This window comes from Granulicella aggregans, from assembly GCF_025685565.1.
In the GTDB taxonomy this organism is placed as follows: Bacteria; Acidobacteriota; Terriglobia; order Terriglobales; family Acidobacteriaceae; genus Edaphobacter; species Edaphobacter aggregans_B.
Genome location: NZ_JAGSYE010000001.1, coordinates 1,265,574 through 1,323,244 on the forward strand (window position 1 = coordinate 1,265,574; position 57,671 = coordinate 1,323,244).

Here is a 57,671-nt window from a genome sequence, read left to right on the forward strand (position 1 = left end):
CGGCGAGCAGCAGAGAAAGGAGGGAGAGATTGCGGGCAGTCCGGGTGAGCTTCGTCATGGGGTCCCTTGGCGTTGGAGTTTGCCAGACCACTATAGAGACTTCAGTGCCGCTTTGTGAAGGAGAGGTCAGACCAATATGGCTTTCTCCAGCCTTGCCGGCAGACTCCGTCACCACGTACAGTTCCTACAAAGTAACAATGACGGTCAGGAGAGCTGCGTAATGATGTCGAGTGAAGGGGTGTTTCGGAGCCTCGGTGGGCTTGTTTCGGTTGCCGCCGCGCTGGTTTTGATTTCAACGGGCAGGCCGCTCCTGGCAGAGGTCAGGCTTCCGCACATCCTCTCCGACCACGGTGTTCTCCAGCGCGAAGCTCCCATTCACATCTGGGGTTGGTCGTCCCCAAATGAGAAGATCCAGGCCGAGTTCCACACCCAGAAGCGCAGCGCTTCCGCGAACAAGTTCGGCGAGTGGGAGCTCTGGCTCGCTCCGGAGTCCGCAGGTGGTCCGTTCACTCTCAGCGTCAAGGGCGAGAGCGGTGCTCCTATCGTCCACTCCGACATGCTCGTCGGAGATGTATGGTTCGCCTCCGGCCAGTCCAACATGGAGATGCCGCTGCGGGGCTTCGGTGCCGATACACCGGTGAAAGACGGCGACAAAGAGATCGCAGCCGCAACCAAGCCGCAGATTCGCCTCCTGCTCGTCGAGCACAAGACCGCCAGCTTCCCGCAGCAGGATTGGACCGGCACCTGGACGCTCTGCACTCCGGAGACCGCGAAGGACTTCTCCGCCGTTGCCTACTTCTTTGGCCGTGAGATTCAGCAGAAGGAACATGTCCCCATCGGCCTGATCGACTCCACCTGGGGTGGAACGCCGGTCGAGGCCTGGGCCAGCTTCGATGCGCTCGCCTCCGACGCCGCGCTGATGCCCGCCTTCGCCTCCTGGGCGAAGTTCGCCAACGGCCAGACCCGTCTGACTGCGATTGAGGCCGAAGAGAAGCGTGAAGATGACGCAGCCGAAGCCGCCCACCAGCCGAAGCCGAAGCACCCCTGGCACCCGTTCCCGCAGTCCTGGGAGCCCGCGCAGCTCTACAACGGCATGATCGCCCCGGCCACGCCGTACACCATCAAGGGGGTGATCTGGTACCAGGGTGAGACCAACAGCGACCCGGAGCGAGCGCCCCTCTACAGCAAGCTCTTTTCGACCATGATCCTTGATTGGCGTCACAAGTGGCAGCAGGGAGCCTTTCCTTTCCTTTACGTCCAGATATCCAGCTTCAACTCTCCAGGTGAGAGCTGGGGGCTGCTCCGCGATCAGCAGCGTCGGACGCTCGCCGTGGCGAACACCGCCATGGCCGTCTCGCTCGATGTGGGTCTGGCCGATAACGTTCATCCCCCCGACAAACAGATCGTAGGCAGCCGACTCGCGCTTGCGGCTGAAGCGCTCGCCTATGGCAAGTCGGTTGAATACTCCGGCCCGGTCTACCGTGCCCAGGCAATCGAGGGATCTAAGGCCAGAATCTATTTTGCCCATGCAGGCACTGGCCTCAGCGCGAAAGGCGGCAAGTTGGTAGGCTTCGAGATCGCCGGTAAAGACCACAAATTTGTTCCGGCGGATGCAGTCATCGAAGGCCAGAGCGTCCTCGTCTCGACCGATGCTGTCGCCGAGCCTGCATCCGTGCGTTACGCTTGGCAGGGCTTCACTTCCGCCAACCTCTACAACTCGGCGGGCCTTCCAGCCTCGACCTTTACCACGGAATCCAGCTACTAAATCAGGAACTCCCGTCCATTTTTCGGTTGTGCTTTAGGCGCAAACGGTGAGAATGTTCTAACGACCACGCTGCTCACTGCATGCTGAGCCAAGTCAGCCGTGCGATATTTTTTGGCGAGGCAGGAGGAGCAATCGTGAAGGCACGCGCCCGGATGCGGGATGTGGCGGAACTCGCCGGGGTCGGCACCATGACCGTCTCGCGAGTGATCAGCGGCAGCGTCCCTGTCTCCGAGGAGACCCGCGCGCGGGTTCTTGCGGCGATCGCCAACCTGGACTATCGGCCTAATGAGGTCGCCCGTTCGCTTCGGGAGGCGCGTACTCGCTCCATCGGCGTGATCGTTCCCAACTTCTACGACAGCTTCTTCGCCTGGTGCGCCCATGCGGTCAGCCAGGTCGCGCAGAAGCAGGGCTACTCGGTGATGGTGACAACCTCTTCGGAGGACGCTGCCGTAGAGTACCGCGAGGCCAGTCTAATGGTCCGCAGGAACATCGATGGCCTTGTTGTGATACCCGCATGGTTCGGCGTGAGCCAACTCTCGCGCCCGGAGTTCGCATCCGTGCCTATCGTCACGATTGACCGGCCGCTCGATCTGCAATCCAGGGATTCAGCATTTCGAGGCAGTGTGACGGTGGATAACGCAGAGGGGGCTCGACTCGGAGTCAAACATCTCATCGCCCATGGTCACCAGCGAATTCTCTTTCTCAGCCTCTCGAACGATCTCTTTACTTTGAAGGCCAGGCACGCCAGTTACGAGCGGAACATGCGCAGTGCAAGGCTGACCCCAGAGAGCTACTTCACCTGCACCACGCAGGAGTCAACGCTCAAGGTTCTCAGTAAAGCGATGGCGCATCCACGCCCGCCCACCGCCATCTTCAGTTCCAACAACCTCGTCACACAGCACACGCTGCATGCTCTCGACGCCCTGAAGCTCAACGTCCCGGGGGACGTCGCACTTGTTGGCTTCGATGATCTGAAGATGTTCGATATCTTTATCCCCCCCGTTACGGTCGTGCGGCAGCCGCTCGAAGGCCTGGGACGAAGCGCGGCCGAGATGTTGCTTGAACAGTTGCACGGCACTGCGCACCACCGGGAACCCGCCGCCGGAGCCTGCAACGTTGTGCTCCCGGTGGAACTGGTCGTCCGCCGCTCTTGCGGCTGTACGGGTTGAGCGCTCTACCGGCGCATCTTTATGCACTCAACCTGCATATCTCGCCCGTTCCCGGAATATACATCCATTTCCATCGGTAACGTCAGAGCTTGTGACCTTGCCGTGTAGCATGGAATTATCTGCAAGGAGCGAGGTGCTGTTCGTGATTGCATCCCAGTTAATTGGCCTGGAAGAGCGCTATGGAGCGCACAATTACCATCCCCTGGATGTCGTGATCGAGCGCGCGTCGGGCGCGTGGGTCTACGACGTCGCCGGACGTCAGTATCTAGACTTTCTGGCTGCCTACTCGGCGGTCAACCAGGGCCACTGCCATCCCGCAATCTACAAGGCGATGTGCGAACAGGCGCAGAAGGTCACACTCACCTCCCGCGCCTTCCGCAACGACCAGCTCCCGCTGCTCTACAAGGATCTGAACGAGCTGACAGGCTTCGACATGGCGCTGCCGATGAACTCTGGCGCTGAGGCCGTCGAGACCGCGCTGAAGGCTGCCCGCAAATGGGGCGAGATGGTAAAAGGCATCCCTGCCGGCCAGACCGAGATCCTCGTCGCCGAGAACAACTTCCACGGCCGCACCATCTCCATCGTCGGCTTCTCGTCGGACGAACAGTACCGCGAAGGCTTCGGCCCGTTCCCAGCAGGCTTCAGCCGTGTTCCCTTTGGCGACGCCGAGGCCTTGCGCGAACGCATCACGCCGCACACCTGCGCCTTCCTCGTCGAACCCATCCAGGGCGAAGCCGGCATCATCGTCCCGCCAGAAGGCTATCTGCGCGAGGTCGCGGCGATCTGTCGCGAGAACAATGTCCTTCTGCTCTGCGATGAGATTCAGTCCGGCCTCGGCCGCACGGGCAAGCTCTTCGCCTACATGCACGAGGGCATTCGCCCCGACGTTGTCATCATCGGCAAGGCGCTCTCCGGCGGCTTCTATCCCGTGTCCGCAGTGCTCGCCTCGAGGGAGGTCCTCGGCGTCTTTTCGCCGGGAGATCACGGCAGCACCTTCGGTGGCAATCCGCTCGCGTGCGCTGTAGCTCGTGCTGCGCTCCGCGTCATCGTGGAGGAGAATCTCTCGGAGCGATCAGCCGATCTCGGAGAGTACGCGCTCAACCGTCTGCAGCAGATGGACAGTCCGCACATCGCTTCCGTGCGTGGCCGCGGCCTCTGGATCGCAATCGAGTTGAACTCTGCCGCTCGGCCCTTCTGCGAGGCGCTCAAGGAGCTTGGCGTCCTCTGCAAGGAGACCCACGACACCGTGATCCGCCTTGCCCCGCCGCTCACCATCTCACGCGAAGATCTCGACTGGGGCCTCGAACGAATCGAGTCCGTCCTCAGTGCGACGGGTCACACGGTCAGCGCCGGGAGCCTAGCCGCTTCGGAATCTCTCATCTCAGCGCACGCCTGATGCTGCGCCGGACTTGCTCACCGCGAGGCCGGCGCAGAGTCACTCCGCTACGCAGACCTTCGTCCCTGTCATTCTCTGTTGCGTCAACCTCGGCATAACCAGCGAAAAGAATGCCTCCGGTTGCGCCTTCAGGCACGCCTGCGCATTGGGCGACCCCTCGCTGACATGCGTGTATCCCTTGGAGTCGACTTCGATGTGCTCAGGCGTTGTGGGACACGTCGCTGAGTCAATCGCGTAAGCCACTGCCACCGGATCGAACAACGTCGGCGCGGTGCGCTTCGTGACATGCGACCACTCCGCCGTCAACACCTCCATCGCGTCCGTCAGCGGCGTACTGATCGTAGCAAACTCCGCACTGCGCTGTGAGTCGAACGCGATCTGCGTGGAGTCAAGCGGCATCATGTAAATCGGCACGCCGGATTGAAAGAGCTTCTGCGCCGCCGGCGGATCCATCGCAATGTTGTACTCCGCCATAGGCTTGGTCGCGACGCCCGGAGCGTTGTCGGCATCGTAGCCTCGCAACACCGAGCCGCCCATCAGTACCACCCGCTTCAGCTTCCGGAACGCGGCAGGGTCGCGGTCGATCGCCGCGCCGATGTTTGTCAGCGGAGCGACGGCGATCAGCGTAATCTCGCCGGGATGCAGGCGAGCCTGATCCAGAATGAAGGCGACGGCATCGTCGCTACCGTGCGCCTTATGCCGAAGTCCAGCCTTCGCCCACGGCGCCTGCGAGAACTCCGCCGCATCTTTGCGATGCGTGGCGACCCCGGTAAGAACGGGGATATCACTCCGTCCCGTCTCGCACAGCACTCGGTCAATCATGCGAGAGCGCAGCGCGGTATCTCCCCACGCCGAGGTGATGCCAACAATCCTGAACTCCGGGCTCGACAGCGCGAGGCCCAGCGCAAAGACATCGTCGATATCGTCACCGATGTCGGTATCGAAGATCACCAACTCCGGCTTCGACGTCCGAAGGGCAGTGTTCGATGCGGTCTGCGAAACTCCATATGCTGGGAGCGCGAGCGCCGTCAAACATGCGATAGAGAGCCGCCACGAGGAATTGAAATTCATTCGCATCATTGTCCTTCCACTTGGCTTGAGTACCGCAAGGGTGCGCTTTCGATGTAAGAGGAATCCCCCCTTTGTGTCAACCGGCCAGCGCCGGTAGGTCCATAAAGTTCTCTATACTCGAAGTGTTCAGGAGTCTGTGTGATCGCGAATTCGGACGGTTGGAGATCGAAGGCACCAGACACGCCGACTCTGAAGCGTCTGATCAAGGTTGGGCTCACCCTTCTTGTCCTCTCAGCGTCTGCCTCTATTCTCAACTCGCACAGCGTGCATATGGGCGGAGTCTCAGTCGTCTGGCTCTCAAACGGCTTTCTCATCGGGGTCCTGCTATGCGCTCCAAGAAAACACTGGGTCAGCTATCTGGCCCTTGGGTACTTTGTCGATTTTGGTGTGAATGTAGGCTTCGCTAACCCTGTTGCGACGTCAGCCTATCTCTCCTTCTGCAACATGGTGGAGATATCCGTGGCGAGTTTCCTTACAGCTGGCGCGATCTCCGAACAACCCGAACTCACGGAATTACGTCAGCTGCGAAGCTTCCTGCTCTACGCCGTGCTCCTCGCGCCGCTGCTTGCATCGTCCATGGCCATCCTGGAGTGGCAGACGTTGGGGTCTTCCGGCTTCTTCCACTCTCTCCAGATCTGGTTCGCCGCGGATGTCCTTGGCATCGCGACCGTGACCCCGCTTTACATCTCGTTTCACCACCGCAGGCGCTTTTCCAACCTGCCCACTCTACAGACCTTGGGGCTCTTTGTCGCGCTGGTCACGGTATCGCTCTTCGTCTTCGACTTCGCCAAAGTCCCGCTCGTTTGGCTGGTACTGCTGATGCTGATCCTGATCGGAAGCTGCGTCGGGTTCACCGGCTCAGCGCTCGGTCTGCTCCTGGTACTGTTCATTGGCGGCATCACGACCGTCTACGGCCAGGGTCCGCTCAACTTTGCCCTAACGGGTCCGCTCTCAACGAAGATCTTCATGTTCCAGATCTTCATCTTCGTCTCGATGCTCGCGCTCTACCTCACTGAAGTTGCCATGGCGAGGAGCGCCCGCACCCGGCTTCGTCTCGAAGCCAGCGAAACGCGCTTCCGCCTTCTCGCCGAGGCCTCCCGCGATGTCATCGTCCTGTCCGGCCTGGATGGCGAACGGAAGTACGTCTCGCCCGCTGCGACGGAACTCCTTGGATGGTCCCAGGAAGACATGCTCAAGGGGGATTACCTGGACATCATCTACCCCGAGGACATTCCCAGGTTTCTGGCCATGCTCGCCGACTGCAGAGATGGCAGAGAGACCTCCGCTCTCTCCTACCGCTGTCGCAGACAGGATTCCACGTACCTCTGGCTGGAGGCCAACGTTCGCCTCTTCCGCGATAGTCTCACTAGCGAGCCAGCGGGCTTTGTCTATGTGTTGCGGGATATCTCCGAGCGCAAGGTGGCCGAGAGCAAGCTGCAGGATGCCTTCAACACGGTCGAACAGCTCGCTCTGGTCGATGGCCTTACGGGCGTCGCCAACCGCCGCCTGCTTGACGAGACGTTGAGCAGAGAGTGGGCGCGCGCTGTCCGCGATGGCACCCTCTTGTCTGTCCTTCTGATTGACGTTGACTACTTCAAGTCCTACAACGACCTTTATGGTCATCTCGCCGGCGATACCTGCCTAAAAGCGCTTGCCAACGCAATTCAGATCGTTCTTCGCCGTCCCCCGGATCTGCTGGCGCGCTACGGTGGTGAAGAGTTTGTCGTGGTCCTGCCGAATACCCCTCATGCCGGCGCCGAGGCCATGAGCGAGCGTGTCCTGCAGGCGGTCGAGCAGTGCTGCATCCAGCACGCCGGAAGTCCTTACGGCAACGTGTCCGTCAGCGTCGGCTGCGCCACTGGCTTCGCCTCGCTTGACTCTGATCCCAATGAGCTTCTGAAAGCAGCGGACGTCGCGCTCTACCGCGCCAAGGCCGCCGGTCGCAACCGCGTCGATGTCGCCACCACCGAACTGCTCGTCAACTAGCCCGCAAACAAAAAACCGATGGGTGGGCTGCGAAACAGCTCCCCCATCGGTTCCTTCGCTTATGTCTTCTTCAGTGCTAAAAGTGGAACCCGACCTCGGCCGTCATCGAGCGTGGCGTCACGTAGTGCGTTCCGCTGAACGTGGAGAGGAAGTTATACAGCGCGTACTTGTTGGTGATGTTCACCGCGGTCAGTCGCAGGCTCCACTTGTAGCGGTCGCCGCCCAGCAGATTGTCCTGTCCCAGCGACGCATCGAATAGATTTCGCGGCGCAATCCGCGGTGGATTCTTGTCGTCATCCTCGGTGCCCGGTGCCGGAATCTTGACCAGCTGAGAAGTCAGCTCATTCGCCAGGCAAAGGTTCGGCAGTCCCGCAGTTGGAGTGGCCTTCACGCCTGCACAGGTCAACCCAGCCTGGAACTGTTCATCCGCAGTCAGCTTGCTTAGGTCGATGTAGTCCTGGCCGTTCTGCACTACGCCGCCGCACGGGCTGTTTGCTCCGGTTGGATTGAAGCAGGGAACTGATCCCGCTGTCAGGCCGGAGTCGTAACGCCAGTTGAGGCCAAACCACGGTGCCTGGATCTTCCCGAACTTCATCGGAATCTGGTACTGGCCGTGAGTCGTTTGGTTGAACCGTTCGTCGTGGTCGATGCGGAAGGGATATCCGCTCTGACCCACCGTCGCTCCGGCACCCGCAACCTGCTGCGGGAAGAACCGCGCCGCAACCGATGACATCACGACAAACACCGAGAGGTTATGGAAGTTCGGAACGTCCGCGCGCAGCGCGAAGCCCGGGATCTTTGAGTTGTGCCAGTCGATCGGGAATGTGATCGGCGTATTGCCCAGCGTGCTGAAGTCGAACGCATTATGCGTGTACTTCCAGATGTAGTCGCCGCTGAAGACGAAGTTCTTGCCAAACGCCTGTTGCAGTCCCGCGTGGAACTCGTTGCGGAAGCCCGGTTGCAGTGTTCCTGAGACACCGGGAGTGCACAGCAACAGCGGCGACAGCACCGCGTTCAGACAGCCCTGGCTGGACAGGATCAGGTTCTCGTTGAAGGGCGACTCCAGGGTTCGCGCATACGAGGCACGCAGCACTGTGTTGGTCTGCTTCACCGTGTACGCCACACCCAGCCGGGGCTCAGCCTGGCTCGCCTTGGTCAGGCCGTTGTAGAGATCACCGCGGATTCCAACGTTGAACAGCCAGTTGCCCGTCTTGATCTGGTCCTGGACGTAGAGTGCAAGCTCCTTGACGTCCGTATGCCCGCGATAGGTAAACAGGCTGCCTCCACGCGTCAGGTCGTAGGGCAGAAGGACAGGCAGAAACGGGTTCGTCGCATTTGGATTGTCGGCCGCATTGGGGTTCGCGCCCTGGCACTGCGTCGTGCTCGTGTAGCCGGCAATCGGCGCGTTATTCGCGTCCAGACACGGCGCATTGAACGTTGCGTTGACGATGCCGAGCTCGTCGTTCTCGTTTAAGAACGTGTGCTCATAGAGCGCTCCCACCTTGATGTTGTGGATGCCCTTCACGTACGAAAAATCGGTATGGACACCGGCGTTCGTCAGCGTGCGCTGCTGCGCGATCGACTCGTTCTGGATTGGCCCCAGGTCCGCCAGCGGGTTGCCGCTAGGGTAGTAGTTGTAGCTGTCGCGTCGAACAAATGGCCCAAAGTTGAAGACCGAATCCGTTCCCGTGATCCGCGTGTACGTCGGCGCAACGTTGAAGGTCACGATCTTCGAGCGCTGATCTGTATCGCCGACTGCCGCGAATACCGGGCTGTTTCCCGCGCCGCCGCTCACCACATTCTGCACGTTCAGGTTGTCGTAGGAGTTCGGATTCTGGAACCACGACCGGCTCAGGTTGAAGTTCAGGTGGACCGAGTCCTTGTCGGTCAACTGGCGGTCCACGCGGTCGAAGAGGTTCTGCTCATTGCCCTTGTCGTGAAATACCGCAAACTCTGCAGGATCGAGAAACCGGCCTGTATCCAGACCGTCAATCTCGATGAAGTTCCCCCACTTCGGCCCGCCGTAGCTCAGGTCAACCGCCCCCGTAGACGACCCGAACGTCCCATAAGAACTCGTCACACTCCCCGTCGGCTTGTTCACGCCAAGCCCGGATCGCGTGGTCACCTGGATCACCAGCGATGTCTTGCCGCCGTACTCCGCCGGCGGCGCGCCGGAGATGACCTCCATCGACTGCACCGAGTTCGACGGAAGCTGGTTTGAGAAGACTTTGCTTTGCTGGTCGGTGATCGGCTGGCCATCGATCGAGAACGAGTTCGAAGCATGATCGCCCAGCCCGTGAAACAGCCCATTCGAGTCCGCCGCGACACCGGGCGATGCCAGCGTTACCAGCGAACTCAGTGACGACGAAGCGCTCTCGAGCGGCAGCTTGTTGAACAGGTCGCGATCGATGTCGGTGTGCATCGTAGAGTCGCCTTCGAGCAGATCGCCCGCATCCACGTTCACGACCGTTGAAGATGTTCCAACCTGCAGCACGGCGTTTGCTGCGACCGGCACCAGCGACCGCACCAGAACGTCCTGCGAGTAAGGCGCGAAGCCTGCTAGGGTGACCGTCAGGTGATACGGATTCTGGGGGATATTGGAGAGCTGGAAGTGACCGGCCGCGTCGGTCATCGTTGTGCGGCTCAGGCCGCTGACCGCGTTGACGACAGAGACGCTGGCTCCAGGAACAACCGCGCCGGTGGCGTCAGTGACCGTGCCTGTAATGGTGCCGGAGTTGCCGGCTGACTGCGCCAGGAGAGACGGCGCGAAGAGATCCTGCGCCAGGAAAACAGAAGATGCTGTCAGAAATGCTGCGAATGCGACGCGCCGGATGGACGTGTTCATGCACTACCCCTTTGTACGATGGACGTACGACTATGGAACCTGCTGGTTCAAAACGCGGAAACTTGAAGTCTAGGCGAGTGTTGAAGCAGCGGGTGGGGGGCGAGTAAAGAGGGCGAAAGCTGAGAGTCTTGACTGGCGCGGCCTCGTCTTGAGGCTCGGTAGGACCGCGACTGCCAGCACTGCCTGAAGCGGTACCGGGCTACTGACGACCTGGGCTACAACGTGGGCTGTCGCGCAGAGCGAACAGTCGGCGTGAGAGATATCTCCACTGGAGTGGGTATGTACGGCCTGAAGCGTTCCACTCAGCAGAACAAGCGCGATGCAAAGCAGCCCGAGGAAAAATCCCCAGCGCTTCGGCAGGCGCGAGTTTGACAGATTACGGATCACTCTAAAGTAAATATATCGCATGGCCATCCCGGACATCGCTGCATGGGATGAAGTATTCTCCGTCCACCTCATGCGACGATAGAGCAGGAGCATCCATGAGCATCGCAACCAAGACCGGCGACGCCGGCAGCACCGCTCTCGCAGGTGGAACTCGCGTCTCGAAGGCAGACGACCGAGTCGAAGCCTACGGCGCGGTCGACGAATTGAACTCGTCCCTCGGCTTCGCCCGCAGCATCTGCACCGATCTGGAGATCGCGGGCTGGACGGAGGAGATTCAGAAGACGCTCTTCCGCGTCGGCGGCAGCCTCGCATCGGACCCAGAAAAGCGCAGAGGCACTCCCATCACCCTCGCCGAGGACGCCACCAAACTCACCGAACTTGTCTACAGAATTGAAGCGACTCCGGGCATCCTCGCCGACTGGTCGCTGCCCGGAGCACACCGCGAGTCCGCTGCTTACGAAATCGCCCGCACCATCTGCCGCCGCGCGGAACGCGCCTCGGTGCGCCTGATGGAGAGCGGGGAAGAGGTGGACGCGGATGTTCTGGCTTACCTGAACCGCCTGTCAGATTTGATCTGGCTCTTTGGAAGATTGATCGAAGTTCGTGCCGGAGTAGATGCGAGGCTCCGAGACGATACCAAGGCGGGGCCAAACTTCTCCCGCGCCTGGTAGTGATTCTCTCCGCTGCCTAGACCCGCGCCGAGTAAAAATCCGTCATCCTGAGCGAAGTCCCTTGCAGCTTCACCGCAAGGGACGTAGTCGAAGGACCCCGAGAGCGCTCGTCCAGCCAAAATCGACCGGATCTTTCAGCCGAAAAAGCTGAAGCTCCGCCTTACTCAGCCCAGCGCTTGAAGATCAGCGATCCGTTCGTCCCGCCGAACCCAAACGAGTTCGAAAGCGCGTAATCGATCTTCGCTGCGATCGGCTTGTTCGGCACATAGTTCAATCGGCACGCCGGATCGACTTCCTCGATGTTCATCGTCGGAGGAGCGATCTGGTTCAGCATCGCCAGGATGGTGATGCCTGCCTCAAGCCCGCCCGCGCCGCCCAGAAGGTGGCCGGTCATGGACTTGGTGGAGCTCACCAGCAACGTATGGTTCTTCGCGCGCTCGCCGAAGACATTTTCGATCGCCTGCGACTCAAGCGCATCGCCCAGCGGCGTCGAAGTCGCATGCGCATTCACGTAGTCGATCGTGTCCGGCGAGAGATCGGCGACCTTCAGCGCGGCATTCATCGCCCGCAGGCAGCCTTCGCCTTCGGGAGCCATGCCGGTCATGTGGAACGCATCCGCCGACAGGCCATAGCCGACAACCTCGGCCAGGATCTTCGCGCCGCGAGCCTTCGCGAACTCAAGCTCTTCGAGGATCAGAATGCCCGCACCCTCGCCGACCACGAATCCATCGCGGTCCTTGTCCCATGGACGGCAGGCGTGCTCGGGATCTTCGTTGCGTGTCGATAGCGCCTTCATCGCGGCAAATCCGCCTACGCCCATCGGCGTAATCGCCGCCTCGGTGCCGCCTGCGATCATCGCATCGGCATCGCCCCGCTGGATGATGCGAAACGCATCGCCAATCGAGTGCGCGCTGGAGGTGCAGGCAGTCGCGGTGGCCTCATTCGGCCCACGCGCGTTGTAGCGGATGGAGACGTGCCCGGCAGCGAGATTGATGATCGAGCCTGGAATAAAGAAGGGCGATATCTTCCGCTGTCCGCCCGAGAGGAAGTTGATGTGCTCCCGCTCGATGACATCGAATCCGCCAATCCCTGAGCCAATATGAACGCCGACCCGATCCGAGTTCTCGTCCGTGATCACAAGTCCGGAGTGCTTCATCGCCTCATCCGACGCCGCAATGGCGAAGTGGATGAAGCGTCCCATCTTTCGGGCTTCCTTCTTCTCAATGAAAAGAAGCGGATCGAAGTCCTTTACCTCCGCGGCGAACCGTACAGGATGGCCCGTCAAGTCGAAAGCCTTGATCTCCGCCATACCGCTGCGGCCCGCAAGCAGACCCTCCCAGACCTCCGGAGCGGTCTTGCCCACGCCGCAGACAAGCCCGATACCGGTTACAACGACACGCCGCTGCGATTGCATTGCTACTTTGCCGCCTTCTGGTTCTTTTCGATATAGTCGACCGCGTCCTTGACCGTCTTGATCTTCTCGGCGTCTTCGTCCGGGATCTGGATATCGAAGGCCTCTTCGAACTGCATCACCAGCTCAACGACGTCGAGAGAGTCCGCGCCGAGGTCTTCCTGGAAGCTCGCGCCGGGGGTGACTTCGGCCTCATCCACCTGAAGCTGTTCGACAATAATCTGTTTGACCTTCTCGTCAACTGCTGCCATGAATTTCTCCTGTCTTCTCTGAAACAAAACTGAATGGGTGCGGAGACTGCCGCGAAAGCCCGAATCTCAAGGATACCGAGCGCCTAGGTGAGTGTAAAGCAAACGGGCGCTGCCGTGGGTCAATCTGACGCAGAAGCCCCTCGATATAGACGCACGCAAAGCGATGGAGACTCCACTTATTCTTCGTCGGCGCTGGCCGCCAGCAGGGGAGCAATCCCGCCAAACTCTTCCATCCCCGGAAGTCCCGCGCTCTGCGAAGAATCCGACGTGACCTCTCGCAACGTCCGGTTGATCGCCCGCGTCCGCACATTCAACTTTTGGATTGTGTTCTGTACCGTACCAACTTGCGTCTCCATCTTGCCCATCAAGTCGCCGAACTTTTCAAACTCGCCTTTGGTCGCCCCCAATACCTTCCACACCTCGTCGCCCTTCTTCTGGAAGGCGATCAAAGCGAATCCCATCTGGAAGCTGGTCAAGATCGCCGATAGCGAACTTGGCCCCGCGATGGTGACCTTGCACTTCGATTGAATCTCCGCCTGCAATCCCTCGCGTCGCATCACCTCGGCGTAGAGCCCTTCTGTGGGCAGGAACATGATCGCGTGCGGCGTCGTTACCGGCGGTTGAATGTACTTCTCGCAGATGCGCTTGCCCTCGGTCCGGATCGCGTTTTCAAAGCTCTTTCCAGCAGCCTGGATCTCCTCCGCGCTGCCGCTCTCATAGGCGTTCTCCAGCCGTTCCCAATCCTCACGCGGAAACTTCGCGTCGATCGGCAGCAGCGTATCGCCGCCGTGCCCAGGGAACCGCACCGCGAACTCCACAACCTCCAGGCTGCCCTGCTTCACCTTCGCATTGCGGATGAACTGGCTGGGCGCGAGCATCTGCTCCAGCAACATCCCAAGCTGCACCTCCGCGAACCCGCCACGCGACTTCACGTTGGTAAAGATGCGGCTGAGATCGTCCATCCCTTCGGACAACTTGCTCATCTCGCCCAGCCCGGTATGCACCTTGTTGAGCTGGTCCGTCACCTGCCCAAACGACTCCGTCAGCCGCGTCTGCAGCGTCGCATGCAGCTTCTCGTCGACCGTGACTCGCATCTCTTCGAGCTTCGCGGCGTTGGTCACGTTCAACTTTTCGAGTCGCTCTTCCACCGTCCCCCGCAGCTTCTCCTGCTGCGTCTGCGCTGCCGCGGACAACTCATTCAGCCGCGCATTCAGCGCTGTCCGCGCCTCCATCTGGTCGCGATTCGCATCCGCGATGAAGCCCGAGAGCCGCTGCGAGATCGCCTCCAGATTTTTCTCCACCGCAGCCCGCAGCGCTTCAGCCGATTCCTTGTTATCACCACGGAAACTATTCAGGCCCGTGTTCAAAGTCTGGCCCAGCAGTGCGATGCTCGCCGAGACTTCATTTCGCAACGCAACTGCATCGGCTGCGCTCGCCTCGCGGCTGCGCTGCGCCTCGATCGCCAACGTCCGTTGCAACGACTCAAGCTCTTCGCGGAAGTGCCTGTCCAGTGCATCGGCCCGAGCGTCAACCCGCGTCAACTGGTCTGGAAGTTGCAGCAGCCGCGTGTCCGCAGCTGGCAGCTCCGGCTTGCGAAGGAACAGCATCACGACAGCGATGAAGATCAAAAGCAGCAGGGCGAGTTGGGCCAGCGCGAACGGAGTCATTTCGTTTTTCCTTCGCCAAAAGAATAGCACCCACTTCGCCGTAGCGCTCTCTTCACATCGAACCTGCAAGAATGCTTCTAGCGGAGTTCCAGGAGACTTTATGCCGATCACAAACTACAGTGTCCTCGCGGGCGACCCGGTCTCGGGGAAAGTCGTTACCGGCAGCAGCACCCACTATCAGATCACCATGAACGGCACCGGCGGCCCCTTCATCGTCGCCGTCAACATCGAGTCCGTCGACGGCTCCGAGGTCCTCTACGCCATCAAGGAAGACTTCACCCCGCCCGACCCCGACGCGCTCACCGCTCTCTCTCTCGGCATGCATTCTCTGCCCTCAGCCCCAAACGGCCTGGCGCTCGACTTCGTCCGCAGCGAGATCGACGGCGAACCCATGATCACAAAGGAAGAGATGACGCTGCTGCCCAAACTCCAGAAGCCCACCAAAGGCGCAACCGCCGAGGCGGTGTTGATCAACAAGGCCCGCGCCGCGGCCCTGAAGAACGCGGTCACTACGCTCCTTGACATGACCATCGCCGACAAAAACGGCGTCATCTACGCCTTCGGCAGCGCCTTTGCCGACTCCGGCAGGGTCGACGGCATCCACGACATCCACATGAACCAGGGCAACCCACTGAACAATCATGGCGGAGACAACGGCATCTGGCAGGATGGCGCCCTCTTCATCCATCTACCCGCGAAACAGACATGGACTGCGATCTTCATCGCCTTCCAGACGGAAAGCTGGAGCACCGATGAAAACGGCAACCCCTCGTAATCCTTATCAATAAAAAAAGTCCGTCATCCTGAGCGAAGGCTCTCGTAGCTCTATCGCGAGAGCCGCAGCCGAAGGACCTCGAGAGATCCGATACCACCCAAACCGCTCGGAGCTTTCTTCCGCGATCTTCGCCCTATCGGGCAACCGCCGCCAGAATCGCATCCGCCACTGCCGCCGACTCCACCGCTGCCCGCACATCATGCACGCGCAGAATGTGAGCGCCTGCCAGCACGCTCGCCACATTCGCCGCCGTTGTAGCATTCACTCGTTCGCTCAAAGGCGCGGGTTCTCCGCCATGCAGATGCTTCAGCGAAGCTCCAAGAAATCCCTTCCGCGATGTCCCACTCAAGACCGGCAGACCAAGCTCGCGAAGCTCCTCTAGCCCCGCCAGCAAAGTGTAGTTCTCATCGCCCTTCTTGCCGAAACCAAACCCCGGATCAACGACGATCCTTTCGCGCGCTACTCCTGCATGACTCGCCGCATCGACGCACTCCCGCAGCCCCGCCAGCACCATTCGCAAGACTTCATCCTTGGTGAGAGCCTGGATCGCAGCCCACTCCTGCGGTTTCCCTCGCGTGTGCATCAACACAACGCCGCACCTAAGCCCAGCACAGGCTGCAGCCATCTCCACGTCCCAGGTAAATCCGCTGACATCGTTCACGATCTCTGCCCCAGCTTGAACCGCCTGCTGGGCTGTCGCTGCGTGAAACGTGTCAATCGAGAGCACCGCACCTGGACGCTCCTTCAGGAGCGCCTCGATCACCGGCAGCACCCGCTCCTGCTCTTCATCCGCCGATGTCGGAACCGCATTCGGCCGCGTCGACTCGCCGCCGATATCAAGAATGTGCGCTCCTTCATCGAGCATCGCCATCGCCCGCGCGACCGCGTCATCGACCGCGACAAACCGCCCGCCATCCGAAAACGAGTCCGGCGTCACATTCAGAATCCCCATGATCTTTGTCTCCAGACCCAGCGCAAGCGAGCGCGTACGAAGCTGCCATTCAAAACAGGGACGAGTATTCAGCGGCATCCATAGATTCTAGTTGTCCGTTGTCCGTTGTCCGTTGTCCGTTGTCCGTTGTCCATTGTCCGTTGTCCGTTGTCCGTTGTCCGTTGTCCGTTGTCCGTTGTCCGTTGTCCGTTGTCCGTCGACCGAGAAGCTAAAGGTGATGTGCCCCATTCATGCGGCTTATCGCATGAGTGGGACATTCGCGCGAATGCGCGAACCGTACTCCTTCCCCAGCCACCGAATGCTAGACTTCGCCCATGCCCCCGGCATCCCTCCCATCCCTCGTCCTCGCGCTCTGCCTCTTCGCTACCCACGCCCACGCGCAGGATCTTCCGACCAGCATCGCGACGCTCACCTCCGACCCCGCCGTTTCCCGTGCCAACTGGGGCATTATGGTCACCACGCTCGACGGCACGCCCATCTACGCTCTCAACGAGAAGAAACTCTTCCAGCCCGCCAGCAACGCCAAGCTCTTCACTACTGCCGCTGCGCTCGCCCTGCTCAAGCCCGGTAGCCGCTTCGAGACCCCAATCCTCGCGACCGCCGCGCCCGTGGGCGGCACCCTGCACGGCGACATCGTCCTTAAAGGCGATGGCGACGCCAACCTCTCCGGCCGCGCCATCCCCTTCGCCGAGCCGCCCGCGAAGCAGTTCCCGCTGCCGCCCCTTCACATCCTCGATGAGATGGCCGACACCATCGCTACAACCGGTCTGAAGTGCATCGACGGCAACATTGTCGGCGACGACACCCTCTTTCCCTGGGAGCCTTACCCTATCGACTGGTCGGTCGAGGACCTGCTCTGGGGCTACGGCGCTCCCGTCTCTGCGCTCTCCATCAATGACAACCAGATCAGGCTGACCATTGTGCCGGGCAAAATTCCACCGATCCCGGCCACGGTGGCCCGTGGCCCGTATGGAATTCCGTCTCCGCCAAAGATCACCCTTGACCCCGCAACGCCCTTCTACACAATCCAGAACGAGATCGGCACGGTTCAGGGGAACAGCGGAACCGGCATCGGCTTCGAACGCCAGCCCGGCTCGCGCACTCTTCGGATCTACTCCGGCGTGACCAAGACCCCCGAGACCTTTGAGATCGCGATCGATGACCCCGCCGAATACGCCGCTGCCAGCCTCAAGGCGAGCCTCGAAGCCCGCGGCATCACCATCACCGGCAAGGCCATAGCCCGCCATAACCCGCAGACCAGCACCACCGGCTTCCTGGAACAGTCGCGTGTGCCGATCGTGGCCCTGGGAACCGGCTTACAGGGCAGCATCGTTCCCTGCCTGCGCTGCAATAACCTCACAGGTATCCTCGGCTATCCCGAAGCAGTCACCCTCGCCCACCACACATCGCCCACGGTTGGCGAAGACACCGTCATCACCAACAAGGAGAGCCAGAACCTTCACGCTGAGATCCTACTGCACCAGCTCGCAGTCGCCTTTGGCAATGACGGTTCCACCGCACAGGGAGCCCGCGTCATCCGCTCCTTCGCCGTCCAAGCCGGTATCGACCCCAACGACTTCATCTTCTACGACGGCTCCGGCCTGAGCGGTCATGACCTCGTGACCCCGCGTGCCATCGCCAAGCTCCTTCAATTCGCCACAACCCAGCCCTGGTTCGCCGATTACAAAAACTCGCTCCCCATCGGCGGCGTCGACGGCTCGCTCGAACACCGCTTCACCTCGCCTCAACTCAAAGGCCACGTCTTCGCCAAGACCGGCACACTCGGCGAAGCGCGCGCCCTCTCCGGCTATCTCGATTGCGCCAGCGGCCACACCGTCATCTTCTCTATCCTCGTCGGCAACCATGACCCCACGAGCAGCGCAGACCGCGACGTGATGGACAGGATCGTCGCCGCCATCGCCATCGCCGAATAATCTCGCGCCCGCACGATGCCTCCTTTGCGTCATTGGCCCGTGCCTGCCCAGCAGGTACGCTAGCCCGATATGGGGACCGGAAAGGGGCAATATCAATACACGGGTCAGCTACGCTACCTGTCGATCCATCCCGGCTTCGACACTAAGGTCGAGCGGCCCTTCCCGGTCACCGTCATCGCCCACTTCCAGTTCGTCAAGGCCGCCTTCCTCCTGGGAGTCGCAGCTCTGCTCCAGTTTGTTCCTGATGCGATCCACTCCATGCCGCTGCTCCCGTTCTTTCTTTACATTGCGGCCCACGGTCGCAACACGCACGGACTCCTGCTGCCCGTGGCCGGGATCTTCGTCGGCTACGTCGGTTACGGTCTCTGGCGTCTGAAGCCCTGGGCGCGGCGCAGCCTCATCGCCAGCACGGCCCTGATGCTGATCGTCTGGGGTCACCGCTTCTTCGTCGATCACATGGACGGCGTAGTCACCCTCAGGACGCCGCATGAACAGCAGGCCGTCGCGATGGTTCTCTTCCTTGACGCCGTCGTCTTCCTCTACATGGTGGCTTACGACGACATTCCGCGCGCCTTCGGCAAAAGGAAGTAGTTCCCGCTACGCGCGGGGCAGTCACTTCGTGACGTGTATTTGCTTCGCTTGGTGCTCGCGTTGCTCGCAAGCCGACCAACGGGAGGGCCAGGCGAAGCGATAAAAAGGCGCCTGAGCGCCCGCCCCGCGCGTAGCGGGCCCGTCGGCAGGACATCTGTCTGCGAAAATAGAAGACGTGAGCAAACTCTCCACTTTGATCCTGCTGGGCGCTGCGGCCATCGCGACCACCGGCTGCAAGACTCTGCCTCCGCCCATGCCGCTTTCGCAGCTGAATCCGCAGCAGGCACACGGTCACGATCTTTTTCAGGCCCGCTGTGCCGCCTGCCACTATGACCGCAAGGACGACTCTCTGCACGGCCCATCCATGCTCGGTGTCTTCAAAAAGCCGTCCCTGCCTAGCGGTGCCGCTGCGACCGACGAGCGCGTAACAGCGACCATCCTGCACGGCCGCGGCCTGATGCCGGCTCTCGGTAACACGCTCGACCCCCAGGACACCGACGATATCCTCGCCTACCTGCACACCTTGTAACTGGAAAGACTCGAGATCATGGCAGACGCAACGAAGACCGCTTCCACCAAAGGCCAGAATCCTAAGGGCCAGATGCTCCCCGGCCTCGCTGGCATCTGCATGTTCCTCATCTTCCTCACGATGGTCAACGTCTACGCCGGGTTACAAGGCTTTTACGGCGGCGGCCCCACCCGCTACGCGATCCTCACGCTTTGCACGATTCTTGCCGCAGGAATCTTCGGCCTGCTGCGGCTCAGAAAATGGGGCTGGGCCATCGTCTGCGCCGGCTGCCTGCTGCTTAGCGCAGGCGACTTCTTCCTCTTCACGAAGTTCCACCAGACGTTCTTCCTGGTCCGCGGCATCTTCGTCCTCGTCTTCTTTCTCTACCTGGTCCGGCCGGAGACCCGCGAGCGCCTGCTATGAGCATCGCGACGCCGGGCAGCGGAGCAATCTGGCGTCTGCGCGTCCTGCGCCGCCTGCACTGGTGGCCGCCCTTGCTCGGCGCGGGTATCAAGGTCACGCGCATGGACGAAGACTTCCGCGCCATCGACGTAGAGATGCGCCTGACATGGCGAAATCGCAATGTGATGGGAGCCCACTTTGGCGGCTCGCTCTACGCCATGACCGACCCCTTCTACATGCTCATGTTGATGGAGAATCTTGGGCCCGAGTACATCGTCTGGGACAAGGCCGCCGCCATTCGGTACAAGCGTCCTGGCAGGGGCACCGTCCGTGCCGAGTTCCGCCTGAGCGAAGTCCAGATCGCTGAAGTCCGCAATGCGCTTGAGACATCCGACCGCTACGAGCCCGTCTACCTCATCGAAGTGAAGGACGAGTCCAGCAAAGTCGTCTCCGAGGTGGACAAGACTATTTACATCGCCAAGCGCTTCGTCCACGAGGCCAGAATGGCAAGCCGCTAATCAAGCCCTTTGAAAAATCTGTGACCCATTCATCGCGCTCTTGTCTTACGCGATGAGTGGGTTCCGCCACAACCCTCCACATTTCCGCAGGAATACAATAGAACCCGATGGCTACCTCGCCCGCAGGACTCAACTCAGACCTCATCCAGATCGAACTCGCCCCGCGCAAGCCCGCCCGCAAGCCTGAGTGGCTCAAGGCCAAGGCCCCTATGGGCGAGACCTTCCACAATCTGAAGAAGATGGCGCGTGAGCTGAACCTTCACACCGTCTGCGAGAGCGCCCAGTGCCCCAACATCGGCGAGTGCTGGAACCAGAAGTCGGCCACCTTCATGATGCTCGGCAACCTCTGTACCCGGCGCTGCGGCTTCTGCGCTGTGCCCAAGGGCAAGCCCGAACCCATCGACTTCGATGAGCCGCGCCGCGTCGCCTATGCCGTCGCCCAGCTAGGCCTCGCCCACGCCGTCATCACCAGCGTCAATCGCGACGACGACAACCTTGGCGCAGCACGCGCCTTCGTCTCTGTGATCGAAGAGATCCGCGCCCAGGCCCCCGGCTGCCGCGTCGAAGTCCTCACCCCCGACTTCCAGGGCAACGATGAATCGCTTCGCTTGGTCGTCGCCGCGCACCCCGAGATCCTCAATCACAACATCGAGACCGTCCCGCGTCTCTACCGCGTCGCCAAATCGGGCGGCCGCTATCCGCGATCACTCGCCTTCCTGGCCAACGCGAAATCGATCGCCGCTGAGACCAACGAGAACATCGTCACCAAGACCGGCATCATCGTCGGCATGGGCGAAGAGATGCACGAGCTCCTCGCTGTCTTCCGCGACCTCGCCGACCGCAAGGTGGACATCCTCACCATCGGCCAGTACCTCCGCCCCAGCCGCGATCATCTCCCGATGACCCGCTACTACACCCCCGACGAGTTCGCATTCCTCAAGCACGAAGCCCTCGCCATGGGCTTCAAACACGTGGAAAGCGGACCGTTGGTGCGGTCAAGCTACCACGCGCAGGAGCAGGCGGAATCAACCGGGCTGGCGTAGAGAGAACGATGCAGCCGCGCGACCCTATTATGCGGAAAGAGCGCTCCCGCGAGATTCGTGCGGATATCCGGCGCGTCCTTCTCGATACATGGGATCCGATCGGGATCGCTAATGAACCCAATGCTCAGGATGAATACAAATCCTATCTTGGCGGCGTCTACGCGATACTGTCTCGCGGCGGCTCGGTGGACGAACTTCAGGATCACCTTCTTGCCATCGTCAGAGATTGCATGGGCATGAGCCCTCCTGTCACGCGCGAACACATGCGATCAACGGCAGAGGCGCTCAAACAGATATCCATCCTCCTCTAAAGAGGATTGTCTTGCGCTCCATGTCGGATATAAAGCACCTCAATCGCCCCCTCATGCAGGCGATAGAAAATCAGGTAGGGCGATCGCGGTAGCTGCATCACCCGGACACCCGGCTCCGAAGTTGGCCGCCCGCGATAAGGAAACCTTCTGAGCCCTTGAACAGCCTCGTATATCGCTCGGATGGTTCTTGCCGCGTAATTGGGATGATTGCTGCTCAGATACTCGTGAATGCCCTCAAGGTCTTCGGCGGCCGAAGGTAGCCATCTGATTTGCATCTATCGCTGCAGCATCCGCTGAACGCGAGCGTCCATCTCGTCTTCCCCGATGAAGACACCCGCATCTGCTTCAGCAACACGCTGACGAATGGTTTCGCGGAACCGCTCATCGTCATAGTCGGCAGCGTAGCTAATATCAAATAAGCTATTCGCTACGAACTCCGAAGGCGTCTTGCCTTCAATCGCGGCCATCTCGATTAGCCGTGCTTCCTGTTCGGGCGTGAGCGTGATCTCCATAATCAAAGCCTAGACAGCGCCAAATGCACTGTCAATCCAAATTCCAGCGATCCGAAGCTACAGTAACGGTAGAGCCACCATGCCCCCATTCTCCGAAGTCCGCCGCATCGAAGCCGCCATCAAGAACAAGAACGCCAAGGAGCTCGAGTGGTCGCTCTGGTACTGCCGTATGCGCCAGACTGTTCCCTCCGCCCGCCCCGCCGATATCCGCTATTGGAGCGGCGTCGAAGAGCAGGTACAGGCCACCCTCACACCGCCCACGGAGACGAAGCAGTACCCTACACGCAAGAAAAAGTCCGACCGCGGCCTAGGCTCCAGCCTTATTCCCGATAAATCATGACCTTCCCGACTAGCCATTGCCGCTCCCAAACGTCGTAAACTGATATTCGGTAGAAACACACGACTGGCACGCTTTACGCGTCCGGCGAAGGGATCGAAAGACTATGGCATCGGCAATGGCAGGGATTGACGCCCTCAAGGGAACGCATCAGGAACTCAAGTCAAGGATGGAGAAGTCCGTCGAGGACTTCCGCGCGCATCTTCTCGCCGCGCGCACCGGGCGGGCGAACGTCCACATGCTCGACCAAATCAAGGTCGACTACTACGGCACCGACACGCCGATCGCGCAGATGGGGCAGATCAGCACCCCTGAGCCGACGCTCATTAAAGTAGAGCCCTACGACATGGGTATGGTCTCGGCCATCGAGAAGGCCATCCGCACCTCCAGCGTCGGCCTCAACCCCATGACCGACGGCAAGGTAATCCGTGTCCCCGTTCCTCCGATGACGGAAGAACGCCGCAAGGACGTCGTCAAGCAGCTTCAGAAGACGCTCGAAGACCACAAGACCGCTATCCGTAACATCCGCCGCGACGGCAACGAGCAGATCAAGAAGGCAGCCAAAGACAAGCTCATCTCCGCCGACGACGAGAAGCGCGCCAATGATGAAGTTCAGCAGCTCACCGACCAGGAGATCCGGCGCATCGAAGATCTCTGTAAGGCCAAAGAAAAAGAGATCATGACCGTCTGATCACGCTCTACATCGATAACGCAAACGAGCGGGCCATGAAACTGGCCCGCTCGTTTGCGTTGTATAGAAGCTGTTGTCCTGCCGGACGGTCGCCCTGCGCGGGCGGCGGTCACTTCGTGACGCGTGACTGCTTCGCTCGGGACTCCCGTTGGTCGTCATAAAGATTTTATTCCCGACCAACGGAAGGGCCGCGCAAAGCCCAATACCTATCACGAAGTGACCGCTCCGCGCGCAGCGGGACCGTCCGGTAGGACAGCCCTTGGCCTACGTCGCATGCGCCACCACGATCTTCCATCCCGCATCGGTCTTCTCAAAAACCATCGAAAAGATGCTCTCCGCATTCCCGCCATTCTTCTTCGACCGCTCAATCTTGTACTTCCCGACACACACCGCCACTTTGTCGTCGATCGGATGCACCTCAAGCTCCGAAAACGTAAGCTGTCCCATCGTCTCCTTGTTCGGATAGTTGTGGTGATAGTCCGCCTTCATCCCCGCAAACCCGCGCTGGATCAGGTTGTTAATGAACAGCGTGTCGGGCGAGTCTTTGTAGCCCTCCAAAAAGCCGTCGATATCTCCCCGGTCCCATGCCGCCTCCTGCTTCAGCAGCACCTTGATCACGTCCAGCTCTTGCTGACTTGCGGTCTTCAACTGATTCTGCGAGACCGCCAGCGAAGGCGATGCCACGGTAAGGACGAGAAGGGAAGCGAGAGCGAACTTACGAAGATAGCAATACAGCATCGCGGGACCTCAAGGTTTTATGTCTGTTGTTGCTTCTCGTTATGTACATCGACACAGTGTTCAATCGCATCGATCTTCGCAGTGGGTAGAACCCATACGACCATCACCAGGGCGACGATACCCAGGGCGATGCGGGGGTAGGGAAAGCTGCAAAGCACCGCTACCACGTAAAGTCCCAGCGAGATCCAATGTTTCCGTTCTGCCGCAGCGTCTTCCTGCTCCAGCCTGCCCGTCTCCCGAAGATACCTCCCGATCGTGAGCCGCAACACCAGAAAGCTCGCTCCCGTCATGATCATCAGCAACACGTAGAGCAGCACGGAAAACGAACTCATCTTCATGTCCAGCAGGTAGCCGGTGAAGAAGGGCAGCAGCGACAGCCAGAAGAGGAAGAATAGGTTCGCGTACAGCGTTCGCTCATCTGCCTGGTCCGTCCGGTGAACAAGATGGTGGTGGTTGATCCAGTACACGCCCGTGAACGTGAAGGAGAGCGCATACACCGCCAGCGTCGGCAGAATCGAAGTGAGTCCAGCGAGCCCATCGTGTACCGGCACCTTCAACTCCAACACCATGATGGTGATGATGACGGCAATCACTCCGTCGGAGAAGGCTTCGAGTCGGGCCGGGCTTACATGCTTTTTTGACATGGTGTCTTCGTGGAGAGCTTGGCAGGTAGCATACATCGGCTTTCCCCGCGATGATAGGACGGTGGCGGTAGAATTTATCGCATGGAGAAAATCGCTGCAGAACAGGCAAATGACGCAAGCCGCGTCGTCCACGCGGTCTGCTCGCATGACTGCCCCGACTCCTGCGGCGTGCTCATCACGGTCGACCAGCTCACCGGCAAGGCCACCAAGATCCAGGGCGACCCCGCCCATCCCGTCACCCGCGGCTTCCTCTGCGGCAAGGTCGCGAAGTATCTCGACCGCGTCTACTCGCCGGACCGTCTCCTCTACCCCATGCGTCGCAAAGCCGGCATCGCGAAGGGGCCGCTCGCACAGGGTAGGGAACTCGAGGCTTTCGAGCGCATCTCCTGGGACGAAGCCCTCGACACCATTGCCGTGCGCCTTCAATCCATCTCCGATGAGTTCGGCCCCGAGAGCATCCTTCCCTACAGCTACGCCGGAACCATCGGCCAGCTCGGCTACGGTTCGATGGACCGCCGCTTCTTCCATCGCCTCGGGGCTTCGCAGCTTGACCGCACCATCTGTGCTTCTGCGGGCGGAGCCGCACTGCTCAGCGTGTATGGCGTCAAGCTCGCACCGCCCCCGCAGGACTTCGCCCGCGCAGGTCTCATCATCGCCTGGGGCGCGAACATCCACGGCAACAACATCCACCTCTGGCCGTTCATTGAAGAGGCCCGTCGCGATGGAGCAAAGCTCGTCGTCATCGACCCCTACCGCACACGGACCGCCGCGCTCGCCGACCAGCACCTCGCCATCAACCCCGGCACCGACGCTCTTCTCGCGCTCTCGCTGATGCACGTCATCCTGCGCGATGGCCTTGAAGACTCGTCCTACATCGCCGCCAACACCCACGGATTCACCGAGCTTCGCGCCCACGCCCTCAAGCCCGAGCACGCACCCGAAGCTGCCGCACGCATCACCGGTATCGACGCCGAGACGATCACCGCCCTCGCCCGCGCCTACGCCACGACGCAAAGACGCACAGGCAAGCCCGCCGTCATCCGTCTTAACTACGGCATCCAGCGCAGCCAGAACGGTGGCACCGCCGCCCGCGCCGTCGCCATGCTTCCTCTACTCGTGGGAGCGTGGAAATATCGTGGCGGAGGCGTCCAGCTCTCCACCTCCGGTTCCTTCCCCTTCAATAACGACGACCTCCAGCGCCTCGACCTCATGCTCGCCAGTCCTCTTGGCCGTCCCGCGCGCGTCGTCAATATGTCGGAACTCGGCCACGCCCTCACCACGCTTGGAGAGCACAAAGAAGACGGCCCTCCAGTAAAAGCGCTCTTCGTCTATAACTCTAATGCCGCTGCCGTCGCTCCCAATCAGAACGCCGTCCTGCGCGGTCTCAAACGGGAAGACTTGTTCGTCGTGGTTCACGACCAGTTCTTCACCGACACCGCCGACTACGCGGACATTCTCCTTCCCGCACCCACGTTCTTCGAGACCAAAGACGTGCAGGGAGCCTACGGCCATCTCTTCGTTCAAATATCCGACCAGGCCATCGCCCCGCTCGGCGAGGTCCGCAACAACGTCGCCGTCTTCAGCGAACTCGCCCGCCGCATGGGCTTCACCGAAGCCTGCTTCTCAGACACCGTCGACGATCTCATCGACCAGACGCTCGCACCCCCTTCGCACGATCACCGCGCTGCGTGGTTCGCCGGTATCGACCGCGCCCGCCTGGAACGCGAAGGCCACGTCCCTCTGCAATTTCCCATCGATGCCAACGGCGACACACTTCCTTTCAGCGATGCGAGTTGGTTCCGAACCCCCAGCGGTAAGGGAGAACTTATCCCCGTCCCCGTCTTCCGCGCACCGCAGGAGTCCCGCGCCAACGCCGCGGACTATCCGCTCGAATTCCTGCCGCGCAAGGCCGACAACTTTATGAACTCCACCTTCGCCAACCATCCCACTCATCAGCGCATGGAGTCTCGCACCGCTGGCCTGCTTGAGATGCATGCGGATGACGCAGCCCCTCGCGGCGTGGTCAACGGCGATGAGGTCGAGATCTTCAACGGCCGCGGGCGCATCCGTCTCCGCGCCCACATCGGCGACAAGGTGGGCTCAGGCGTCGTCGCTGCCCGCCTCGACTGGGCCAAGCTGGGCAGCGACCTCTCCGGTGCCGGCGCAAACGTCAACGCCCTTACCTCGGAGACCCTCACCGACATCGGCGGCGGCGCCACCTTCTACTCCACTCTGGTTGAAGTAAGAAAGGCACCACTTCATGCTTGATACGCCTGTACTTTCATCGCTGGGGACACTTCCCACGCTCGCGGAGATTCATCAGGCAGCGGAGCTCGTCTACGGCTTCATGCCTCCTACGCCGCAGTACCGCTGGCCGCAGATCGACCAATGCGCCGGCGCCGAGGTCTGGATCAAGCATGAGAACCATAACCCCGTCGGTGCCTTCAAGATCCGCGGCGGCATCGTCTACATGGACTGGCTCCGCCGTGAGCATCCCGAGGTCACAACGGTAATCTCGGCCACGCGCGGAAATCACGGCCAGTCCATCGCCTTCGCCGCCGCTAAGGCCGGTCTGCGCGCGGTTATCGTCGTACCCCACGGCAACAGTGTCGAGAAGAACCGGGCGATGTGCTGCCTTGGTGCGGAGCTGATCGAGTTTGGCGCAGACTTCCAGGCCGCCGTTGAGCACGTCAAGTATCTCGCCGCCGAAAACGGATGGCATCGCGTCCCCAGCTACGACATTCACCTCGTCGCTGGCGTCGCCACCTGGGCGCTCGAACTCTTCACGTCCGCTCCGCCGCTTGAGGTCCTTTACGTCCCCATCGGCATGGGCACTGGAATCGCCGGCGCAATCGCAGTCCGCGATGCCCTCGGTCTGGCGACAGAAATTGTAGGTGTCACCTCAACCCTCGCTCCAGCCTCCGCGCTCTCCTTCGCCGCTGGCCATGTCGTCGAGTATCCCTCGACCACCAGAATCGCCGATGGCGTAGCCTGCCGCACGCCTGACCCGGCAGCCCTTGCGGTCTTCCTCAAGGGCGTCTCCCGCATCGTCGAGGTCACCGACGAAGACATTGCCGAGGCCATGCGCCTCTACTTCTCCCATACCCACAACGTCGCTGAAGGTGCAGGCGCTGCCGGCCTCGCTGCCCTGCTCAAAGATCGCTCCACAGGCAACACGATCGGAGGCAGCCGACTCGGCACCGTCCTGTGCGGGGGCAACGTAGACAGCGACGTCTTCGCCGCCGTGCTAAGGGGAGATTCGTCCGGTGCATGAAGCCGGATTCCAGTGCGCAGGCTGCGGCGAATGGATCGAAACCACCGTCGACGAATCTGGCGGCTCGCGCCAGCAATATGTCGAAGATTGCCAGGTCTGCTGCCAGCCCAACGTCCTCACCATTCAGTGGGACATCTCGGCTCAGGCCTACACCATCTACGCGGAACTCGAAAGCTGATCCGTATCGCTTCCCCATTTCCCGAGTCAAACTCCTCAGCAAAGATCCGGAGGCAACCTGTACCGGCTCCCGTCCGCTATACGCCTCCGGTTCCACAGGTATAATCGAGACTTCCCCGGGAATTGGTCTGGGCGTGATTTCGAGAGCAGTGAGGGTGTGCGTATTTTTACCGTGAAACGAGAGAGCGGAAGCTCCCTGATGAGCCCGATAAGCCTGATGAATCAGACCCATGCAGCGTGTGACCGCCCCACCGTCTCCCGCATCCTGACCCGTCTTCTGATGCCCGCCGCGGTAGCCCTCGTGGCCGCCACGGCGATCCCGGCAGCGCTGGCCCAAACCGGCAGCCCCACCAGTAACATCTTCGCTCCTGCGCCTGCGACGCCGCAGGTTCTTTGTCAGCCCCAGGTCATCGGCAACCGGCGCATCCCCAAGGAGTCCGTCCTCGCGCGCCTTTTCAGCCGCCAGGGCGATCCCTACGACCAGCCGACCGTCGAGCGTGACTTCAACTCTCTCTGGAACACCGGCTACTTCGAGAACGTTCGCATCGAGCGCGTAGACAGCCCCGCCTGCATTCAGTTGATCGTCTACGTCCGCGAGAAGCCCACCATCCGCGAGATCAACTACAAGGGCCTCAACGCCGTCTCGCTCTCCGATGTGCAGGAGCGCTTCAAGAAGGCGAAGGTCGGCCTAACCGTCGAAAGCCAGTACGATCCCACCCGCATCAAGCGCGCCGAGAACACGCTCAAGGACCTGCTCTCGGAGCACGGCCACCAGTTCGCCACCATCAAGACCGAAGTGAAGGACATTCCTCCGGCCGCCGTCGCCCTCACCTTCACCATCAAGGAGGGCCCGACCGTCAAGGTGGGCAAGATCGCCTTCCAGGGTAACAACAGCCTCTCCGATCGCACGCTTCGCAATGCGATGAAGAACCTGAAGCCCATCGGCATTCCGCACTCGATCATCCTCGAGAACCTCTTCGCCAAGACCTTCGACGCCAGCAAACTTGACGAAGACACGGAGCGCGTCCGCTTCGCCTATCGCGACCGGGGCTACTTCAAGGCCCAGCCCAGCGAGCCGATCACCAAGGTGCGCGACGCGGGCGGCCTCAACTTCTTCACCCTGCGCCCCTCCACGGGCAAGCGGATCGACATTCTCATCCCGCTCGAAGAGGGCGAACGCTACCGACTCGGCGGCATCACCTTCACCGGCAATAAGGCCGTCTCGAACGTCAAGGTTCTGCGCGCCCAGTTCACGCAGAAGGATGGCGAGTGGTTCAACGCCACCATGTTCGGCAAGGGCGTTGACCAGCTCCGCAAGGCCTACGGCGAGCTCGGCTACATCAACATGGTCGGTAGCCCGGTTCCGCGCTTCGATGAAGCCAAGAAGCTTATCTTCCTCGACATCGACATCGACGAGGGCAAGCCCTTCTACGTCTCGCGCATCGAGTTCACTGGCAACACCATCACCCGAGACAAGGTCATCCGCCGGGAACTTCTCCTTGAAGAGGGTCAGGTCTACAACAGCCGGCTCTGGGATCTCTCCATCCTTCGCCTGAACCAGCTCAACTACTTCGACACGTTGAAGGCAGACCAGGACTCCGAGAGCCGCCAGAACGCGGACGACGGAACGGTAGACCTGCTCCTGAAGCTGAAAGAAAAGGGTAAGAACTCCATCGGCCTCAACGGTGGTCTCAGCGGTCTTTCGGGAAGCTTCATCGGGCTTAACTACCAGACCAACAACTTCCTTGGCCTTGGCGAAACCCTCTCGGTCAATGCCAACATCGGCGACCTCTCCCGCCAGCTCAGCTTCGGCTTCACCGAACCCTACCTGCGCAACAAGCCCATCTCGGTCGGACTCCAGGTCTTCAGCAGCAAGCGCGACTTCAACCCCTCGAAGAGCTACGGTGCAACCGGCAGCACCTCGGCCAACCTCTCCGCGGCCCAGCAGTCGCAACTGCAAAACTACAACCAGTCGCAGACCGGCCTCACGCTCTCCGCCAGCGAGCCCCTCCGCCATCTCTTCAGCCGCTCAGGCGTTGCCCGCGTCGGTGTCTCCTACTCGCTGTCGCGATCGAACATCACGACGTTCAACGACAACACCCGCAACGTCTTCCAGTCGCTCTCCTTCCGCTCCGGTATCCAGGGGCAGAATCAGCTGAACGGCATCATCACCTCGGTCATCACCCCGAGCTTCACCTTCTCGACCCTTGACCGCGCAGTCGGCCCGCACAATGGCAAGGACTTCAACCTCGCCGTCCAGGTCGCGGGTGCTGGCGGAAACATCAAGTACTTCCAGCCGGTCGCCAGCTACCGTCAGTTTTTCCCGATGAAGGGTCTGCGCATCAATCGTGAGGGCCACAACGTCCTGGCCTACCGTGTGCAATTGGCTCACGTTGAGGGCTTCGGTGGAGAAGTAGCGCCTCCCTTCAACCGCATCTACGGTGGTGGCGAGAACGACGTTCGTGGCTTTGACATCCGCGCCGCTTCGCCCTACACCTTCATTCCGAATCGCGTCCTCTTCAATCTCACCAACCCCGACGGCTCCATCGTCCCGCGTGACCCGACGAACCCGAGCCTCGGCAACGTCCAGATTCCGCTCCCCGTCTATCGCCTCGTCGCGATTGGTGCGGACACCAGCTTTACCAGCAACTTGGAATACCGTATCCCCATCGTGAACCAGGCGACCTTCGCTTTCTTCACCGACTTCGGCCTCGTCGGCGATCTTGTCAAGAGCCAGTTGCGCGAGAGCGTCGCCGGGTCGTCGGCGATCACCAGCGCCTCTTACGGCTGCCCGGAGATTGTCAACGGTGCCTGCCAGGGCGGACAGACGGTCGACTTCAGCCCGTCGCCCCAGGATCGGCTCGACACCGTCCCGCACACCAACTTCGTGCCTCGTATGTCGAGCGGAGCGTACCTCTCGGTCGTCCTTCCGATCGTCAACGCGCCGTTTACCATCTACTACGCCTACAACCCGCTGCGCCTCTATGAGACGCTGCCCCAGAAGCTCGCTCTGCCCAACACCTGTGCGCCCGGCTCGACCCAATGCTTCCAGGCTCTCTTCCCGACCTCCGGTGCTGGTCAGTACAGCTATCAGCAGGCACTTCAGTTCTACGGCGCGGACTATCAGCTTCGCGAGCCGCGTAAGACCTTCCGCCTGACGGTGAGCACAACCTTCTAGGCGTATGGAGATGACAGACACAGGACCTGCACGGTAGCGTGCAGGTCTTTTGCATGTCGCAACCTCGTCGAGCCGGCGATTCATTCCAGCGGATGATTCGTCTCTAATTCAGCAGGGCGTAAAGGTCGCGGATGACTCTGGAAAATTTGCTGCAGCGATTCGGAATTGCCTTATGCCTTGGCCCGCTCGTCATGCTCGTAGGCTGTCCTAAGCAGTATGACGCCGTTCAGCCGTCCGCATCGGCCACTGCCCCTGCTCTTCCGAAGCCATCGTCCGCGCCCTCGGCTGCGGTTCAGGCCGCCTCCCAGGCCAATGATCCAGCCCGCGCAAGGCAAGCTGAACGTCTCATCGCACAAGTCGAGAAGGCCTACCAGAGTGGTGTGAGCAACTATCGCGGTGGCCGCCTCGACGCCGCCCGACAGGACTTCGATCTAGCCGTGGACACCATGCTCGCCAGCGGCCTCGATCTCAAGAAAGATCCTCAACTCTCCGACGAGCTCGAGCGCCTCCTCAACCAGATCAACTCGCTCGAGATGGACGCCCTGAAGCAGGGCAATGGTCTCTCGCCCGTGCTCGAAGCTGCCCCGATCGATGAAGCCGCGAATGAGGTCACCTTTCCTGCGAACCCCGAGCTCACCCAAAAGCTCAAGCAGGAACTCACCATCTCCACCTCTGACCTGCCGCTCGTCATCAACGACCAGGTCGCGGGCTACATCGGCTACTTCGCCAACTCGCCTTCCTTCCACGCTCACATGCTGCGCAGCATGGAGCGCGCCGGCAAGTACAAGACGATGATGCAGCAGGTGCTCAAGGAAGAAGGCGTCCCGCAGGACCTCATCTACCTCGCGGTTGCGGAGTCGGGCTTTCAGCCGCAGGCGCTCAATGCCGGCTCGGGGGCGGGCGGCATCTGGCAGTTCATGCCCACAGGGGCCTACGGCCTCGCGCGCAGCGGCTGGGTCGATGAACGCTTCGATCCCGAGAAGAGCACGCGTGCCTACGCAAAGTACATGAAGGCGCTCTACAACCAGTTCGGCGACTGGTACCTCGCCATGGCCGGCTACGACTGGGGCCCAGGCAACGTGCAAAAGGCTGTCATGCGCACCGGCTACGCCGACTTCTGGGAGCTCTATCGCCGCAACGCCATGCCCAAGGAGACCAAGGCTTACGTGCCTCAGATTCTCGCCGCGGTCATCATGGCGAAGAACCCCGAGAAGTATGGCCTCGACAAGATGGTGCCCATGCCCGCTGTCGTCTACGACACCGTCACCACGGACTATCCCGTCGACCTTCGCCTCGTCGCCGATCTCACCGACGCAACCGTGCAGGAGATCGTCGCTCTCAATCCCAGCCTGCTTCGACTCAGCACGCCGGGCACCTCCGACTTCGACCTTCACGTCCCCGTCGGCACGAAGGACGTCTACCTCGATCGAATCAAGGCCATCCCCGATGACAAGCGCATGTCGTGGCGCTTCCACACCGTGAAGCCTGGCGAGTCGCTCGAAGGTATCGCTGCGTCGTTGCATGGCCGCGCATCGGAGATCGCGGAGACCAATGGCATCGGCCTTGCGGACGCCGTCGCTCCCGGTGATGAACTCGTCATCCCGCTCGCCGCTGTCTCTGGCGGAGTCGGTCACTCTCAGCACTACACTCTCAGGCAAGGCGATACTCTCGCCATCGTGGCCGATCGCTTCAATGTATCGCCTGAAGATCTTCGCAACTGGAACCACCTCTCTTCAAGCGCGCTCAAGCCGGGGCGCGTACTCTCCGTCTCTGCTCCGCTTCGTCTCGCTCCTGCTATGCGCTCGCATGTGAAGCGTGGTCGCGCCGCCGTTGCAGGTCGCACAAAAGCCGCGTCCAGCAAGGGGATTTCTAACAAGGTCTCGCGCGGCAGTGGAGCGAAGAGCAAAGCTTCTTCAACTCATGCGGCCAGCAACGCGAAGGGCGCGGCAACCTCCTCGCATCGCAAGAAGCACTAACCATCGCATCGCGAGCCTCTCATCGTGCGCCCTGCACGGTCTCATGTGGTGTTGTACAAGCTACCTCTTGAAAAAGATTTCTTGCCATCGATGTGTCTGCAAGGCAGACTGATGCTAGATTCTCATCACGATGTATTCGTGCACTAAGACTTGTGCATCCTAGGTTGAGAGTCTTCACGAAGAGGTTGTCTTCGACTCCCTCTTCAGATCGCAAAAGCAAAGTCAGCAGGGGAGAGCGGAATGAAGTTCGATGGATTCATGGAGCCGGAAGCGCTGGAACAGATGACGGGTATGAAGGCCGCCGCAGACCACGATGACGCTGATCTCGACGACTACGAAGATGACGATGAAGAACTCTCCATCGACGATGATGAAGATGAGGACGACGATGAGGGAGAGGTCACGCTCGACTCTGGCGACGATGAAGAGGACGATGACGCCGACGACCTTCTCGTCAAGTCCACGCACAAGGAAGAAGCGGATCTCCCCGCTGCTCCTCCGAACCCGGTCGATGGCTATACACCCGCCACCGAGTTGGCAGTCGTGCCTGAGCCGGAGCCCGCACCCGTCGCTGAAGTTGCTCCCGCGAAGGCCGCGAAGAAGACGGTGAAGAAGGCTGCAAAGAAAACGGCTCCGATCAAGCCTGCCGCAAAGAAGTCCGCGCCGGTGAAGGCAGCTCCGCTGAAGGTTGCTGCGAAGAAAGCTCCGGCCAAGGTAGCGAAGAAGGCAGCCAAGAAGGCAGTCGCCAAGAAGGTAGCGAAGAAAGCTGTCGTGAAAAAGGCGGTCGCTAAGAAAGTAGCGAAGAAGGCAGTTGCTAAAAAAGTGGCTAAGAAAGCCGTAAAGAAGACGGTCGCGAAGAAGTCCGTCGCCAAAAAGATCTCAAGTTCTGCCGCGAAGACATCCAGTGCTCTGCGCGGCGGTAAGGCTGCCCCTAAAAAGGCGGTTGGCAACAAGAGCACTGCGAGCAGCAAAATTCCAACGAAGAGAGGTATTACCTTGGCAACCAAGAAAGCAGTAGCGAAGAAGGCAGTAGCAAAGAAGGCTGTTGTGAAGAAGGCTGTAGCGAAGAAGGTCGTCGCGAAGAAGGCCGCCGTCCCAGCGAAGAAGACCGTCGCGAAGAAGGCTGTCGTGAAGAAGGCCGTTGCGAAGAAGGCAGTCGTCAAGAAGGCCGTCGCGAAGAAAGCCGCGAAGTAGTCTTCCTGCAGCCGGTCATGGCAACCTGATCCGGCTCGCATAACCGAACGTAAGGCAAGCAAAAAGGCCCGGTCTCCTCAATCCTGAGAGCCCGGGCCTTTTTGCGTCTGCTGATAACTGTCTTACTTCTTCATCGTGTTTGCTTTACTTCTTCATGGAAGAGATCGCCGCCAGCACTTCTTCGCTGTGAACAGCAGGATCGACCTTGTCCCATGTCTTCGCGACCTTGCCCGAAGGCGAGATCAGAACCGTCTCACGCGCTTCGAACTTCATTCCCGGCATGTCATGTACGGTCACGCCGTAGGCATCGCCCACCTTGTGGTCGGTATCCGCAAGCAGCTTGAAGGTGAGGCTCTCTTTGCTGCAGAAGCTCCGGTGGCTGTCCGCCGAATCCAGAGACACGCCAAGAACCACAGCGTTCAGCGCCTTGTACTTGTCCAGATCGCGCTGGAAATTATGGGCCTCAATCGTGCAGCCCTGAGTCTTGTCCTTCGGGTAGAAGTACAGCACAACCCACTTGCCCTTGTAGTCGCTCAGGCTGACGGCGGGCGAGTCCTGGGAGGGAAGCGTGAAGGCTGGCGCAGGTGTGCCAGTGGCGACGAGGTCGGCGGCGTGCGACCGCGTTGCGAAGACGGAAGCTGCGATAACCAATGCGGCCGAGGCGGCCAGGGTGGCGATGCGTTTCATGTTCGATCTCCTGAGGTGCGTACTAAGTATGACGGATTACCCCCGTCTATTGGATGACGGTAATTGAAATATCCGCTTTGTTGGCCGCATCCACAACCGCTTCCACGTCGAAGATCAGCGTTCTCCCCGGCTCCAGTGCAAGGCACGTAGCGCCCGCGGCCTTCATCGCCGTAATGGTCGCGATGCCCACCACCGGAACGTCGAACCGCATGTCCTGGTTCGGCTTAGCCACCTTCACCACCGTTAGCGACCGGCTCAGCGTCGAGGCCTCACCCTGATCATCCATCGCGGCAAACAGAGCTCCCGCACGAGCGATCGTAGCGTCGGTTCCTTCCATCGCCTCCACCGCCACGCATGCCTGCGCCGCGATTACCACTGTCTGCCCCAGGTCGAACCCCGCAACCCCTCGCGCCACCGTTCGCCCATACGCGATGTCCGCCATCTCCGTCTTGTTTGGTGCGCGCCGCGTCATCACGCCCTCTTTCGCCAGCAATGGCTCGAGATATTGCGTAGACGAGATCAACTCGATCCCCTCATCACCCAGCACTTTCGCAATCGCTCCGAGCAGCATGTCCGTATTCCTTGTCCGCAGCGAGAGCAGCAGCTTCGCCAGCCGCCAATCGGGCCTGATCGAGGAAAAGATCTGCTTATGCTTCACCTGACCGGCCATCACCGCACGCCCCACTCCCTCGGCGTGAAACATCTCGATCAGCCGGGAGAGCTCCCCCAGCGAAAGCCAGTGCACGCGAATGCCGGCATCCTTCGCCGCCCGCTTGTTCATCTCCGCATCTGTCTCTTCTTTGATCGCCGCGACTACCACCGTGAGTCCATGCGCCCGCGCCGCATCCAGCAGCAGGAAAGGGAAGCGCCCGTTGCCCGCAATCAATCCCAGCCTGTCTTCAAGTATCGGGGCACGCGCCATAGCCACAAGTTTATGGCATCACACACTCACGAACACCCTGTGCCCCATTCATCGCGCTCTTGTCTCATGCGATGAGTGGGGCAGCCACTACCCTCATTTCGTTACACTTGCCTTGTGGATCAAGACACCCCAATCGCGGAACCAGCAACATCCGATCTCCCGCCACGCATCGTCGGCTTCGATGTCGGTGACCGCCGCATCGGCGTAGCCCTCTCCGATCCCCTAGGCTTCACCGCGCAACCCGTCTTCACCCTTCACCGCACCAATCGTCGAGCCGACATGAAGGCCGTAGCCCGCGTCCTGCGTAAGCACTCCGTCACCGAGGCTGTCGTCGGCAACCCTCTCTACATGTCCGGCGACCAAAGTCCGCAGGCCGCAAAGGCCCAGGCCTTCGCCGAAGAGATCCGCGCAGAGTTCGGCCTCACGATCCACCTATGGGACGAGCGCCTCTCCACCACCCAGGCCCATCGCCATCTCGACGACGCCGGCCATGCCACCATGGGTCGGAAGAACATCATCGACCAGGTAGCCGCCGTCCTCATCCTTCAATCCTGGCTCGATGCCCGCGCCAGCCGCGTCGCCCGAGAGCGGGACTAGGCTCCCCTGCACTTTATACTGAACAACGAAGACCGGCCCTCGCCGGTCCGCTTTCTTCCGAGGAACTTATGGCCGCACTGATCGACGCAATCAACGTAAAACGCAAGATGCTCTTCGAGCTCGAAAACGTCCCCTACGCCTGTCTGGACTCCGACATCAGCTCTCCCACCGCGCGCGGCGGCCAGACTCTTGTTCGCCTGAAGATGCGCAACCTCCTCACCTCTGCCGTCTTCGAGAAGACCTTCAAGGCCCAGGACAAGTTCAAGGAACCCGACTTGGTCCTCGTGCCCGCCTCCTATCTCTATACCGATGGTGAAGGCTCGCACTTCCTCGACCAGGAGAGCTTTGAGACCCTCACTCTCACCGAGAAGATGGTCGGCAACGCGCTCGACTTCCTCATCGAAGGCGCCATGCTGCAACTCCACATGTACAACGGCAACCCCATCGGCCTGCAGCTTCCCATCTTCGTCGAGCTCGACGTGACCAGTACCGAACCCGGCGTTCGCGGCGACACCTCCAGCGGCAGCGTGACCAAGTCCGCGACCCTCGAGACCGGCCTCGAGATCAAGGTGCCTCTCTTTATCAAGGAAGGCGAAAAGGTAAAGGTCACCACCGAAACCGGCGAGTTCTCCGGCCGCGCCTAGAAGCTGAAAGACCCGCTGCGCGCGGGGCGGTCACTTCGTGACATGTCTTGGGCTTCGCGGGCTCTCCCGTTGGTCGAGAAGAGAATCCTTGCGCCCGACCAGCGGGAGGACCGAGCGTAGCGTTAGGAAGGCGCGTGAGCGCCCGCCGCCCTCGCAGGGCGCCCGTCCGGCAGGACAAGTGCTTTTGCAATCTGCTCCGCCGCTTCCGCAGGCGAACAAGCCCCCGTGTCCACCGTCACCCGCGCCACCGGTATCGCATCCGCCTCAAACGCGCCATCGGCCAGCAGTTCATCGAACATCTCCACCGAAGTCAACTTCCCATAAGCCTGCCGCGAGGCCGCATCCATGCGTGCACGCAGCTCCTCGATCGGGCACTCCAGCCGGACGAACTCAACCGTGCCGCCCATCCTCGTCATCAACTCCACAGCGTTCGCGACGAACCCGGCGGTCACGGTGCGCTCCTGCGCAAACGTAAAGATCATTCCCGGAACTCCGCTCCGGCACGCCTCCGCGAAGACCAGCAGCCACACCTCTTCCCGTAGCTGTACAAACGCCTCGCTGCCAAACTCGAAGACCGGCAGCAGCAGGTCCACTGCGAGGTGATTGTGGAACAGCTTGTATCCGGTGGCAGCCGCAAGTTCCTTGGCTACTGTCAGTTTGCCGGACGCCGGCAGCCCATAGATAAAGATCAGCTTCATCTCATCTCCCCCAAATCCTTGTGGAACTCCGAATGCACAATCTCAAACCGGCCGTCTCGATGCGGCCAGCCAGGGAGCGGGACACACCAAAATACCGTAACTTTTGTAACATTTCGTTGACACTTAGTAACTCCCCTGACACAATCGACGCCTGTTCACTGAAAGAAAGCATCTTCGCACCAGCACAAGGAGACCCTCGTGATTCGGAGATTTTGCTCCCTTTTTCTCGCAATCGTAGCGATTGCCTCGGCACTTCCCATCGCCTCCCCGGCCCAATCCGTCATGACGCACCACGTGCGTGAGGTTACCCGGACTGGTGAAGCTCGCCTCATCGGACGCAAGCCCTCCGCTGAAGTCATGAGCCTCGACCTCGTCCTCCCGCTCCGCGACCCCGCTGGCCTCAAAGCTTTCCTTGCGGACCTCTATAACCCCAAGAGCCCGACCTTCCATAAATACCTCACGCCAGCCGAGTTCACCGCGATGTTCGGCCCCACCCAGGCCCAGTACGACGAAGTCCTCGCCTTCGCGAAGAACAACGCTCTCACCGTCACCGGCGGCAGCCGCGATGGCATGGAAGTCCAGGTAAAGGGCACCGTCGCCGCGGTCGAGTCCGCGATGCACATCGCTCTGCGCACCTACCAGCACCCAACCGAAGACCGAGTCTTCTTCGCTCCGGACCGCGAGCCCACGCCGAACCTCTCGTTCAACCTCTGGCACGTCTCAGGCCTCGATAACTACTCGCTCCCGCATGCCCTCCACGTCAGCAAGACCGAATACGCCCAGGCCCACGGCATCTCGCCCGAGGCTGTCAAGACCCATGCCAGCACTGGCTCCGGCCCATCAGCCTCTTTCCTCGGCAGCGATATGCGCGCCGCCTACGCTACCGGGACTACCCTCACCGGTGCCGGTCAGAACCTCGGGCTCTTCGAGTACCTCGGAACCGACCTGGCCGACCTCACCACCTACTATAAGAACGTCGGCCAGACCAACAACGTCCCCATCACCCTGCTCTCCACCGACGGCACCAGCACCTCCTGCCTCGACACCCGCGCTGGCGGCAACTGCGACGACACTGAGCAGACCCTCGACATGACCCAGGCACTCGGCATGGCCCCTGGCCTCGCCAGTCTCACCATGTACGTCGGCTCGCTCGACACTGCCATCATCTCCTCCATGACCACCCACTCCCCGCTGCCCACCACCATCGGCTGCTCCTGGGGATGGACACCAGCCGACCCCACCACCCTCGATCCTTACTTCCAGAAGATGTCTGCTCAGGGCCAGAACTTCTTCGCCGCATCGGGCGACAGCTCCACCTGGTCTAGCAAGAATGAAGCGTGGCCCGCGGACGACGCTTACGTCGTCTCGGTCGGCGGCACCGACCTCGTGACCTCCAGCGCCGCTGGTCCTTGGTCGTCCGAGACCGCATGGGTCGACTCCGGCGGCGGCATCACCCCGGACAGCATCGCCATCCCCTCCTACCAGCAACTCTCCGGCGTCATCAACTCCAGCAACAAGGGCTCGACCACACTCCGCAACGGCCCCGACGTCTCCGCCAACGCCAACTTCAGCTTCTACACCTGCGCCGACCAGACCACCTGCCTCGCCAATGAGTACGGCGGAACCAGCTTCGCCGCTCCCATGTGGGCCGCCTACATCGCCCTCGTCGACCAGCAGCTTGTCGCCAACGGCAAGCCGACCATCGGCTTCATCAACCCCACCATCTACTCGCAGAACGTCACCTCTGCCTACGCCACCAACTTCCACGACATCACCAGCGGCACCTCCGGCAGCTACTCCGCCACCACGGGCTACGACCTCGTTACCGGCTGGGGCTCGCCCAAGCCCGCCCTCATTACTGCTCTGACGGGAACCACCACTCCAACCAACGACTTCAGCATCGCCGCCACCTCCACCACCATTGCTGCGGGAGCTTCGGGAACCTCCAGCATCACCACTGCTGTCACAGCTGGCGCAGCGGAGACCATCACTCTGAGCGCCTCGTCGCCCACCGGCATCACCGTCGCCTTCAATCCCGGCTCGGTCACCTCAGGTGGCGGCTCCACGGCAACCATCACCGTCGCCTCCACCGTAGCCGCCGGTACCTACAGCGTCCTCATCACGGGCACGGCGGCCTCTGGCAGCCACACCGCGACTATCACGTTGACCGTCACCTCGACCACCGGCTCGGGTAGCTTTACCGTCGCCGTCTCCCCAACCGCAGGCAGCCTGCCGAGAGGCGACTCCGGCTACGCAACCGTAACCACCACCGTCTCTGGCGGATTCAGTGCTCCCATCTCCTTCACCGCCACCGGAATGGAGTCTGGCGTCACCGTCAGCTTCTCGCCCAACCCCATCGCCGCTCCCGGTTCCGGCACCACCGAGATGCTAGTGACGGCGGCTTCTTCGGCAGCTCGCGCCACCTTTCCCATCAAGATCACCGCGACCGGAGGAGGCAAGACAGTCACCGCAACCCTGACCCTGACCATCACTCGCTAACGCCACCAACAAACAAAATGGCCCGGATCGACTGAGATCCGGGCCATTTCTTGTTTGTCATTCCCGAAGGGAATCTGCGTTTACTCTTCTGCTCGTCACTCCTACGCGTCGTCGTAATCCTCCGTGATCGACGTCAAGAACGCCACCAGCGCCTGCAGATCATCCGCCGACAGCGACATATTCGCAAACTGCGCCGGAGCGTTTCGCATGCCGCCTGCCTTCGCCAGCGCCGAGAACGCGATGTAGTGGTTCACCACATCGTCGAACTTGGCCGCGCTTCCGTTGTGGAAGTAGGGCGCGGAGTCCACGAGGTCCCGCAGCAGTGGTGTCTTGAACTCGGCAATCGTCAATGCCAGCCCCGAATCGACCGAGCAGTCCACCCCGGTCGCGCAAACGACCGACTTGATGTTCGCCTGAGGGTTCGGATACGCCGGGTTCAGGTAGATGTTCCAGAGCCCCAGGTCGGCATAGTTGGCATTCGTTCCAGCCGGGCGGCGCAGAGCCTCACTCGCATTCGGATGCGCTGGGTTTGATGGCAGATATTGGTCGTATGCCGCGCTTCGCTCCGAAAGCCCCGGAACATGCAGAGCCGCGAACGCTCCCGATCCATGCACGCCGTCGTACTCCTCCTGCGAGACGCCGGTATTGTGGAAGACGAAGTCCGAGAAGTTCGGCGGTGTGTGGCATGCCGCGCAGTTGCCCGCATGCTGGTCCGTCCCGCTTCCTGACGCCGCGGCCTTCAGGAATATCTTCAACCCCTGCAGCTCCAGGGCTCCGAACTTGAAGTCGAACGAGTGGTAGGCGTAGGTCCCATCCGCGGGCGTAATGTAGATCGGGTTGTTGAGCGCAACGACCTGCAGGTACAGCCGCTGGCTGTAGGCCAGGTCTGTCTCTCCCACCAGCGGAGCAAGCGGAAGATGGTTTGCATTCAGAAACAAATCGTAAGGCGACGTGTCGTAACGCCCAAAGTTATCGTGCTTGAATTGCAGATCTTCGAAGTACTGTGCCATGCACAGTGCCACTTCATTCACGATCTGAGTGTCGGTGGCTGTCGTCACATCGATCCGCTGCGAAGCTGGCAGCAGAATATCCGACGTAATCCGCGAATCGGTTCCCTTGAAGAGGATTCCATAGGAGAGCCCGTCGCTGCGGTCTGCCGCAAGCTGGCTCGACCCGTCATCCTCGCGTATTACCCTGGCGATATGTGCGATCGCCGCGTCATATTCCGTCGGCTTCCATCCAAAGTTTCGTCCCGTCAGCGTCCCCACCACAAGGTCTATACCCGTAGCGAACTCGCCATCGAAGTGCAGAAACTGCGGCCCGCTATGTGGCGCGAACGTCCCCACCATCTGCATCGCATTGCGCGGCGTAGCGTCCAGGCCGTTCTGCGACAGCGGCAGCGGGCTGCGCGTCGTAAAGTCCGCATAGGTTCGGTTGCCCGCGTTGGCCACTCCTTGGAACTCCGTTACAAAGTGGCAGCTGCGGCAGTTGATCGACTGTCCGGCAAACGGCCCTGGCAGCGGCCCATTCGCCGTCTGCACCGTCGCGACGACTGGATCGCCAGTCGTCAGCGGCGCATTCACGTTCGTCATATGCGTGGCGAAGTACTCCGAGAACCTCGTATCCAGAAACAGTCGTTCCCCAATGGGATCGGCTGCCGGAGTCACCTTTGTCTCAGCCTCTCCACCCAGGCTCGGTGCCGTCCCTGAACCACAACCGATAATTACGGCGCACGAGAGCATCGTCATCGCGCCCATCGCCAGCATCATTCTCCCAGCCTTGCGCCGAACCGCAATTGCTTGTCGCAAATTCACTGTCTTGCTCCTTCCAGGTGCTGCGCTTCAGCCGGTGTATTCAGGCTCCGCAGGTAGGCGACCAGTTGCCACCGCTCTGCATCCGGCATGACACTCCAGGAGGGCATTCCCTTCCAGGAGTTTCCATTCCGCAGCAGCCACGCCAAGTCGCCATCGGTCGTCGACTTCATCCGCTCACTGATCAGCGCCGGTCGGTTGCCCTTGCCCTGCGCCTCGCGCCCATGGCACTTGGCACACTCTTCTTCATAAACGTGGAATCCAGCCTCCGCCGCCGCCTTCTGGTCGGACAACGGATTCACCCGTGCCTTGTCCGCAGCAGGAACTCGCCGCAGCCAGCTACCGTCCGCCGCTCCCATTAACAGACATGCGCTCAATCCGAGCGCCGCTACTCCCATAACTCTCTTCATCGATTTCTCCGGAACAGGTCACGGACCTGCTGGAACTCATAGGAAGCCTTCAGCCGCCAAAGCACCGCCGCGCTGTTCGCGTTCAGCCCAAACTCCGGGCCCGCGGTAATCGTGTAGCTGTGCGGCGAGTTGTACGCAACCGTCGGTCCCGCATAGATCGATGTGCTCTTGAACCCGAAGTCGTACCGCGTTCCCAGCCCGCCAAACAGCTCCCCACCCACCGCAAAGTATTGCCGACAGAAACGGCAGTTCGAAGCACTCGCGTGCGATGCCAGCGAATGGCTTCCGCCAATTGCGTACCCAAACTCCCACGGCTCGTTCGACACATTTTTCTCGGCGATGATGTTCTCCGAGACGTTGACCCCCTTGAAGTTACTCGACAGGATCAGCTTGCCCTCGATAGACCGCTCCACATCGCTTCGCAGAAGCCCGTTCGCAATCGCCTGGTCCGAGATCACATGGTGCCCCGTAATCTCAAGGAAGCTCTTATCGGCGTTATTGATGTCTTCGTATTCGACGTAGATCACAGGATTGATCCAGTGCTCGTTGCGCAGCGGCCGGAACCGATTCTCCAGCCGCCATCCGGTAAATACGGTCGAGTCCTTCAGCGTCGTCTGGCCCTGGAAGTAGACCTCGGCCGTATACCAGGCCGTCACACCGTACTCCAGTTCGATCGTCTGCCCGTAGAAGGCGTTGGCATTCTTCGGAGAAGCCCCGATGTTCTGGCTCGCGACCTCGAGGTTCCCCGGCTCCTCCATCACGTGGGAGTAGGTCACAAAGTACGGCGGCTCCTGCCCGTGGGCGGGCACAGTGGCCAGGCCGAGCAAAGACACCAGAATTAGGCGCAACGGTGGAGCAAAACGGGCATTCACAGGCGTACCTCAGCGAATGACGAAAGAGCCTACTCTTTGCCCCACGCTCATATCCGACTTATTTGGTCTTTGATATATAAGACCACAAGGGTCGCCTTTAGTCCATCCAATTGAAGAAGAAATGTTCGTGCTTGTTCCCTATGCAAATTTGGAGTGGTTCGTACCTGTTTAGAACCGTCGTATAATCATTTTTTACCCATAAAGACGCAGCCGATTACCGCACGCGCGTCGGAATCAACTCGTCAGAAATCCGGAAACCATGCCAGAACAAGTCAAAAAACGGCTCGAAGAAGAGATCAGGTTGCTCGAACACGAGCTCACCACCGAGCTTCCCGCAGAGATCAAGAAGGCGGTCGCGCTCGGCGATCTCAGCGAAAACGCCGAATACCACATGGCCAAGCAGCGCCAGGTCTTCGTCAACGCCCGCCTCGGCCAGCTCAAGAAGCGCATGGGCGAGCTCGCCATGGTCAATCTTGTCAACATTCCCCACGACAAGGTCGGCTTTGGTGCGACCGTAGTCGTCTTCGACTCCAGCAAAAACGAAGAGCTCACCTACAAGCTCGTCACCAGCGAAGAGTCCGACGTCGCTCAGGGCCTTATCTCTACCACCTCGCCTATCGGCCGCGCTCTGCTTGGTAAGAAACTCGGCGATATCGCGACTGTGGTTACCCCAAACGGAAAACGCGAACTCGAAGTCCTCAAACTCACAACGATCCACGATGTGCCGGATACCTCTGAGGTAGCCCCCGAAGCCGTTTGAACCGTCTCCTCAGAAGGCCGTCATTCTGAGCGGAGCGAAGAATCCCCGCATTTCGCTACATCTGAACTCTAACTCTCCAATGATGACCGCAACGAAATGATCAAAGCAAGATGACCTGGACGAACGCATTTGGCAAGGGCAGCGGATGGCTGCTGCAGAAGATCGTCAACGGTCTTGCGCTCACCCGCATCTCCCCGAACGCGCTCACCTTCATCGGCCTGCTGATCAACATCGTGGCCGCGCTCTTCTTCGGCTTCGCCCGCGCCCAGAACGCCGACCGCATGTTCGTCTACGCCGGCCTCACCATCATCGGCGCCGGCCTCTTCGACATGGTCGACGGCCGCGTTGCCCGCCTCACCAACCAGGTCTCGGTCTTCGGAGCCTTCTTTGACTCGGTGATGGACCGCTACTCCGACGTAGCCATCTTCTTTGGCCTGCTGGTCTTCTATGCCCGCGGCAACCGTCTCTTCTATGTCGGCCTGACCGCCTTCGTCATGACTGCATGCCTGATGGTCAGCTACACCCGCGCCCGCGCTGAAGCGCTCATCGGAAGCTGCAAGGTAGGTTTCATGGAGCGCCCGGAGCGCATCGTCTGCGTCATCCTCGGAGCGCTGGCGAACCATTGGGGAGTGATGGCCGCCGCCCTCTGGGTGCTCGCCTTCTTCTCAACAGTCACCGTCATCCACCGCATCCGCTATACGTATCTCGAAACCGAGCGGATGAAGATGCTGGAACTGAAGCGCGGCTAAAGATATTCATCGTGGTAAGACCCCGCTAGAATCGATTCCAGATGCCACACCCGAAACACACCCTCATCATCCACGGCGGCGCATGGGCCATGCCAGACGACGCGATCGCCGCCCACGAGAACGGCATCGCCAACGCCCTCGCCGCCGGATATGCTGTCCTTGAAGCCGGTGGCACCGCCGTCTCCGCTGTCGAAGCCGCTGTCGTCGTCATGGAAGATGACGAGACTTTCGACGCCGGTCGTGGCAGCTTCCTCACCCGCGACGGCCGCGTCCAGCTCGACGCTCTCCTCATGGACGGCTCCAACCTCCGCACCGGCGGTGTGGCCTGTGTCGAACGCCTCCGCAACCCCATCAAGGCCGCCCGCCTCGTCCTCGACGAGAGCCCTCACGTCTACTTCGTCGGCGCGGGAGCCGAGCGCTTCGCCCGCCAGCACGGCATGGAACTCTGCGACAACATGGACCTCGTCATCCCTCGTGAGCAGGCCCGCCTCTACGCCTTCCAGCAGGCCGAACTAGCCGGCGGCGTAGACGAGACCTTCTCCGGCCCTGCTGAATCGTCGCTCGACAAAGAAGCGGCGAAGGCCCTCCACTCCCACGACACCGTCGGAGCAGTCGCTTTGGACATCCACGGAAACATCGCCGCCGCCACCAGCACCGGCGGCACGCTCTCGAAAGCCCCCGGGCGCGTCGGCGACTCATCGCTGATCGGCTGCGGCTGTTACGCCGACAACCTCTCCGCCGCTGTCTCGCTCACCGGCTGGGGCGAGCCCATCATGAAGCTCGTCCTCGGCAAGTGGGCGGTCGACCGCGTCCAGGCTGGAGTCGCCCCCGAAGACGCAGCCGCCCAGGCAATCGCCTACCTCCACAAGCGTCTCGGCGGCCACGGCGGCATCATCCTCCTTGCCCCCGACGGCCGCATCGGCCTCGCCCACAACACCCCGCGCATGGCCTGGGGCATCCAGACCCCCGAAGGCGCAAGCCTCGGCGTCACCCGCAACGAACCCTAAATGCAGCTCGCCTCACTCTTTCCCGACACGCGACTCGAAGACGTCCATCGCCGTCTGTTGAACCACTACGGCCAACCCGAACCGCGCGACCTCTGGGACCCGCTCACCCAGATGATCTACTCCATGCTCTCCTCGCGCACCAAGACACCCGTCTCTCACGCCGTCCTGGCCGCGCTCAAAGCCCGCTTCGGCACCTGGGAGAACCTTCGCGACGCCCCCATCCCCGAGATCGAAGACACCATCCGCCCCGTCACCTTCCCGGAACCCAAAGCCATCAACCTCAAGGCCGCGCTCGTCCGCGTCACCGAGCGTCATGGCTCCCTCAACCTGAGCTTCCTTGCTCGTCACTCCACCGAAAAGATCCGTATCTGGCTTGAGAAGTTCGAAGGCGTAGGCGTCAAGACGAGCGCCGCCGTGGTCAACTTCTCCACCCTCCGCCGCCGCGCCATGTGCGTCGACAGCCACCACCTCCGCATCGTCCAGCGCCTGGGCTTCGTCAACAAGTCTGCAACCGCCCGCGAAGCCGAGACCCGCATCATGGAGATGGCACCCGCCATCTGGTCAGCCGCCATGCTCGACGACCACCACTCCCTCATCAAGCTCCACGGCCAAAAGTGCTGCACCAAGAATGATCCGCGCTGCTCTCGATGCCCCTTGCGCGACATCTGCCCTGCCGCCACCATCTAGCCCGCCGCCACAACGACGGGTGCCCATATTTCGATTCTGAGATGTGGGCATCGAGCACAGCTCGACCGCCTTCTTTGAGATGACCGTTCAACCCTCCCCGATCAATCACCTTGCATACTGAATGCTCATTCATGTAGAAGATTCCCGCGCGAAATCGCAGTCTTTATCCGCCACGAACCTCACCGGCGGACACTATTTCGCAGAGGTGTTCTAAATGCTCAACCGTATCCTGCGGAGCCTCACCGCGCTCCTGCTGCTCGCTGTAACCTTCGCATCGCCAGCGCTCCACGCCCAGAACACCGCCACCGCCCAGCTCTCCGGCACCGTTCGTGATGCCACCGGCGCAGCCATCCCCGGTGCAACGGTTACAATTGCCGATGACACCAAGGGCTTCACTCGCACCAGCATCAGCGACGCTGAGGGCAACTACCAGCTTCTGTTGCTGCCGCCCGGAACCTACTCGGTCTCGACCCGCGCAAACGGATTCAACCCCAAGCTGCAGAAGAATGTGACCCTCACGGTCGGCGAGCAGGCCGAACTCTCTGTGACGCTTCCCATCGGCGGTGTCTACGAGCAAGTCATAGTCGATGCCAGCGCCGACGTCATTGAAACCCAGCGCAGCTCCCAATCCACCACCGTCGACCAGCAGAAGATCACCAACCTCCCCACCAACGGCCGCAACTACATCAACTTCACCCTCACCAACTCCCAGATAGCGCGCGACGCCGCGCCCTCCGTCGGCGCCATCCCCACCTCCGGCCTGAACTTCGGCGGCGTCCGCGCCCGTTCCAACTCCATCAACGTCGACGGCGCGGACTCCGGCGACTACGTCTCCGGCGGAACCCGCGCCACCGTCTCGCAGGACGCCGTCCAGGAGTTCCAGATCATCACCAACGGCTTCGCGGCCGAGTACGGTCGGGCCTCCGGCGGAGTCGTCAACATCATCACCAAGTCCGGCACGAACAAGACCCACGCCAGCGCCTTCGGCTTCCTCCGCAACCGATACATCCAGGCCACCAACCCCTTCAGCACCGTAGACCAGCCTGCCTACACCCGCGTCCAGGCCGGCTTCACCGTCGGCGGAGCCATCATCCCCGACAAGACCTTTTACTTCTTCTCCACCGAGATCACCCGCCGCAATGAAACCGGCTTCTCCGACATCGGCTCCAACAACTTCGGCCTCACTACCATCGACGTCAGCAAATTCTTCGGCTACCCTGCAGGTTCCGTCTCCATCGAGGGAACTCCACAGCAGGCCGCAGCCCTCGCCGGCCTTCCGGCGACAACACCCGGCATCCAGCAGTACATCTCCCTGGTCGGCTCGTCTTCTTCACTCGCGACCACCGGCCAGAATCCAGCCTTCCTTCAGCCCACCATCGGTGCGGCAAACTTCGTCACCTCCGGTCAGGCCACACCTGCGTCGTTCGTCCCGTTGAACTCGCTCATCGGCAACTTCCCCATCGGCGAAAAGACCGAGGTCTACTCCCTTCGACTCGACCACAAGCTCACAGAGAATCAGCAGCTCTTCCTCCGCGCCAGCGTCAGCCCCAGCTTCGTCTCCGGCATCGAAGAGAACGCCGCCAACCAGAACCTCGGCGAAAACTCCTTCTCGCGCACCGCCACCCAGCGCTTCCACGACTTCTCGCTGGTCGGCCAGTACACCACGCTCTTCGGCTCGAACAAGGTCAACGAGCTGCGCGCCCAGTTCGCCCGCCACCCCATCAACTTCTCGAACACCAACGCTCCCGGCGGCGACGGCACCGCCGTCAACATCCCCGGCTTCGCCTACTTCGGCAAGACTCCCTTCTCCGTTGTCGACCGCATCGAAGACCAGTCCCAGCTCCAGGACAACTTCACCTACACCCGCGGCTCGCACACCGCCAAGGCCGGTATCGACCTCCGCTACATCGTCATCAACCTGAAGCAGGGCCAGCTTTACGGTGGCGGCGACTACAGCTTCGCGGCCCTCAGCGCGACCGACGTATCTCCCGCGCTCGCCGGTCTCCCCGGCTTCTCGCCTATCCAGGCCTACGGCCTAGGCCTGCCACAGTCCTTCGCCCAGGGCATCGGCAAAACCAGCACGAAGTACGACCTCAAAACCCTCGGCGGCTTCCTCGAAGACAGTTGGCGCATTATCCCCCGCGTCACCCTCAACTACGGCGTCCGCTACGACGTCGAAGCCTTCCCCACCACCGGCGCGCTCAACCCCAGCACCACCGCAGCCGAGCGCCTTTACGGCATTCGCGAAGGCATCCGCCTCCAGGACTCCAACGTCGCACCCCGCATCGGTGCAGCCTGGGACATCACCGGCGAAGGCAAGACCGTCGTCCGCGCCAACTACGGCATCTTCTACGACCGCGCGCCCGGCAATCTTGAATCCCAATCCCTCAAGTTCAACGCCGACACTGTCCCGCTCGTCATCCTCGCCGGAGGATCGCCCTGCACCGCCGCCAGCACTGTCAGCCCGCTCAATCTGAACGCGACCAATACCTTTCAGGGCTCGCTCTCCAACGCCAACTGCCTGCCCGTAGCCAGTCTGAATTACATCCCCGGCCAGCAGCGCTTCGACCCCGACAACTCCAACTCCCTCTTCGTCAACCAGAACTACCTCGCCGCCGGATTCCCGCTCGCAATCCTTCCTTCCGGCCTGCCCGCCGATCTCCACTACGTCACCCCCTACGTTCAGCAGATCTCCTTCGGCGTGGAGCGCGACCTGGGCCACAACTACTCGCTCAACGTCGCCTTCAACTCCACCGGAGGCCGCCACCTCAACCGCCCCGTCAATGTCAACCCGGTCAACCCGGCGCTCGTAGTCACTAACTGGCGCAACGCCGTCGCCGCCGTCAACGCAGGTACCGCGGGAGTCTTCCCCGGAACTCCGCAGTCCGCTGTCGCCTCCGGCACTTCGAACCCACTCACCGTCGCCACCGCCAGCGGCACCATCCCTTGCGGCGTCGGACCGAGTGGCCCCTACGTCGCCCCTCCGCTGCTCAACTTCTTCCGGAAATCCGGCCTCAACACCTCGCTGGGCCAGTTCCTCGATTCGCAAGGCGCAGGCCAGTGCGTCGAACTCGCCAGCCAGGTCGCTGCTGCTTATGGCCTCGGCGTCGGCCAGTCCATCCCCTTCGGCGACATGACCCCCAACCTCACCACCGGCACCTCCAGCTACAACGGACTCTCCGTTAATCTCAAGAAGTCCTACTCAGCCAACTTCGAAGGCCTCGTCAGCTACACCTGGTCGCACGCTATCGACGACTCCACGGATGTGGTATCCACCTCCGACTCTCCGCAGAACAACTTCGCCCCCAACGCCGAACGCTCCCGCTCGGCCTTCGACCAGCGCCACCGCCTCGTCCTCAGCGGCGTCTACAACTCCGGCAAGGTGTCGGGCTCACCCTTCATGCAGAAAGCACTCTCCGGCTTCACCGTCGCTCCCATCATCGAGATCTCCTCCGGCCGCCCCTTCAATATCCTCACCGGCACCGACACCAACTTCGACTTCAACCCGCTCACCGACCGCCCCAACGCCGTTACCCCCGACTCTGCCCCAACCAGCTGCGGCACCGCCCCCGTAGCCTCGAAGTTCTCCCCCACCGGAGCCTTCAACCTGCCCTGCTACATCGACGCCCCCACCAACGCCGCCACCACCGACAGCCACTTCAACGGCAACCTGGGCCGCAACGCCGCAGTAAAACCCTACGTCGTCTTCACCGACTTCCGCCTCGCCCGCGCCTTCGTCCTACCCCACGAGATCGCCCTGCAGATCACCGCCGACGCCTTCAACCTCATCAACAAGAACAACACCCTCGACGTAAATCTCCTCTACACCAACGCCGGACAGGAGACCGCCGCCTCCGACCCACGCCAGTTCCAGTTCGGGGCCCGCCTATCCTTCTAGTTCAATAAAGCCGTCATCCTGAGCGAAGTCCGTCGCGTTTTTTGCGACGGACGGAGTCGAAGGATCCCCGCATTGGCCTTTGTCGTTGCCCTTGCTCTTGTTCTTGCCGTTATTCGTTCCTGCCGTCATCCTGAGCGAAGCGAAGGATCCCGATACCGTTCGCACCACCCAAGCCGCTCGAACCTTTCAACCACGAACGACCAATTGAGCGAGCCACCTACCCACCCAAAGCCAACTGCCCGACCAACACCACATTCAGCGCCGCAATAATCCCCACCGTCACCCATCCCGCAACCCGTACCCGTGGCGGACTCAAAAACTCCCCCATCACGCTCTTACGGTTCGTAAGAATCAGCAGCGGCACCAGCGCAAACGGCAGCGTGAAGCTCAACACCACCTGCGAAAGCACCAGAATCTTCAACGGATCGAGCCCAATCGCGATCACTGCCAGCGCCGGAATAATCGTAATCAGGCGCCGAACAAAAATCGGGAACTTGATATCCAGAAATCCCTCAATAATCACCTGCCCAGCCAGCACCCCCACCGTTGAAGACGAAAGCCCCGAACACAGCAGAGCCACGGCAAACATCGTCGCCGCCGCCGGCCCGAGCAGCGGCCCTAGCGTCCGGTAAGCGTCCTCAATCGAAGGAGACTCAAATCCGGCAGGGGCCAGGGCCACCGCCGCCATCACAATCATCGCGGAGTTGATCAGCCACGCCCCGTTCATCGCCACGATGATGTCCATCAGCTCATAGCGCAGATACCGCTTTGCACTCGCCTTCATCCCGGAGGTCGTCCCCGCCAGCCGCCGTTCGTCCTTGGCCTCAAGCTCCCGAAGGCGCGGCTGCACCAGCGCCGAATGCAAATAAACCACATGTGGCATTACGGTAGCGCCCAGCATCGCCACCGCCGTATAGATGCTGTCGTGAAACGCCTTTGCGCTGCTTCCATCCAGCATCGGCACCAGCGTATGAAAGGCCACTGCGCTCCACTGCGGATGCACCAGGAAGACCTCTACCGCATAACAGATCCCAATGATCGCAACGAAACCGATGATCCCGCCCTCAAACCACCGGTATCCCGCGACCTGCAGAGCAAGTATGGCGAACACCAGGACCGAAGCAATCACCGCCGCAAAGAACAGCGCCCCTGTCCGCGAAAATCCATGCTCCAGCAGCGGCGTTCCAAATAGCAGGTAGATCCCGATCGCCGCTCCCAGAAACTCCGCCAGGTCGGTCGCAATCGCCGATACCTCAGCCGCCACCCACAACAGAATCGTATTCCGCCGCGAAAAATGTCTCCGGCAGTTCTGCGGTAGCGTCAGCCCGGTAACGATCCCCAACTTGGCCGAAAGATACTGAACGAGAATCGCCATCGCATTCGACCACAACAGCACCCAAAGCAGCTTGTAGCCAAACTGGCTCCCGCCCTGGATATTCGCCGCGAAGTTACCTGGATCGATATAGGCCACGCTGGCGACGAACGCCGGACCAAGATAACGCATAAACTCACCGCGCTTCACCCCCTGCGGTGCCGCGTGGATGTCCGTTGTATCCACGTCACGTACTGTTGATCCCGATCCCAATCCAGCTGCCTCAATTATCCAAATTTAGTCTTGCCTATTTATTAGGTTTACCTAAATTAAACTTCTGAGTCAAACTGTTAACTCGAACGTCGTACCGCTTTGAAAGAACCCATGCCACAACGCAGCACTGAATCCGTCGACAACTACCTCAAGGCCATCCTCACCTTGAGTGAACACCCAGGCGAGCGCCAACCCGGCCGCGTAGCCAGCAACGCTCTCGCCGCCCACCTCGGTGTCGCGCCGGCCTCGGTTACCAACATGCTGCAGAAGCTCGCCGCAGCCGCCGAACCTCTCGTCGAGTACGAGCGCCACCGTGGCGTTCTCCTCTCGAGCTCCGGCCGCCGCCGCGCACTCGAAATCGTCCGTCACCATCGCCTCATCGAGACCTTTCTCTACGAAGTCCTCGACTACCCCATCGAAGAGCTCCACGAAGAGGCTGAACGCCTCGAGCACTTCATCTCAGAGCGCTTCGAAGAACGCATCGCCGCCAAGCTCGGCCATCCCACCACCGACCCCCACGGCCACGCCATCCCGTCGCTCGAAGGCGAGATGCCGCCGCGTTCTTCCATGTGCCTCACCGACGTCTCCGAGGGCACCTTCATCGTCGACAGCCTCTCCGACCGCGACGCCCCCATATTGCGTTCGCTCAAGGCCAGCGGCCTCACCCCCGGAGCGAAGGTCCGTGTCACTCGTTCTCAGGCGGACTCCTTCTCTGTCCGCATCGGCCGCTCCGCGACGCCGCTCGATCTCCCGGCAGAGGTAGCCCGCGAAGTCCGTATCCTCCCCATCGCCAAGTAGCTTTCGCGCCCGTACCTCGCCCGGGTGCCCCATCCATCCAGTCTTATCGGATGGGTGGGACGTAAGACGTCCCCAGGCCAACTCCACCACAAAACCCACTATCATCAATCCCTGGAGACTCATAGAAAATGAAGGTCCTCGTACTAGGCGGCGGCGGCCGCGAACACGCCCTCGCATGGGCAATCGCGCAATCCACCCGCGTCACCGAACTCGTCATCGCCCCCGGCAATGGCGGCATCGCCGCCTGGGGAGCCACCGCAAAGGTTCCCGTCCGCTGCATCCCCGTCGACGGCAACAGCCTCGAAGCCATGCTCGCCCTCGCGCTTGCCGAGCACCCCGGCCTCACGGTCATCGGACCTGAAGTTCCCCTGGCTCTCGGCCTGGTCGACGAACTCGAACGCCACGGCCTCCGCGTCTTCGGCCCCACCAAAGCCGCCGCCGAGCTCGAGTCCAGCAAGGCCTTCGCCAAGCAGTTCATGCAGCGACACGAGATCCCCACCGCTGCCTACGCCGTCTGCCACTCGCCCGAAGAAGTCGCTAACGAACTAGCTGCATTCGCTCTTCCCGTAGTCGTCAAGGCCGATGGCCTCGCCGCCGGCAAAGGCGTCGTCATCTGCGCCAGCAGCGAAGAGGCCCAACAGGCCGCCAATGAGATGTTCTCCGGCACGCTCCTCGGCGCAACCGTCGACCGGGTCGTCCTCGAAGAGTTCCTCCTCGGCGAAGAGCTCTCCTTCTTTGCCCTCTGCGACGGGACCCACGCTGTTCCGCTCGCCGCCGCGCAGGACCACAAGCGCATCGGCGAAGGCGACACCGGCCCCAACACCGGCGGCATGGGCGCCTACTCCACCGACGCTCTGATGTCGCCTGCCATGCGCGACTGGCTCACCGCAAACGTCGCCCAGCCGGTGGTAGACGGCATGGCCGCTGCCGGAACTCCTTTCAAGGGCATCCTCTTCTGCGGCATCATGATGGTGCCCGAGGAAAGTTCCCTCACCGAACCCCAAAGCCCTGCCCCGGACCCTCAAACTGCCGTCATCCTGAGCGCAGCGAAGGATCCCCGCATTGCGTTCGGCGGTAAACCCGTCCGCCCCATGGTCCTCGAGTTCAACACCCGCTTCGGCGACCCCGAGACCCAGGCCCTCATGCTCCGCCTCGACACCACCAAGACCGACATCGTCGACCTCTTCACCGCTGCCATCAACGGCACCGCCGACAAGTTAGAGATCGCCATGAAGCACGGTGCCAGCGTCTGCGTCATTGCTGCCAGCGAGGGCTACCCCGGCAAGTACCCCAGCGGCCGCGCCATCTCCGGTCTCGCCACCCAGCCCGACACCGCCGCCGTCACCGTCTTCCACTCCGGCACGGCTCTCAAAGATAAAAAGATAGTCACCGCCGGAGGCCGCGTCCTCGGCATCACCGCCTACGCCGCCGACCTCCGCAGCGCCCTCGATCAGGCCTACGCCCGTCTCGACCAGATCACCTTCGAAGGCATGCAGTTCCGCCGCGACATAGGCTGGCGCGCCCTCCGCCCCTAAAGGGCGTCATCTCGAGCGAAGCCCAGCGCAGTGGAGAGACCCCGCATCTTCGTCTCTTCCGTAAAACTCAGAACCATTCGTGCCCCATGCATCGCAGCTTCATCGCGATGCGTGGGACCGCCCTAGCTACCGCCATATCAGCAACGTCCCCTCGGAGCTTGTCATCCTTTGCGAAGCCGAGATCTGCTTTGCCTTCTCAATCACTCAGCCCCAGGTGATACCCTTTCCCCGGAAACCCCGCACGTACCTAACACAAAGCCCCGTGAGGATCCGTGCCAGCCGCGTCGCCTGCTAAATCTTCGCTCTACCTCATCGGAGCAGCCCTCCTCGTTCTGCTTCTGGCCGCCCAGCTCATCCACGTCAGCCGCGCCACCTCTATGACCTGGGACGAGGGCCATCACCTCTACGACGGCTACAACACCTGGAAGAACTTCGACTACCGCCTCAACCCCGAGGTCCCGCCGCTGGTCAAGCTCATCTCGGCGTTGCCCCTTCTCCACGCGAAAATCTACGTCCCGCCAAATCAAGAGCGCGAAGAACAAACCGAGGCCTATCTCGACGGTCGCGCCTTCCTTCTCGCCAACGGCTACGACCGCATCCTCATTCCCGCACGCATGTCCTGCATGATCTTCACGCTCGCGCTGGCGTTGCTGCTCTACGCAGCCACCCGCGAGATCTTCGGCCCACTCGCCGCCCTCTTCGCCCTTGCGCTCTTCACCTTCGATCCCAACTTCCTCGCCCACGGCGCACTCGTCACCACCGACGTTCCCTGCGCCTGCCTGATGCTCGCCTCCATCTACGCCTGGTACCGCTACTGCAAGCGCCCCGCAGCCCTCCGTCTGCTGTTGGTCGCGTTTGCAATCGGCCTCTCGGTCGTCGCCAAGTTCACTGGCATCTTCTTCTGGCCGATGCTTCTCCTCCTCGCCGTAGGTGAGGCCGTTCAACGCCGCAGCCTCCGCCTCTTTGGCCAGCGCCTCGCCGCGCTACTTGCCGTCGCAGTCGTAGCCTACTCAATCCTGTGGTCCTTCTACGGCTTCCGCTACGCCCCCGCCCCCAACGGTCGCGATACCAACCCTCCCTTCGCCGAGTACCTCCACAAAGTCCCACGCCCCGCCGACGCTGCCCACCTCGAACTCCTCGCCAAACACCATCTCCTCCCCGAGGCCTACATCTTCGGCCTCGCCAACACCAAGATCACCGAGAACGCCGACACCAGCTACTTCTTCGGCCACGTCTACCGCCACGGCACCTGGCTCTACTTTCCCGCCGCCTTCCTCATCAAATCCACGCTGCCGTTCCTCATCCTGCTCTGCCTCGTGCCGCTAGCCGCCCGGCGTGCTCGATGGAGCAACCGAGCCTTCGACCTCACCTTCCTCCTGCTTCCCGTCGCCGTCTATCTCGCCATCGCGATGAGCTCCAGCATGAACATCGGCCATCGCCACCTGCTGCCCATCTACCCTTTCCTCTACATCCTCATCGGAGGCGGGGCCATCGCGCTCTACGAGTCGAACCGCCGCTGGGCAGCGCCCATGGCCGCTCTCCTAATCTGGCAGGTAGTCACTTCCGTCTACGCCGCTCCGGGCTATATGGGCTATGGCAACGAGGCCTGGGGCGGCTCCGACAACGTCCACAACTACCTCAGCGACGCCAACACCGACTGGGGCCAGCAGCTCAAAGACGTGAAGCTCTACATCGACCAGCACCACATCACCAACTGCTGGTTCGCCTACTTCGTCGACGGCGTCACCGAGCCCTCCGACTACGGCATTCACTGCAAGCGCCTGCCTACGCAGGAGACCACGCTCTGGATGAACCTGCCGATGGACGTCCCACCCGAGATCGACGGCACCGTCTTCCTCTCCGATAGTGACCTTCAGGGCATCGAGTACGGCGAAGGCGCGCTCAACCCCTACGACAGCTTCCACTCGATCAAACCCACCGCCATCATCGAGCACGGCCTCTTCGTGTATGACGGCCACTTCTCGCTTCCCCTCGCCAGCGCTCTCGATCAGGCGGAAAAAGCCGACACGGCACGCTATGCGAAGCACCTCGACGATGCCCTCGTCCACGCCCAACAGGCTGTCGCATTGGCCCCGCAATCGGTCCGTACACAGAGCGCTCTCGCCGACGTCCTCGCCGAGCAAGGCCGCTCCGCCGAAGCCCGCACTCACTACGCCGCTGCCCTCGAAAGCGCCCGAACCATCGAACCTGAGCTACAAGCTGACCAGGTCCCGGGCCTCGAACAGAAGCTGAAGCCGTAACCCCGGGTGTTTGTCTTGCTTTTTGTTTGTCATTCCCGAAGGGAATCTGCGTTTGCTGTTGCACTTTCATCACCACAGCAAGCGCGAATCACTCCAACCGCATCTCTATCCAGAGACCCTCGAAGATCTGGAGCGCATACCCCATGGCATTGTTCGCCGATGTAGCCTCGCTGGCCGAGTACCTCGCAGGCGAACCCAGCCGCTTGAAGAAGCGAGCGGCCATCGCCGCTGCCCTTCGCGTGGCGCATGCTGCGGCACCAGCCAGCAACGACGCCGGCCTTCTAGCTCTCTACATCGCTGGAACGCCCTTCGCCGAATCCGACCCACGGAAACTCAACGCCGGAGTTGCTCTGCTCTCTAGCGTCGTGAAAGCCATCACTGGCGCGAGCGACGCGGCTCTTACCGCAGCCTTCCGCCGCCATGGCGATATGGGTGCTGCCGCCTTCGACCTCTGGCCACTGCAGGCGACCATCACGCTCACGCTCTCCGAGGTCGCCAAGACCTTTGCGGCCATGCCCTTCGCGAAGACGACGGCTGTTCGCGGCGAGCTCGTCCAGCGCCTCCTTCGCCGCTCCACTCCGCTCGAAGTCAAGTATCTGCTCAAGCTGATGTTGGGCGACATGCGCATCGGCGTGAAACAAAGCCTCGTCGAAGAGGCGATCGCCGCTGCGGCATCGGTCGAAGACGGCATCCAGATACCGGTCAAAGATGTCCGCCACGCCGTCATGCTCGAAGCCGACCTCGGCCGCGCCACTGCCATGGCCTTCTCCGGCACCCTTAATCAAGCCACGATGCGACTCTTTCACCCGCTTGGGTTCATGCTCGCCAGCCCCGTCGAATCGCCGGAAGAGGCCGTAGAGCGCTTCACCGCAAAGCC

Annotated in this window: 52 protein-coding genes (2 of these 52 cut by a window edge); 33 read left to right on the forward strand and 19 right to left on the reverse strand. The window is 61.2% G+C overall.

What is annotated here, in order from left to right:
- A protein-coding gene (locus OHL18_RS05045) for an alpha-L-fucosidase (RefSeq protein ID WP_263373733.1) crosses the window boundary here: on the reverse strand, positions 1–58 show its start. Its footprint begins 1,607 nt before the window's first position; the window shows 58 of its 1,665 coding nt (coding positions 1–58); it begins with the start codon at positions 56–58; its stop codon lies off the left edge, out of view.
- 162 nt (positions 59–220) lie between these two features.
- On the opposite strand from OHL18_RS05045, the gene OHL18_RS05050 reads away from it, so the two are divergent.
- The 3 genes from OHL18_RS05050 to rocD all read left to right on the forward strand — a co-directional run bounded on the left by OHL18_RS05050 (position 221) and on the right by rocD (position 4,330).
- A complete protein-coding gene (locus tag OHL18_RS05050; protein ID WP_263373734.1) occupies positions 221–1,765 on the forward strand; it encodes a sialate O-acetylesterase in 1,545 nt (514 codons plus the stop codon).
- 134 nt (positions 1,766–1,899) lie between these two features.
- Positions 1,900–2,934, forward strand: coding sequence for a LacI family DNA-binding transcriptional regulator (locus OHL18_RS05055; RefSeq protein ID WP_263373735.1), 1,035 nt, complete (start codon positions 1,900–1,902; stop codon positions 2,932–2,934).
- A gap of 133 nt (positions 2,935–3,067) precedes the next feature.
- Entirely contained in the window at positions 3,068–4,330 is a 1,263-nt protein-coding gene (gene rocD / locus OHL18_RS05060) for an ornithine--oxo-acid transaminase (protein WP_317890462.1), read from the forward strand.
- Between the two features lie 39 nt (positions 4,331–4,369).
- Here the strand turns inward: rocD and OHL18_RS05065 are convergent, their stop codons facing one another.
- Entirely contained in the window at positions 4,370–5,401 is a 1,032-nt protein-coding gene (locus OHL18_RS05065; RefSeq protein ID WP_263373736.1) for a nucleoside hydrolase, read from the reverse strand.
- 138 nt (positions 5,402–5,539) lie between these two features.
- On the opposite strand from OHL18_RS05065, the gene OHL18_RS05070 reads away from it, so the two are divergent.
- Positions 5,540–7,387 (forward strand): GGDEF domain-containing protein, encoded by a 1,848-nt coding sequence (locus OHL18_RS05070; RefSeq protein WP_263373737.1) that lies wholly within the window; start codon positions 5,540–5,542, stop codon positions 7,385–7,387.
- Between the two features lie 76 nt (positions 7,388–7,463).
- Here OHL18_RS05070 and OHL18_RS05075 read toward each other — a convergent pair whose 3' ends face one another.
- Positions 7,464–10,232 carry a TonB-dependent receptor gene (locus tag OHL18_RS05075; RefSeq protein WP_263373738.1) on the reverse strand — a complete coding sequence of 923 codons (2,769 nt, stop codon included), beginning with the start codon at positions 10,230–10,232 and terminating at the stop codon, positions 7,464–7,466.
- Positions 10,233–10,714: 482 nt separating this feature from the next.
- Here OHL18_RS05075 and OHL18_RS05080 point away from each other — a divergent pair, with 482 nt between their 5' ends.
- On the forward strand, positions 10,715–11,290 hold the full coding sequence (locus tag OHL18_RS05080) for a cob(I)yrinic acid a,c-diamide adenosyltransferase (protein WP_263373739.1): 576 nt from the start codon (positions 10,715–10,717) through the stop codon (positions 11,288–11,290).
- 160 nt (positions 11,291–11,450) lie between these two features.
- Here OHL18_RS05080 and fabF read toward each other — a convergent pair whose 3' ends face one another.
- The 3 genes from fabF to rmuC form a co-directional block, all read right to left on the reverse strand.
- Positions 11,451–12,704, reverse strand: a complete 1,254-nt coding sequence (fabF, locus tag OHL18_RS05085; RefSeq protein ID WP_263373740.1) for a beta-ketoacyl-ACP synthase II — start codon at positions 12,702–12,704, stop codon at positions 11,451–11,453.
- A gap of 2 nt (positions 12,705–12,706) precedes the next feature.
- Positions 12,707–12,952 carry an acyl carrier protein gene (locus tag OHL18_RS05090; RefSeq protein ID WP_020715918.1) on the reverse strand — a complete coding sequence of 82 codons (246 nt, stop codon included), beginning with the start codon at positions 12,950–12,952 and terminating at the stop codon, positions 12,707–12,709.
- A 176-nt stretch (positions 12,953–13,128) separates the two neighbouring features.
- Positions 13,129–14,619, reverse strand: a complete 1,491-nt coding sequence (rmuC, locus tag OHL18_RS05095) for a DNA recombination protein RmuC (RefSeq protein ID WP_263373741.1) — start codon at positions 14,617–14,619, stop codon at positions 13,129–13,131.
- A gap of 100 nt (positions 14,620–14,719) precedes the next feature.
- Here rmuC and OHL18_RS05100 point away from each other — a divergent pair, with 100 nt between their 5' ends.
- Complete coding sequence (locus OHL18_RS05100; RefSeq protein ID WP_263373742.1) at positions 14,720–15,394, forward strand: YukJ family protein; 675 nt, start codon at positions 14,720–14,722, stop codon at positions 15,392–15,394.
- 133 nt (positions 15,395–15,527) lie between these two features.
- On the opposite strand, the gene folP is transcribed toward OHL18_RS05100, so the two are convergent.
- On the reverse strand, positions 15,528–16,346 hold the full coding sequence (folP, locus tag OHL18_RS05105; RefSeq protein ID WP_263373743.1) for a dihydropteroate synthase: 819 nt from the start codon (positions 16,344–16,346) through the stop codon (positions 15,528–15,530).
- 314 nt (positions 16,347–16,660) lie between these two features.
- Between folP and dacB the strand changes: the two genes are divergently transcribed.
- The 7 genes from dacB (at position 16,661) to OHL18_RS05140 (ending at position 21,653) form a co-directional block, all read left to right on the forward strand.
- The gene (dacB, locus tag OHL18_RS05110) at positions 16,661–18,280 is read left to right on the forward strand and encodes a D-alanyl-D-alanine carboxypeptidase/D-alanyl-D-alanine endopeptidase (RefSeq protein ID WP_263373744.1); all 1,620 of its coding nucleotides are present in this window, start codon (positions 16,661–16,663) and stop codon (positions 18,278–18,280) included.
- Positions 18,281–18,349: 69 nt separating this feature from the next.
- On the forward strand, positions 18,350–18,871 hold the full coding sequence (locus OHL18_RS05115; protein WP_263373745.1) for a hypothetical protein: 522 nt from the start codon (positions 18,350–18,352) through the stop codon (positions 18,869–18,871).
- Positions 18,872–19,046: 175 nt separating this feature from the next.
- The gene (locus OHL18_RS05120) at positions 19,047–19,400 is read left to right on the forward strand and encodes a c-type cytochrome (RefSeq protein WP_263373746.1); all 354 of its coding nucleotides are present in this window, start codon (positions 19,047–19,049) and stop codon (positions 19,398–19,400) included.
- An 18-nt stretch (positions 19,401–19,418) separates the two neighbouring features.
- Positions 19,419–19,802: a hypothetical protein gene (locus OHL18_RS05125; RefSeq protein ID WP_263373747.1), complete on the forward strand. Its 384-nt coding sequence runs from the start codon at positions 19,419–19,421 to the stop codon at positions 19,800–19,802.
- Entirely contained in the window at positions 19,799–20,299 is a 501-nt protein-coding gene (locus tag OHL18_RS05130; RefSeq protein ID WP_263373748.1) for a DUF4442 domain-containing protein, read from the forward strand. The genes OHL18_RS05125 and OHL18_RS05130 overlap by 4 nt, the downstream gene beginning before the upstream one ends.
- 107 nt (positions 20,300–20,406) lie before the next feature.
- Positions 20,407–21,342, forward strand: coding sequence for a lipoyl synthase (gene lipA, locus OHL18_RS05135; RefSeq protein WP_263373749.1), 936 nt, complete (start codon positions 20,407–20,409; stop codon positions 21,340–21,342).
- 8 nt (positions 21,343–21,350) lie between these two features.
- Complete coding sequence (locus OHL18_RS05140; RefSeq protein WP_263373750.1) at positions 21,351–21,653, forward strand: hypothetical protein; 303 nt, start codon at positions 21,351–21,353, stop codon at positions 21,651–21,653.
- On the opposite strand, the gene OHL18_RS23225 is transcribed toward OHL18_RS05140, so the two are convergent.
- Both OHL18_RS23225 and OHL18_RS05145 read right to left on the reverse strand, forming a co-directional pair.
- Positions 21,650–21,928 carry a type II toxin-antitoxin system RelE/ParE family toxin gene (locus OHL18_RS23225; protein WP_396273937.1) on the reverse strand — a complete coding sequence of 93 codons (279 nt, stop codon included), beginning with the start codon at positions 21,926–21,928 and terminating at the stop codon, positions 21,650–21,652. The two genes, OHL18_RS05140 and OHL18_RS23225, sit on opposite strands and share 4 nt — an antisense overlap.
- Positions 21,929–22,165, reverse strand: a complete 237-nt coding sequence (locus OHL18_RS05145; RefSeq protein WP_263373751.1) for a hypothetical protein — start codon at positions 22,163–22,165, stop codon at positions 21,929–21,931.
- A gap of 79 nt (positions 22,166–22,244) precedes the next feature.
- Between OHL18_RS05145 and OHL18_RS05150 the strand changes: the two genes are divergently transcribed.
- Positions 22,245–22,505 (forward strand): hypothetical protein, encoded by a 261-nt coding sequence (locus tag OHL18_RS05150; protein ID WP_263373752.1) that lies wholly within the window; start codon positions 22,245–22,247, stop codon positions 22,503–22,505.
- Between the two features lie 103 nt (positions 22,506–22,608).
- Entirely contained in the window at positions 22,609–23,193 is a 585-nt protein-coding gene (gene frr, locus OHL18_RS05155) for a ribosome recycling factor (protein ID WP_263373753.1), read from the forward strand.
- A gap of 264 nt (positions 23,194–23,457) precedes the next feature.
- On the opposite strand, the gene OHL18_RS05160 is transcribed toward frr, so the two are convergent.
- Complete coding sequence (locus OHL18_RS05160) at positions 23,458–23,931, reverse strand: YybH family protein (RefSeq protein ID WP_263373754.1); 474 nt, start codon at positions 23,929–23,931, stop codon at positions 23,458–23,460.
- Positions 23,932–23,948: 17 nt separating this feature from the next.
- The gene (locus OHL18_RS05165) at positions 23,949–24,575 is read right to left on the reverse strand and encodes a TMEM175 family protein (protein WP_263373755.1); all 627 of its coding nucleotides are present in this window, start codon (positions 24,573–24,575) and stop codon (positions 23,949–23,951) included.
- A gap of 81 nt (positions 24,576–24,656) precedes the next feature.
- On the opposite strand from OHL18_RS05165, the gene OHL18_RS05170 reads away from it, so the two are divergent.
- The 6 genes from OHL18_RS05170 (at position 24,657) to OHL18_RS05195 (ending at position 34,374) form a co-directional block, all read left to right on the forward strand.
- Complete coding sequence (locus OHL18_RS05170; protein WP_263373756.1) at positions 24,657–26,843, forward strand: molybdopterin-containing oxidoreductase family protein; 2,187 nt, start codon at positions 24,657–24,659, stop codon at positions 26,841–26,843.
- Positions 26,836–27,849, forward strand: a complete 1,014-nt coding sequence (locus OHL18_RS05175) for a threonine dehydratase (protein ID WP_263373757.1) — start codon at positions 26,836–26,838, stop codon at positions 27,847–27,849. Before OHL18_RS05170 ends, OHL18_RS05175 begins: the two co-directional genes overlap by 8 nt.
- Positions 27,842–28,027 (forward strand): CPXCG motif-containing cysteine-rich protein, encoded by a 186-nt coding sequence (locus OHL18_RS05180; RefSeq protein WP_263373758.1) that lies wholly within the window; start codon positions 27,842–27,844, stop codon positions 28,025–28,027. Before OHL18_RS05175 ends, OHL18_RS05180 begins: the two co-directional genes overlap by 8 nt.
- A gap of 198 nt (positions 28,028–28,225) precedes the next feature.
- Positions 28,226–31,204 carry an outer membrane protein assembly factor BamA gene (bamA, locus tag OHL18_RS05185; protein ID WP_263373759.1) on the forward strand — a complete coding sequence of 993 codons (2,979 nt, stop codon included), beginning with the start codon at positions 28,226–28,228 and terminating at the stop codon, positions 31,202–31,204.
- 131 nt (positions 31,205–31,335) lie between these two features.
- Positions 31,336–33,180, forward strand: a complete 1,845-nt coding sequence (locus OHL18_RS05190; protein ID WP_263373760.1) for a lytic transglycosylase domain-containing protein — start codon at positions 31,336–31,338, stop codon at positions 33,178–33,180.
- A 240-nt stretch (positions 33,181–33,420) separates the two neighbouring features.
- Positions 33,421–34,374, forward strand: coding sequence for a histone H1-like repetitive region-containing protein (locus tag OHL18_RS05195; RefSeq protein ID WP_263373761.1), 954 nt, complete (start codon positions 33,421–33,423; stop codon positions 34,372–34,374).
- Between the two features lie 144 nt (positions 34,375–34,518).
- Here OHL18_RS05195 and OHL18_RS05200 read toward each other — a convergent pair whose 3' ends face one another.
- Together OHL18_RS05200 and OHL18_RS05205 are read right to left on the reverse strand one after the other, a co-directional pair.
- Entirely contained in the window at positions 34,519–35,061 is a 543-nt protein-coding gene (locus tag OHL18_RS05200) for a peroxiredoxin (RefSeq protein WP_263373762.1), read from the reverse strand.
- Positions 35,062–35,107: 46 nt separating this feature from the next.
- Complete coding sequence (locus tag OHL18_RS05205; protein ID WP_263373763.1) at positions 35,108–35,983, reverse strand: LpxI family protein; 876 nt, start codon at positions 35,981–35,983, stop codon at positions 35,108–35,110.
- Positions 35,984–36,097: 114 nt separating this feature from the next.
- On the opposite strand from OHL18_RS05205, the gene ruvX reads away from it, so the two are divergent.
- Together ruvX and efp are read left to right on the forward strand one after the other, a co-directional pair.
- Positions 36,098–36,580 carry a Holliday junction resolvase RuvX gene (gene ruvX, locus OHL18_RS05210; protein ID WP_263373764.1) on the forward strand — a complete coding sequence of 161 codons (483 nt, stop codon included), beginning with the start codon at positions 36,098–36,100 and terminating at the stop codon, positions 36,578–36,580.
- A 68-nt stretch (positions 36,581–36,648) separates the two neighbouring features.
- The gene (gene efp, locus OHL18_RS05215) at positions 36,649–37,224 is read left to right on the forward strand and encodes an elongation factor P (RefSeq protein ID WP_263373765.1); all 576 of its coding nucleotides are present in this window, start codon (positions 36,649–36,651) and stop codon (positions 37,222–37,224) included.
- A 122-nt stretch (positions 37,225–37,346) separates the two neighbouring features.
- Here efp and OHL18_RS05220 read toward each other — a convergent pair whose 3' ends face one another.
- On the reverse strand, positions 37,347–37,922 hold the full coding sequence (locus OHL18_RS05220) for an AAA family ATPase (RefSeq protein ID WP_263373766.1): 576 nt from the start codon (positions 37,920–37,922) through the stop codon (positions 37,347–37,349).
- Positions 37,923–38,120: 198 nt separating this feature from the next.
- On the opposite strand from OHL18_RS05220, the gene OHL18_RS05225 reads away from it, so the two are divergent.
- The gene (locus tag OHL18_RS05225) at positions 38,121–40,421 is read left to right on the forward strand and encodes a S53 family serine peptidase (protein ID WP_263373767.1); all 2,301 of its coding nucleotides are present in this window, start codon (positions 38,121–38,123) and stop codon (positions 40,419–40,421) included.
- A gap of 101 nt (positions 40,422–40,522) precedes the next feature.
- On the opposite strand, the gene OHL18_RS05230 is transcribed toward OHL18_RS05225, so the two are convergent.
- From OHL18_RS05230 to OHL18_RS05240, 3 genes are read right to left on the reverse strand one after another with little or no spacing between them, the layout of a single operon-like run.
- Positions 40,523–42,229, reverse strand: a complete 1,707-nt coding sequence (locus OHL18_RS05230) for a hypothetical protein (RefSeq protein WP_263373768.1) — start codon at positions 42,227–42,229, stop codon at positions 40,523–40,525.
- Positions 42,230–42,231: 2 nt separating this feature from the next.
- On the reverse strand, positions 42,232–42,642 hold the full coding sequence (locus tag OHL18_RS05235; protein ID WP_263373769.1) for a c-type cytochrome: 411 nt from the start codon (positions 42,640–42,642) through the stop codon (positions 42,232–42,234).
- On the reverse strand, positions 42,639–43,514 hold the full coding sequence (locus OHL18_RS05240) for a hypothetical protein (protein ID WP_263373770.1): 876 nt from the start codon (positions 43,512–43,514) through the stop codon (positions 42,639–42,641). Before OHL18_RS05240 ends, OHL18_RS05235 begins: the two co-directional genes overlap by 4 nt.
- 259 nt (positions 43,515–43,773) lie before the next feature.
- On the opposite strand from OHL18_RS05240, the gene OHL18_RS05245 reads away from it, so the two are divergent.
- The 5 genes from OHL18_RS05245 (at position 43,774) to OHL18_RS05265 (ending at position 50,615) form a co-directional block, all read left to right on the forward strand.
- Entirely contained in the window at positions 43,774–44,274 is a 501-nt protein-coding gene (locus tag OHL18_RS05245) for a GreA/GreB family elongation factor (protein WP_263373771.1), read from the forward strand.
- Between the two features lie 110 nt (positions 44,275–44,384).
- Positions 44,385–45,023, forward strand: a complete 639-nt coding sequence (locus tag OHL18_RS05250; protein ID WP_263373772.1) for a CDP-alcohol phosphatidyltransferase family protein — start codon at positions 44,385–44,387, stop codon at positions 45,021–45,023.
- 41 nt (positions 45,024–45,064) lie between these two features.
- Positions 45,065–46,030: an isoaspartyl peptidase/L-asparaginase family protein gene (locus OHL18_RS05255; RefSeq protein WP_263373773.1), complete on the forward strand. Its 966-nt coding sequence runs from the start codon at positions 45,065–45,067 to the stop codon at positions 46,028–46,030.
- On the forward strand, positions 46,031–46,717 hold the full coding sequence (locus OHL18_RS05260; RefSeq protein WP_263373774.1) for an endonuclease III domain-containing protein: 687 nt from the start codon (positions 46,031–46,033) through the stop codon (positions 46,715–46,717).
- 214 nt (positions 46,718–46,931) lie between these two features.
- Complete coding sequence (locus OHL18_RS05265; RefSeq protein ID WP_263373775.1) at positions 46,932–50,615, forward strand: TonB-dependent receptor; 3,684 nt, start codon at positions 46,932–46,934, stop codon at positions 50,613–50,615.
- On the opposite strand, the gene OHL18_RS05270 is transcribed toward OHL18_RS05265, so the two are convergent.
- Positions 50,604–50,783 (reverse strand): hypothetical protein, encoded by a 180-nt coding sequence (locus OHL18_RS05270; protein ID WP_263373776.1) that lies wholly within the window; start codon positions 50,781–50,783, stop codon positions 50,604–50,606. The genes OHL18_RS05265 and OHL18_RS05270 overlap by 12 nt on opposite strands.
- A 49-nt stretch (positions 50,784–50,832) precedes the next feature.
- Positions 50,833–52,119: an Nramp family divalent metal transporter gene (locus OHL18_RS05275; protein WP_396274230.1), complete on the reverse strand. Its 1,287-nt coding sequence runs from the start codon at positions 52,117–52,119 to the stop codon at positions 50,833–50,835.
- Positions 52,120–52,311: 192 nt separating this feature from the next.
- Between OHL18_RS05275 and OHL18_RS05280 the strand changes: the two genes are divergently transcribed.
- The 4 genes from OHL18_RS05280 to OHL18_RS05295 form a co-directional block, all read left to right on the forward strand.
- Positions 52,312–52,998 carry a metal-dependent transcriptional regulator gene (locus OHL18_RS05280; protein WP_263373777.1) on the forward strand — a complete coding sequence of 229 codons (687 nt, stop codon included), beginning with the start codon at positions 52,312–52,314 and terminating at the stop codon, positions 52,996–52,998.
- Between the two features lie 128 nt (positions 52,999–53,126).
- On the forward strand, positions 53,127–54,533 hold the full coding sequence (gene purD, locus OHL18_RS05285; protein WP_263373778.1) for a phosphoribosylamine--glycine ligase: 1,407 nt from the start codon (positions 53,127–53,129) through the stop codon (positions 54,531–54,533).
- A 272-nt stretch (positions 54,534–54,805) separates the two neighbouring features.
- Positions 54,806–56,794, forward strand: coding sequence for a glycosyltransferase family 39 protein (locus OHL18_RS05290; protein ID WP_263373779.1), 1,989 nt, complete (start codon positions 54,806–54,808; stop codon positions 56,792–56,794).
- Positions 56,795–56,937: 143 nt separating this feature from the next.
- Positions 56,938–57,671, forward strand: the 5' portion of a protein-coding gene (locus tag OHL18_RS05295) for an ATP-dependent DNA ligase (protein WP_263373780.1). Its footprint extends 1,141 nt past the window's final position; 734 of the gene's 1,875 nt are visible here — the first part of the coding sequence; its start codon is at positions 56,938–56,940; its stop codon lies off the right edge, out of view.

Coding starts and splice junctions, on each gene's coding strand:
- OHL18_RS05265 (WP_263373775.1), top strand. CDS start 46,932: ATGCTCAACCGTATCCTGCGGAGCCTCACCGCGCTCCTGCTGCTCGCT.
- OHL18_RS05065 (WP_263373736.1), bottom strand. CDS start 5,401: ATGAATTTCAATTCCTCGTGGCGGCTCTCTATCGCATGTTTGACGGCG.
- OHL18_RS05165 (WP_263373755.1), bottom strand. CDS start 24,575: ATGTCAAAAAAGCATGTAAGCCCGGCCCGACTCGAAGCCTTCTCCGAC.
- OHL18_RS05175 (WP_263373757.1), top strand. CDS start 26,836: ATGCTTGATACGCCTGTACTTTCATCGCTGGGGACACTTCCCACGCTC.
- bamA (WP_263373759.1), top strand. CDS start 28,226: ATGAGCCCGATAAGCCTGATGAATCAGACCCATGCAGCGTGTGACCGC.
- lipA (WP_263373749.1), top strand. CDS start 20,407: ATGGCTACCTCGCCCGCAGGACTCAACTCAGACCTCATCCAGATCGAA.
- OHL18_RS05205 (WP_263373763.1), bottom strand. CDS start 35,983: ATGGCGCGTGCCCCGATACTTGAAGACAGGCTGGGATTGATTGCGGGC.
- OHL18_RS05075 (WP_263373738.1), bottom strand. CDS start 10,232: ATGAACACGTCCATCCGGCGCGTCGCATTCGCAGCATTTCTGACAGCA.
- folP (WP_263373743.1), bottom strand. CDS start 16,346: ATGGGGATTCTGAATGTGACGCCGGACTCGTTTTCGGATGGCGGGCGG.
- frr (WP_263373753.1), top strand. CDS start 22,609: ATGGCATCGGCAATGGCAGGGATTGACGCCCTCAAGGGAACGCATCAG.
- OHL18_RS05125 (WP_263373747.1), top strand. CDS start 19,419: ATGGCAGACGCAACGAAGACCGCTTCCACCAAAGGCCAGAATCCTAAG.
- OHL18_RS05080 (WP_263373739.1), top strand. CDS start 10,715: ATGAGCATCGCAACCAAGACCGGCGACGCCGGCAGCACCGCTCTCGCA.
- OHL18_RS05160 (WP_263373754.1), bottom strand. CDS start 23,931: ATGCTGTATTGCTATCTTCGTAAGTTCGCTCTCGCTTCCCTTCTCGTC.
- OHL18_RS05140 (WP_263373750.1), top strand. CDS start 21,351: ATGCAGCCGCGCGACCCTATTATGCGGAAAGAGCGCTCCCGCGAGATT.
- OHL18_RS05130 (WP_263373748.1), top strand. CDS start 19,799: ATGAGCATCGCGACGCCGGGCAGCGGAGCAATCTGGCGTCTGCGCGTC.
- purD (WP_263373778.1), top strand. CDS start 53,127: ATGAAGGTCCTCGTACTAGGCGGCGGCGGCCGCGAACACGCCCTCGCA.
- OHL18_RS05100 (WP_263373742.1), top strand. CDS start 14,720: ATGCCGATCACAAACTACAGTGTCCTCGCGGGCGACCCGGTCTCGGGG.
- OHL18_RS05260 (WP_263373774.1), top strand. CDS start 46,031: ATGCAGCTCGCCTCACTCTTTCCCGACACGCGACTCGAAGACGTCCAT.
- OHL18_RS05235 (WP_263373769.1), bottom strand. CDS start 42,642: ATGAAGAGAGTTATGGGAGTAGCGGCGCTCGGATTGAGCGCATGTCTG.
- OHL18_RS05280 (WP_263373777.1), top strand. CDS start 52,312: ATGCCACAACGCAGCACTGAATCCGTCGACAACTACCTCAAGGCCATC.
- OHL18_RS05145 (WP_263373751.1), bottom strand. CDS start 22,165: ATGGAGATCACGCTCACGCCCGAACAGGAAGCACGGCTAATCGAGATG.
- rmuC (WP_263373741.1), bottom strand. CDS start 14,619: ATGACTCCGTTCGCGCTGGCCCAACTCGCCCTGCTGCTTTTGATCTTC.
- OHL18_RS05275 (WP_396274230.1), bottom strand. CDS start 52,119: ATGCGTTATCTTGGTCCGGCGTTCGTCGCCAGCGTGGCCTATATCGAT.
- OHL18_RS05170 (WP_263373756.1), top strand. CDS start 24,657: ATGGAGAAAATCGCTGCAGAACAGGCAAATGACGCAAGCCGCGTCGTC.
- OHL18_RS05220 (WP_263373766.1), bottom strand. CDS start 37,922: ATGAAGCTGATCTTTATCTATGGGCTGCCGGCGTCCGGCAAACTGACA.
- OHL18_RS05245 (WP_263373771.1), top strand. CDS start 43,774: ATGCCAGAACAAGTCAAAAAACGGCTCGAAGAAGAGATCAGGTTGCTC.
- OHL18_RS05190 (WP_263373760.1), top strand. CDS start 31,336: ATGACTCTGGAAAATTTGCTGCAGCGATTCGGAATTGCCTTATGCCTT.
- OHL18_RS05090 (WP_020715918.1), bottom strand. CDS start 12,952: ATGGCAGCAGTTGACGAGAAGGTCAAACAGATTATTGTCGAACAGCTT.
- fabF (WP_263373740.1), bottom strand. CDS start 12,704: ATGCAATCGCAGCGGCGTGTCGTTGTAACCGGTATCGGGCTTGTCTGC.
- dacB (WP_263373744.1), top strand. CDS start 16,661: ATGCCCCCGGCATCCCTCCCATCCCTCGTCCTCGCGCTCTGCCTCTTC.
- OHL18_RS05050 (WP_263373734.1), top strand. CDS start 221: ATGATGTCGAGTGAAGGGGTGTTTCGGAGCCTCGGTGGGCTTGTTTCG.
- OHL18_RS05150 (WP_263373752.1), top strand. CDS start 22,245: ATGCCCCCATTCTCCGAAGTCCGCCGCATCGAAGCCGCCATCAAGAAC.
- OHL18_RS05195 (WP_263373761.1), top strand. CDS start 33,421: ATGAAGTTCGATGGATTCATGGAGCCGGAAGCGCTGGAACAGATGACG.
- OHL18_RS05200 (WP_263373762.1), bottom strand. CDS start 35,061: ATGAAACGCATCGCCACCCTGGCCGCCTCGGCCGCATTGGTTATCGCA.
- OHL18_RS05255 (WP_263373773.1), top strand. CDS start 45,065: ATGCCACACCCGAAACACACCCTCATCATCCACGGCGGCGCATGGGCC.
- OHL18_RS05250 (WP_263373772.1), top strand. CDS start 44,385: ATGACCTGGACGAACGCATTTGGCAAGGGCAGCGGATGGCTGCTGCAG.
- efp (WP_263373765.1), top strand. CDS start 36,649: ATGGCCGCACTGATCGACGCAATCAACGTAAAACGCAAGATGCTCTTC.
- OHL18_RS05115 (WP_263373745.1), top strand. CDS start 18,350: ATGGGGACCGGAAAGGGGCAATATCAATACACGGGTCAGCTACGCTAC.
- OHL18_RS23225 (WP_396273937.1), bottom strand. CDS start 21,928: ATGCAAATCAGATGGCTACCTTCGGCCGCCGAAGACCTTGAGGGCATT.